Origin of the sequence: Corallococcus terminator, from assembly GCF_003611635.1 — a bacterium.
Lineage (GTDB): Bacteria > Myxococcota > Myxococcia > Myxococcales > Myxococcaceae > Corallococcus > Corallococcus terminator.
Map to the genome: position 1 here is coordinate 1 of NZ_RAVZ01000006.1, position 57,671 is coordinate 57,671.

Below are 57,671 nucleotides of genomic sequence, written 5' to 3' on the forward strand. Positions count from 1 at the left end.
GTTTGGAGGGGCCAAGGGGGTGGCGGGAGGCAAGAGAAGCGCCCCGGGAGCAAACTCCCCCTTGCGTGCGTGGGGAGTCCTTTGGTCCTCTTGGGCACAGCCGTATGCCCATGGAAACCGCCGCCGACAGCCGAGAGTACCGCGTGGTCTTCTTCTGCCCCGCGTCGAACGCCCGGCTCGAGCGGCTGGAGGTCTCCGTGCGTCGGCTGTTGTCGCGCATCCAGGCCCCCCCCGCGGAGTTGGCCCCCCTCACCGAGGCCGGGGCGCTCACGGAGGCCGGGTGGCAGGTGTACCTGGTGCGTTCGCTGACGGAGCGTTCGGCGGCGCAGGCCATGGCCGCCTACGTCAGCGAGGCCACCTGCGCCCTGGCGGCGGAGGTGGACGCGGAGGTGCTGGGCCTCTACGTGGACGTGTCGGGGGACTCGGCGCGCATCTGTCGCTGTGGCCCGGAGGACGGGCCGGAGACCTTCGCCGGACGCCGGCAGGCCGCGCTCAACCGCACCTCTGAATGGCTGGAGGTCGCCCCCGCGAGCCTGTCCGCCCTCTTCCAGTTGGATCCGCCGGACGCGGAGTACGAACCGGACGCGGATGACCGCTTCGTCGAAGAGAAGCTGCGGGAGGCGCGGACCCTGATGGAGCGCTACCGCACGGCGAAATGAGGTCCCGGACCCCGGAGGACCTCGTCGGTCGCTGCGAGCGCTGCTACCTGACCGCGGCCTGGTGCCTGTGCGCCCAGGTGCCCGTCGTCCCCACGCGCACGGAGCTGCTCGTCATCCGCCACAACAAGGAGGCGGAGAAGAGCACCAACACCGCGCGCATCGCGGCGCTGGCCCTGCCCCGCTGCCGCATCGTCTCCTACGGCGCGCCGGGCCAACCCTTCGACGCGTCGGTGCTGGGGGACGGCTCGGACACGTGGCTGCTGTTCCCCGACGCGCCGGAGGCCGAAGGTCCCCCGCCCCGGCGGCTCGTCGTCATCGACGGAAGCTGGGCCCAGGCGCGGCGCATGGTGCAGCGCGTCCCCGGGTTGAGGCGGTTGCCGGGGATGCGGCTGCCCCCGCCTTCGCCGGACTCCCGCCGGCTGCGCCGCCCGCCCCATCCGGACGGGATGTCCACGCTGGAGGCCATGGCCGGGGCGCTCGGGCGGCTGGAGGGCGAGGACGTGGCCAAACCGCTCCTCGCGCTGCACGAGCTGATGATTGAACGCGTGCTCGCGAGCCGTGGACGGCTGGGCTGGGTGGACTACCTCTGAGGTCCGCCCCGCGCGGTCTGCTCAGGCATAGGTCGCGCGGCGCTTGAGCGGCAGCGTGAGGCACCGGACGCTGCCGTTGCCCCGTTCGAGCGCCGCGATGTCCACGCCCTCGACTTCGATGCCCAGCTCCTTCACCAGCGGCTGGAGGCGCGGCGCGGCGCTCTGCGAGGCCAGCAGCAACTGGGGGCCCAGGAAGATGTAGTTGGAGAGGAAGCAGGGGGCTTCGGAGGCGGGCAGCGCGAGGACCTTGCGTCCCCGCCGCGTGAAGTAGCCCTCGAAGGACTCCCACTGGGGCGCCTGCGCCGGGGTGATGACGCGCACGGGGAGATGCTTCAGGAACGTGCGGGCCAACACCGCCCGGGGCCCGAGCACGTTGAAGGCCAGGTCCAGGTGGATGATGCCCAGGTGTTCGGGGATGCAGACGACCCCCACCTCCTGGAAGCCCGCGGCCCAGGCCGTCTCCAGGAAGCCCTGCAGGGCGCGCGCGTCGCTGCGCAGCCCCAGGTTGACGAAGATGCGCTCCTCGTCGAGCAGGAAGACGTCCCCGAACTCCAGGCCGGCGCCGGTCCCCTCCACCGGGGCCGCGTCCCTCGGGCCGCCGTGGATCAGCTCCGCCAGCGCCGCGTGCGTCGCGTCGAATTCGGCGATGCGCGCGGCGAAGGCCGCGGTGCCCGTCACCAGTTGGCGCCCCACGACCGCGGCCGTGTCCCGGACGAACACGCGGTTTACCGAGGCGTCACTCACCGCCCGCGCGGACTCCGGAAGGAAGTCCCCCAGGTCGAAGAGCCTGCACCCGAAGCGGGTCAGCGCCTCGCACAGCCGCCCGGAAGCGTCCTCCGCGTCCTGACGTGAGACGGCGCCGATGAACCCGACCGCGGAGGCCTCCATTTCGGTCGCGACCTCGAGCGCCGCCGGCCGGCACACCGCGACGCACTCCAACTGTGCCGACTCCGACCAGCACTCGATTCCAGTCAACGTCATCCGCAACCACCCTGGTCAGCAGCGCCCGGCCCCGAATCCCTGCGTCAATCAAGGATTCCTCTGACAGTTCACCTAGAAGTGTCCTCCATGCTAAACGACAATTACTAGATTATTTATCTATTCCAACCGCAGCGGATTTTGCCCCTGTCCATTCTGACCCACATGAAGCCCTCGACTCCGTCCGCCGACCGCTCCCGGGAAGAACTCGTCGCGTGGCTGCGGGCCTACGTGGCCCGGAGCACGGACCTCGCCGTGGAGACCATCGACGTCGACCGGGCCTTCGTCGACTACGGGCTGACGTCGAAGGACGCGGTCTTCCTCTCCGGAGAGTTGGGGGAGTGGCTGGGGCGGGACGTGTCCCCCACGCTCGTGTGGCAGCACCCGACCATCACCGCCGTGAGCGTGCACCTGGGCCGCGCTCCGGAGCCGGAGCGCCCGGTGACGCCCGTGATGCCGGCGGCGGTTTCGGAGGGCGCCATCGCCATCGTCTCGCTGGGCTGCCGCTTCCCGGGCGCGCCCACGCCCGAGGCCTTCTGGGCCCTGCTCCAGCGCGGCGGCGATGCCATCACCGAGGTGCCCGCCGACCGGTGGGACACCCAGCGCTACTACCACCCGGACCCCACGCACCCCGGGACGATGAACACGCGCTGGGGCGGGTTCCTGGAGCAGGTGGACGGGTTTGATCCGCTGTTCTTCGGCATCTCGCCCCATGAGGCGGCGCGGATGGATCCGCAGCAGCGGCTGCTGCTGGAGGTGGCCTGGGAGGCGCTGGAGCGTGGAGGGCAGGCGCCGCACGCGCTCCGGGGCAGCCGCACGGGCGTGTTCGTGGGCATCAGCAGCAGCGACTACGCGCAGCGGCAGTTCGGGGATCGCTCACGGCTGGACGCGTACGCGGGCACGGGCAACGCGCACAGCATCGCGGCCAACCGGCTGTCGTACCTGCTGGGCCTGCGGGGCCCGAGCATGGCGGTGGACACCGCGTGTTCCTCCTCGCTGGTGGGCCTGCACCTGGCCTGTCAGAGCCTGCGCGGCGGCGAGTGCGACCTGGCGCTCGCGGGCGGCGTGAACCTCATCCTCAACCCGGACCTCAACATCGCCTTCTCCCGGGCGGGGATGATGGCCCCGGACGGGCGCTGCAAGAGCTTCGACGCGGCGGCGGATGGCTACGTGCGCTCCGAGGGCTGCGGCGTCGTCGTCCTCAAGCGGCTGGCCGACGCGCAGGCCGCGGGGGACGTCATCCTCGCGGTGATCCACGGCTCGGCCGTCAATCATGACGGGCCCAGCAACGGGCTCACCGCGCCCAACGGCTTCGCGCAGCAGGAGGTCATCCAGCAGGCGCTGCGGCAGGCCGGACTGTCCGCCGGGCAGATCAGCTACGTCGAAGCCCATGGCACCGGCACGACGCTGGGAGACCCCATCGAGTTGGAGGCGCTGAAGGCCGCGCTGCGGCCCGGGGGACGCTCCGAGCAGCGCTGCCTCGTCGGTTCGGTGAAGGCGAACATCGGGCACCTGGAGTCGGCGGCGGGCATCGCGGGGCTGGTGAAGATCGTCCTCGCGCTCCAGCACGCGGAAGTCCCGCCGCAGGTGCATTTCCGCACGCTCAATCCGCACGTCTCGCTGGATCCGAGCGCGTTCCACATCCCGACCCGGCGCGAGCCGTGGACGTCGGAGGCCGGAGCGCGCTTCGCGGGTCTCAGCTCGTTCGGCTTCGGCGGCGCCAACGCGCACGTCATCGTGGGCGAGGCCCCGCGCCGGACGCCCGTCACCGAGACTGTTTCCGAGCATGCGCAACACCTGCTGACGCTGTCGGCCCGGACCGCGCCAGCCCTGCGCGAGTTGGTCCAGCGGTATCAGGCCCGCCTCACCGCGCCAGATGCGCCGGCCCTGGCGGACCTCTGCTTCACCGCCAACACCGGACGCGACACCTGGGCCCACCGCTTCAGCACGGCGGCCACCTCCCACGCGGAGCTGGCCACGCAGTTGGATGCGTTCCTGCACGAGCGTCCCCTTCCCGGCCTGCACCACGGAGAGGTCCAACGGAGCGCACAGCCGCGCGTGGTCTTCCTCTTCCCGGGCCAGGGCGCGCAGTTCGCGGGCATGGGACGCAAGCTGTTCGAGACCGAGCCCGTCTTCCGCGATGCGATGGAGCGCTGTGATGCGCTGCTGCGCCCGCACCTCGACGTGCCCCTGCTGTCCGTCGTGTATCCGGCCCCTGGAGAAGACACCGAACGGATCCACCAGACGCGCTACAGCCAGCCGGCCCTGTTCGCGCTGGGCTACGCGCTGTCGGAGCTCTGGCGCTCCTGGGGCGTGAAGCCGGACGCGGTGATGGGACACAGCGTGGGTGAGTACGTCGCGGCGCACGTCGCGGGCGTGCTCGGGCTGGAGGACGCCCTGCGCCTGCTGGCGACGCGCAGCCGCCTCATCCAGGCCCTGCCCCAGGACGGCACCATGGCCGCGGTGCTGGCCGACGAGGCCACCGTGCGCGCGGCGTTGGGGGAGGAACGGGACGTGGAGCTCGCCGCCATCAACGGCCCGCGCCACGTCGTCATCTCCGGAGCGCGGCCCGCGGTGCAGCGGGTCGTGGAGGCCTTGCAGGAGCGGAGCATCGACTCACGTCCGCTCACGGTCTCGCATGCGTTCCACTCGGCGCGGATGGACCCCATGCTCGCGGAGTTCGAGCAGGCGGCGCGCGCCATCGCGTTCCAGGCTCCTTCCCTTCCGCTCGTCTCCAACCTCACCGGCACCGTCCTGAAGGCAGCGCCCGACGCGGGCTACTGGCGGCGCCACGTGCGCGAGCCGGTGCAGTTCCTCAAGAGCATTGAACACGCGGCCCACGCGGGCCCGGCGGTGTTCATCGAGCTGGGCCCGAACGACACGCTGCTCGGCATGGCGAAGCGCTGCCTGCCGGAGGGCGCGAACCTCTGGCTGCCCAGCCTCAAGAAGCACCAGGACGACGCGCGGACGCTGCTGGGGAGCCTGGGCGCGCTGTTCGTCCGGGGCGTCCCCGTCGATTTGAAGCAGGTGGACCGTTCCCCGGCGCGCCAGCGCGTGCTGCTGCCGACCTATCCCTTCGAGCGCCAGCGCTGCTGGTTGGAGGACCTTTCCGTGGATCCCGTGGCCCCGCCGCAGAAGCCCCTGCCGTCGACCGTTCCCGCCCTGTCTCGCCGGGCGCGGATCCAGGACGCGCTCCGCTCGATGGTGGCCCGGCTGCTGCAAATGCCCCCGGAACGGATGGGCCCGGACACGCCCTTCCTGGAGCTGGGCGCGGACTCCATCGTGTTGATGGACGCCATCCGCAACGTGGAGAAGCTCTTCGGCCTCAAGCTGTCGATCCGCCAGGTCTTCGAGGAGCTGACCACGCTGGACGCCATGGCCAGCCACCTGGACCACACCCTGCCGGACAGCTTCGTGTTCGCGGAGGCCCCCGCGCCCGTGCGCACCGCCGCCGTGGCGCCCCAGCCCGCCGCGCGTCAGGCCGCCGCCACCGAGGCGCCGGAAGGTTCCCTGGAGCAGATCATCCAGGTCCAGCTCCAGCTCATGAAGCAGCAACTGGTGCTGCTCGGCGCGAAGGGCGCGGCGGTTCCCAGCGAGCCCGACGTGGAGGCTCCCCCGCGTCCCGAGGCGGCCCCCGTCGCGGTCGCGCGCCCGGTGTCCTCTCCTTCCGGCCCCGCGGCCTTCTCCGTGGGCACGGCGGACGGTGAGCCGGAGCGGGAGCTGCCTGTCGAGCAGCAGCGCTTCCTGGAGTCCTTCATCGCGCGCTACACGCGCCGCACGCAGGGCTCCAAGCAGAACGCGATCCGCCATCGCGCCCGGTGGAGCGACGTGCGCTGGCAGATGAACTTCCGGCCGGAGGTGAAGGAGCTCTGCTACCCCATCGTCAGCACCCGCTCGCACGGGTCGCGCGTCTGGGACGTGGACGGCAACGAGTTCATCGACCTCTCCATGGGCTTCGGCGTGCACCTGTTCGGGCACAACCCGCCCTTCATCATCGAGGCGATGCAGCAGCGGCTGGCCCAGGGCATGGAGCTGGGCACGCAGTCGGATCTCGCGGGCGAGGCGGCGGAGCTCATCTGCGAGCTCACCGGCATGAAGCGCGTCACCTTCTGCAACTCCGGCACGGAGGCGGTGATGACGGCGCTGCGCGTGGCCCGCGCGGTGACGGGGCGCACGAAGATCGTGATGTTCACGTCGTCCTACCATGGCCACTCCGACGGGACGCTCGTCGTAGGCCGCATGGTTGGCGGCGTGCCGCAGTCGCTTCCCATGGCCACCGGCGTCGCCCAGCACATCGCGGACGACGTGCTGGTGCTGCCCTATGGAGAAGAGCGGACGCTGGAGCTCATCCGCGAACACCTGCACGAACTGGCCGCTGTCCTGGTGGAGCCGGTGCAGAGCCGCCGCCCGAACGTGCAGCCCCGCGCCTTCCTGCACAGCCTCCGGGAGATGACCCGCGAGGCGCACGTGCCCCTCATCTTCGATGAGATCATCACAGGATTCCGCCTCCACCCGGGCGGAGCGCAGGCGTGGTACGGCATCGAGGCCGACATCACGACGTACGGGAAGATTCTGGGCGGCGGCATGCCCCTGGGCGTCGTGGCGGATCGCGGCGGCTTCGTGGACCGCATCGACGGAGGTGACTGGCGCTATGGGGACGCGTCCCATCCCGTCCAGGGAAACACCTTCTCGGCGGGCACCTTCTGCAAGCACCCGCTGACGATGGCGGCGACCCTCGCCACCCTCCGACACCTGAAGCGCGAAGGTCCCGGCCTCCAGGAGCGCCTGAACCACCGGGCCGCGAAGCTCGCGGAGCGCATCAACGCCATCTTCGAGCGCGAGCAGGTCCCCATCACCCTGGTGCACGGCGGGTCGGTGCTCCGCTTCACCTCGGCCGGCAACTCCAGCTACCTGTTCCAGCCGCTGGAGATGGACCTGTTCTTCAGCCAGCTCATCGACCGGGGCATCTACATCTGGGAGGGCCGCACGTGCATGCTCTCCACCGCGCACACCGACGAGGACCTCGACACCCTCGTGCGCGTGGTGGCGCAGAGCGTGGCCGAACTGCGCGAAGGCGGCTTCTGGCCCCGGGCGACCACCCCGGACGCCCCCCGCCCCGTCGAGAGCGCGCCGGAGGAGCCCTCGCTCCCGCCCAACGTGCTGCCGACCACGGAGGCCCAGCAGCAGCTATGGATCCTCTCGCAGATGAACGCGGGCGGATCCAGCGCCTACAACCTGTCGCTGAGCCTGCGCCTGTCGGGCGTGCTCCAGGTCGAACTGCTCCAGCGCTCGCTCCAGCACGTCGTGGACCGCCACGAGGCGCTGCGCATCCAGTTGGACGAATCAGGCGAACAGCAGCGCATCCTCCCGCGGCTCACCGCGGACCTGCCGCTGGAGGACCTGTCCGCGCTGCCGCCGGACGAGCAGTCCGCCCAGCTCACGGCCTGGTACGAAGCGGAAGGCCAGTCCCCATTCGATTTGCACCGGGGCCCGCTGTTCCGCGCGCACCTGCTCAAGCTGAGCCCGCATGACCACCTGTTCGTCCTGACGGTCCACCACGTGGTGGTGGATGGCTGGTCGCTGGGGATCCTGGTGCAGGAGATCGCCCAGCACTATTCGGCGATCCATGAAGGCCGCAGCGCCATCCGTCCCCGGCCCCTCCAGTTCAGCGACCATGTGCGCTGGATGCGGCGGCAGGCCCAGACGCCGGAGATGGCGTCGCACGAACGCTACTGGCTGGAGCAGCACGTGGACGCGGTGCCCGCCATCGAGCTGCCCACGGACCACGGCCGTCCGGCCCTGCGCAGCTACCGGGGCGCCCGCGAGACGGTGCGGCTGTCGGCGTCGCTCACCCGCTCCGTGCGGGAGCTGGCGCAGCAGCAGCAATCCACCCTCTTCATCCTGCTCTTCTCCGCGTACACCTCCTTCCTGCACCGGCTGACGGGCCAGGACGAGCTGCTCGTGGGCATCCCCACCGGCGGCCGGGATTTGGAGGACAGCGAGCAGCTCGTCGCCTACTGCGCGCACCTGCTGCCCATCGTCAGCCACGCCCGGGGGGAGCAGTCCTTCCCGAAGTACCTCCAGGGGCTCAAGCAGACGCTGTGGAGCGCCTACGAGCACCAGGCGTATCCCTTCGCCCGGCTGATCCACCGGCTGAACCTGCCGCGCAGCACCAGCCACAACCCGCTGGTCAGCGTGACGTTCAACCTGGAGCGACCCATGGCCGCCGCGAAGATGAGCGGGCTGCGCACGGACTTCCACTCGCAGCCCATCCGCTCCGCGGCCTTCGACCTGAGCCTCAACGCCATCGAGGTCGAGGACGGGCTCGTGCTGGACTTCGAATACAACACCGACCTGTTCGAGACCGGGACGCTCCAGCGCTGGACGCGGGGCTTCTACACGCTGCTGGAGGGGCTCGTCGCGGATCCGCGCCGCCGGCTGGCGGACCTGCCCCTGCTCTCCCCCGCCGAGCGCCATCACCTGCTCACCGCGTGGAACCAGACCCGGGCCCCGTATCGCAAGGACCTGCTGGTCCACGAAGTCATCGAGAAGAAGGCCGCCGCGCGCCCCGACAAGGTCGCGGTGGAGTTCGACGGTCAGCTCCTGACCTACGCGGCCCTCAACGGACAGGCGAATCGGCTGGCGTACCACCTGCGCGAACTGGGAGTCGGGCCCGGCGTGCTCGTGGGCTCGTTCCTGGAGCGGTCCCCCGAGGTGCTCGTCACCCTGATGGCCATCCTCAAGGCGGGCGGCGCCTTCGTTCCGCTGGATCCGGGACTGCCCCTGGAGCGGCTGAAGTACCTGCTCGATGACTCGCGCGTCGCGGTGGTCGTGACGCAGGGACCGCTGATGGAGCGGCTGCCCGTGCACGACGCGAAGGTCCTCTGCCTGGATGAGGACGCCGCCGTGCTCGCGGCGTGGCCCGACACGGACCTGGAGAACCTCGCCTCGCCGGACTCGCCCGCGTACGTCATCTACACGTCCGGCTCCACGGGCGAACCCAAGGGCGTGGCCGTGGGACACGGCGCGCTCGTCGTCCACTGCCAGGACGTGCGCGACCACTACCGGCACTCCGCGAACGACAAGATGTTGCAGTTCGCGTCGTTCAACTTCGATGCGTCGCTGGAGCAGATCCTCCCGCTCTTCATGGTCGGCGCCACGGTGGTGCTGCGCGGCCCGGAGGTCTGGACCGCGGAGGAGCTGCCGCGCCGCATCGTCGAGCAGCAGCTCACGGTGCTGAACTTCCCGACCGCCTACTGGCAGCAGGTGACGCAGCGCTGGAGCGAATCGCCGCAGGAGCTGGGCGGCCACCGCGTGCGGCTGATCATCATCGGCGGGGACACCATCCTGCCCAAGGTGCTGGAGCAGTGGCAGCGCGGCCCCCTGGGCTCGGTGCGGTTGCTCAATGCGTATGGACCCACCGAAGCGGTCATCACCGCGACCACCTTCGAAGTCCCCGCCGCCACGAACCCGCCCCAGGCGAACTCGCGCGTGCCCATTGGCCGGCCGCGCTCCAACCGCACCTTCTACATGTTGGACAAGTACGGCGAGCCGGTGCCCCTGGGCGTGGCGGGAGAGCTCCACATCGGCGGCGAGGTGCTGGCGCAGGGCTACCTCCACCGTCCGGAGCTGACGGCGCAGCGCTTCATCCCGGATCCGTTCAGCGACAAGCCCGGCGCGCGCCTCTACAAGACGGGCGACCTCGCGCGCTACCTGCCCGACGGCACGCTCGACTTCCTGGGACGGACCGACCACCAGGTGAAGGTGCGCGGCTTCCGCATCGAGCTGGGAGAGATTGAAGCGGCGCTGAGCCGGCACGCTTGCGTCCAGGAAGTCATCGTCACCGTGAGGGAGGAGCAGGACACGGACGCGGCAGGGCATGACAAGCGACTGGTCGCGTATGTCGTCCCCACGGCGCACGACGCCGTGACGCCCACCGCGCTGCGCCAGTTCCTCCAGGAGAAGCTGCCGGACTACATGATCCCGGCCTTCTTCGTCCTCTTGACGGCCATGCCCCTCACCGCGAGCGGCAAGCTCGACCGGCGCTCGCTGCCCGCGCCCGACCCCGCGACCAGCGCGCCCACGAAGCCGTTCGTCGCGCCGCGCAACGCCACGGAGCAGGCGGTGTCGGAGGTGTGGATGAAGGCCCTGCGGCTGCAACGCGTGGGCATCCACGACGACTTCTTCGAGCTGGGCGGGGACTCGCTGCTCGCGACGCAGGTGGCCTCGCGCATCCGCGAATCGCTGCGGCTGGACCTCTCCCTGGAGCGCATGTTCCAGGCCCCCACCATCGCGGGCCTCGCTGAGTATCTGGACACCTTGACGTGGGCCGCGAAGGCCCCACCACCCGAGTCCGCCGACGAAGCGGGCCGTGAGGAGGGCGAGCTGTGAGCGGCCTGGATGAACTGCTGACGACGCTGCGCAAGCAGGATGTGCGGCTGTGGATGGAAGGCGAACGCCTTCGCTTCAGCGCGCCTCCGGGCGTGATGACCCCGGAGCTCACGGGGCGGATGAAGGAGCGCAAGGAGGAGATCACCGCGTTCCTGCGACAGGCGGGACAGTCGCTCCAGGCCGCCGCGGAGCTCATCCCGGCGGGCCCGCGTGAAGGAGACCTGCCGCTGTCGTCCGGGCAGCAGCGCCTGTGGTTCCTGGAGCAGCTCCAGGGCCCGAGCGGCGCGTACAACATGCCCGCGGCCCTGCGGCTCGAAGGGGTGTTGAACGAGGACGCGCTTCGCCGGAGCCTGGAGGAGATCGTCCGCCGTCACGACATCCTCCGGACGACCTACGCCCAGGTGCAGGGTCGGCCCGTGCAGCGCATCCAGCCCGTCGCGCCGGTGGCACTGCCTCGCGTGGATCTCCAGGCACTGCCCGCGGACGCCCGGATGGCGGAGGTCCGGAGGCTCGCGGCGGAGGAGGCGCGCAAGGCCTTCGAGCTGTCGAAGGATCTGCCGCTGCGGCTGTGCCTGCTCCAGCTCGATGCGCGCGAACACGTGCTGCTGCTCACGCTGCATCACATCGCGTCGGACGGTTGGTCCATCGGGGTGCTGGTGCGCGAGCTGGCGGAGCTCTACCGGGCCTTCACCACCGGCACCGCGCCCTCACTGCCCGAGCTGCCGCTCCACTACGCGGACTTCGCGCGCTGGCAGCAGGAGCGCGCCACGGGGGGCGCCACCCAGCCGCAGCTCACGTACTGGAAGGAGCATCTGGCCGGGGCACCGGGCCTGCTGGAGCTGCCCACCGACCGTCCCCGCCCCGCAGCGCAGCGCTTCCAGGGCGCCACGCGGCGCTTCACGGTCCCCGTGGAGCTCGTCTCACGGCTCAAGGCGCGGGGACGTGAAGCGGAGTCCACGCTGTTCATGACGCTGCTGGCGACCTTTGGCGTGCTGCTGTCGCGCCACAGCCGGCAGAAGGACCTGGTGGTGGGCTTCCCCATCGCCAACCGGCTTCCGCAGACGGAGCCGCTCATCGGCCTGTTCGTCAACACGCTGCCCCTGCGCCTCGACCTGGGCGGGGAGCCCTCGTTCTCGGAGCTGCTGGCACAGGTGCGCCGCACCACGCTCGCGGCCTCCGTCCATCAGGCCCTGGCTTTCGAACAGCTCGTGGAAGCGCTCCAGCCGACCCGCGCGCTGAGCCACTCGCCCCTCTTCCAGGTGCTGTTCACGCTCCAGAACACGCCCACCGAACCGCTGACGCTGCCCGGGCTCGCGATTGAACACCTGGAGATTGAAAGCGGCACGTCGCAGTTCGACCTCTCGCTCTCCATGAACGAGACGCCGCACGGGCTCGTCAGCGACCTGACCTTCGACACCGACCTGTTCGACGCCGCGACCATTGAACGGATGACGGGACACTTCCTGTCCCTGCTCACCGCGGTGGCGGACAACCCCACGCAGCCCGTCTCCCGGATGCCCCTGCTCACGGAGCCCGAGCGGACGCTCCTGCTGCGCGACTGGAACGCCACGTCCCGCGAGGTGTCACCGTCGCAAGGCCTCCACGGCCTGTTCGAAGCGCAGGCGGCACGGCGCCCGGAAGCCATCGCGGCCCGCTTCGAATCGCACGCGCTGACCTATGGCGAGCTGGAGGCGCGCTCCAACCGGGTGGCGCACCACCTGCGCTCCCTGGGCGTCGAGCCGGGACAGCGCGTCGGCATCTTCATGGAGCGCTCCCTGGAGCTGCTCGTGGGTCTGCTCGGCATCCTCAAGGCGGGCGCTGCGTACGTGCCGCTGGATCCGCTCTACCCGGAGGAGCGACGGGCCCACATCCTGGAGGACAGCGGCGTGGCGCTGCTCCTGACCGAGCCGGCCCTGGCCGCGCAGGCGCACCGGGTCCGGACCGTCCTGCTGGCGGACACGGACCCTGCGTCCTCGGAGCCGCTGCACCTGTCCCTGTCCGGTGAGCACCTGGCCTATGTGCTCTACACGTCCGGCTCCACCGGGATGCCCAAGGGCGTGGCGGTGCCCCACCGCGCGGCCACCAACTTCATGGCGTCGATGCAGCGCGAGCCCGGCATCACCGAATCCGACACGCTCTTCGCGGTGACGACCATCGCCTTCGACATCTCCGTGCTGGAGTTGTTCCTGCCCCTGAGCGTCGGCGCGTGCGTGATCATCGCCAGCCGGGAGACGGCCGTGGACGGCACGCGGCTCTTGCCCGCGCTCGCGGCCAGCGGCGCCACCGTGATGCAGGCCACGCCCTCCACGTGGCGGATGATGCTGGCGCTGGGCTGGGCCGGAAGCCCGTCGCTCAAGATGCTGTGCGGCGGCGAGGCCCTTCCCCTGGAGTTGATTGCTCCACTGCGGGCCCGGGGTGCGTCGCTGTGGAACATGTACGGCCCCACGGAGACCACCATCTGGTCCACCGTGTCGCGCGTGGAGGAGCAGTCCCGGCTCACGATTGGCCGGCCCATCGACAACACGCGGGTGTACGTGCTCGACGCGCGACTCCAGCCCGTTCCCGTGGGCGTCGTGGGCCTGCTGTACATCGGCGGACTCGGGGTGGCCCAGGGCTACCTCCACCGCCCGGACCTGACCGCGGAGCGCTTCGTCCCGGATCCGTTCAGCCGTGAGCCCGGAGCCCGGCTGTACTGCACGGGCGATGGCGTGCGCTTCCTGTCGGATGGTTCGCTGGACTACGTGGGCCGCGAGGATGGGCAGATCAAGCTGCGGGGCCACCGCATCGAACTGGGAGAGATTGAAGCGCGGCTCAGCCTTCACCCCCGTGTCCGCGAGGTGGCGGTGCGGGTGTGGGAGCTCGCGGGCGGCTCGGAGCTGGTGGCGTATTTCCAGCCCGTCACCGGTGACGCTCCGGAGGCCCAGGCGCTGCGCGAGCACCTGCGCTCCCATCTGCCGGCCTACATGATTCCGTCGCACTTCGTGGCGCTGGAGTCCTTCCCTCGCACGGCGAACGGCAAGCTCGACCGCAAGGCCCTGCCCTCGCCCACGCCGTCCCAACGCGCGACCGCCGCGTTCGAGCCGCCGCGCACGCCGCTGGAGGTCCGCCTCGCGGAGATCTGGCGCGAGGTGCTGGGCGTGGAGCGCGTCGGCCTGCACGAGGACTTCTTCGAACTGGGCGGCCATTCGATGAAGGCCGTGCAGATCCTCGCCCGCGTGCAGGAGGCCTGGAGCGTGGACGTGTCCCTGCGCGTCCTCTTCGAACGGCCCACGCTGGAGGCCATGGCGAAGCACCTGGAGGCGCGGCAGCAGGACAAGCCCGCCGCGTCACCTCCGCCCCTGGTCGCGCGTCCCCGGCAGGCCCGCCGTCTCCAGGCCACCTCCCGCGCCGAACTCAACCTGCCCGAGTCCCCCAACAAGGGGGACTGAAGGCAGCGCTTGCTTCTCACGGGCCCCGCCGGTGTGGCGCGCACGTCCATTCCTCGCGCCCCCACGGGCCCCCACCTGATTTCCGATCACGCCCATGAACGCTGAAACCTTCGTCTTCCCCGTCTCGTTCGCCCAGCAGCGACTGTGGTTCCTGCACCTGATGCAGCCGGACAACCCCAGCTACAACATCGCGGGGGCGGTGCGGCTCCAGGGTGTGCTCGACATCGGCGCGCTCCAGCGGACCTTCGACGCGATGGTGGAGCGGCACGAATCGCTGCGCACCACGTTCGCACAGGAGGCCGGACACCCCGTCCAGGTCGTCGCGATGGAGGGCACCGCGCCCGTCGTGCTCGTGGACCTGGAAGCCCTTCCTGAAGCCGAGCGTGAAGAGGCGGCCCGTCAGGGCACGACGGAGGAGACGCGCCGGCCCTTCGACCTGATGCGCGGGCCCCTGCTGCGCGCGCGCCTGTTCCGGCTCACCGCGACGGACCACGTCCTCGTGATGACGATGCACCACATCATCTCGGATGGTGGCTCGCTGGGCATCCTCATCCAGGAGGTGGCGCAGCTCTACGCGGCCTTCTGCGAGGGCCGTGAGCCGGAGCTGGAGTCCCTGCCCATCCAGTACGCGGACTATGCCCAGTGGCAGCGCGAGTGGCTGAGCACCGAAGGCGTGCTGACCGAGCACGTGGCGTATTGGAAGAAGCAGCTCGCGGGCGCGTCCCTGCTCCAACTGCCCACCGACCACCCGCGTCCGGCCATCCAGACCCAGCGCGGCGCCCTGCTGCCCCTGCACCTGCCCTCAGAGCTCGTGGCGCGATTGCAGCAGCTCGGTCAGCGCGAGCGGGCCACGCTCTTCATGACGCTGCTGGCGTCCTTCCAGGCCCTGCTGTCCCGCTACACCCACCAGCACGACATCCTCGTGGGCGCGCCGCAGAACAGCCGGGGCCGCGTGCAGACCGAAGGGCTCATCGGCCTCTTCGTCAACACGCTCGTCCTTCGCGGAGACCTGTCCGGCAACCCCACCTTCCGTGAGCTGCTCCAGCGCACCCGCGAGACGACGCTGGCGGCCTACTCGCACCAGGACATCCCCTTCGAGCGGCTGGTGGACGAGGTGCAGCCGGAGCGCAACCTGGCCTACACCCCGCTGTTCCAGGTCGCGTTCAACCTCCAGGCCCAGGCGCCGCAGGAGCTGGTCCTCCCCGGCGCGAAGATCCTCCCCATCGAGGTGGAGACGGGCACCGCGAAGTTCGACCTGACGCTGGACCTCCAGGAGAGCGCGGACGGGCTGCGCGGCTTCTTCGAATACAACCGCGACCTGTTCGAGCCCTCCACGATGGAGCGCCTGCGCGGGCACTTCCAGACGCTGCTCGAAGGCATCGTCGCGCGGCCGGACGCGCGGCTGGACGCCCTGCCCCTGCTGACGCAGCCCGAGCGCCACCAACTGCTCGATGTCTGGCCCGTCCTCAAGCACTTCTCTGGCAGCGACTGTCTGCACCAGCGCTTCGAGGAGCAGGCCAAAAGGCGCCCTGACGCCATCGCCGTGGTGGGTGACGGCGAGCGCCTCACCTATGCGGAGCTGGACGCCCGCGCCAATCAGCTCGCCCATGCGCTGCTGGCGCGCGGCCTCCAGCCCGAAACGCTGGTGGGCCTGTGCGTGGAGCGCTCGCTGGCCACGGTGGTGGGCATCCTCGGCATCCTGAAGGCGGGCGGCGCCTACGTGCCGCTCGACCCGACGTACCCCGCGGACCGGCTGGCTTTCATGGTCGAGGACAGCCGCATGCCGCTGGTCATCACCCAGCGCGCCCTGGTCGAACGCCTGCCGGCGAGCGGCACCGAACTGCTCGTGTTGGAGGACGCCTCCGAACTGCTCGCGCGGCAGTCCACCCAGGCGCCGGGCCTCGCGCTCGACAGCGACCACCTGGCGTACGTCATCTACACCTCCGGTTCGACGGGCCTGCCCAAGGGTTCGCTGCTGCCACACCGCAACGTCACGCGGCTGTTCGAAGCGACGGAGGACTGGTTCCACTTCGATGAGAAGGACGTCTGGACGCTGTTCCACTCCTACGCGTTCGACTTCTCCGTCTGGGAGCTGTGGGGCGCGCTGCTGTACGGCGGCCGGTTGGTCATCGTCCCGTACCTCGTCTCGCGCTCGCCGGATGCGTTCTACGAGCTGCTGAGCCAGGAGCGCGTCACGGTGCTGAACCAGACGCCCGCGGCCTTCCGCCAGCTCATCCAGGCCGAGGAGCGCAGCGAGTCCGGGCCGCGTCCGCTTGCCCTGCGCTACGTCGTCTTCGGCGGCGAAGCGCTGGAGCCCGCGAGCCTCGTGCCCTGGTTCCGCCGGCACGGGGACACGCAACCGCAGCTCATCAACATGTACGGCATCACCGAGACGACGGTGCACGTCACCTACCGTCCAATGAGCATGAAGGAGGCGGAGCGCACGCAGCAGAGCCCCATCGGCGTGGCCATCCCGGACCTCCAGCTCTACGTGTTGGACTCGCGCCTGGAGCCCGTGCCCGTGGGCGTCGCGGGGGAGATCTTCGTGGGCGGCGCGGGGCTCGCGCGCGGCTACCTGGGCCGGGCCGCGCTCACCGCGGAGCGCTTCATCCCGCACCCGTACAGCAGCACGCCCGGCGCCGCGCTCTACCGCACGGGAGACCTGGCGCGCTTCACGAAGGACGGCCAGTTGGAGTACCTGGGGCGCATCGACCACCAGGTGAAGATCCGCGGGTTCCGCATCGAGCTGAGCGAGATTCAAATCGTCCTCAGCCTGCACCCGGCGGTGCGCGAGGCCCTGGTGCTGGTGCGCGAGGACCCGGCGGGCAGCAAGTCGCTGGTGGCCTACGTGGCCGCGCCGAAGGAGGGCGCGCCGAGCATCAATGACTTGCGGCAGTACCTGCTCGGCAAGCTCCCGGACTACATGGTGCCGGGCGCCTTCGTGATGCTGGAGCAGTTCCCGCTGACCGCGAACGGCAAGGTGGACCGCAAGGCCCTGCCCACGCCGGACCAGTCCCGTCCCGACCTGGGCACGCAGTACGTGGCCCCCAGCACCCGTCCGCAGGAGGTGCTCTGCGCCATCTGGGCGGAGGTGCTGGACGTGGAGCGCGTGGGCATCCACGACAACTTCTTCGCGCTGGGCGGCGACTCCATCCTCAGCATCCAGGTGCTGACGCTGGCGCAGCGCGAGGGCATCCGCTTCTCCCTCCAGCAGCTCTTCCAACACCAGACGGTGGCGACCCTGCTCCAGGCCGCGGAGGTCCGCGCGGCCACGACGGAGGAGCTGCCGCGCACGGAGCCCTTCAGCCTCATCACGCCCGAGGACCGCGCCCGGCTTCCGGCCGACGTCGAGGACGCCTACCCGCTGGCCCGCATCCAGGCCGGAATGCTGTACCACATGGAGTTGGCGCCCAACTCCAACATCTACCACAACACCGACAGCTTCCATCTGCGGCTGCGGACCCCGTTGGATCCGGCGCGCTTCGAAGAAGCGGTGCAGGCCATCGTCGCGCGTCAACCCGTGCTGCGCACGGCGTTCGACATGACGACGTACAGCCAGCCGCTGCAACTGGTGCACAAGAACGCGCACCTCTCCGTCGAGTTCGTGGACCTGAGCCACCTGTCGGACGCGGAGCAGGACGCGGAGATTTTCAAGCTGCTGGAGCTGGAGAAGCAGCGGCACTTCGAATTGGCGCGACCGCCGCTGCTGCGCTACTTCATCCACCGGCGAGCGGAAGGGTCCTTCCAGTTCACGCTCACCGAATGCCACGCCATCATCGACGGCTGGAGCCTGCACTCCACGCTGGTGGAGATGTTCAATCACTACCATGCGCTGGAGCGTGGTGAGACGCCGCCCCCGGCGGAGCAGACGAGCCTCACCTACCGCGACTTCGTGGCGCTGGAGCAGCGCGCCCTGGAGTCAGAGGAGCATCAGCGCTACTGGCGCGACCAGCTCGCGGGCGGTTCGGTCATGCGGCTGCCGCGCTGGCGGCGGGCGCTTCCGGAAGGCGAGCCGCGAATCGCCACCGTCAAGGTGCCCCTCTCGCAGGAGCTCCACGCGGGGCTGAAGGCGCTGACCCGGACCGCGTCGGTGCCGTTCAAGAGCATCCTGGTGGCCGCGCACCTCAAGGTCATGAGCCTGCTGAGCGGCCGTGAGGACGTCATCACCGGCATGGGCGTCAACAGCCGTCCGGAGGAAGGCGACGGCTCCAAGCTGCGGGGCATCTTCCTCAACACCCTGCCCTTTCGGCTGAAGCTGGAGCCTGGAAGCTGGAAGTCGCTGGTCCACGCGGCCTTCGAGCACGAGCGCACGCTCTATCCCTTCCGCCGCTACCCCATGGCGGAGATCCAGCGGCAGTGGGGCCGCGAAGCGCTCTACGAAGTCATGTTCAACTACATGCACTTCCACGTGCTGCACGACCTGTCCGGCACGCTCGCCTCGGTGGAGACGCTGGGCGTCATCCGCTCCGAAGGCACCAACGTCACGCTGGCGGTGCACTTCCAGACGGAGCCGCACACCCAGGAGCTGACGCTCGAGCTGGACTACAACGCCGTTGAACTGGAGCACGTGCAGGTGGAGCGCATTGGCGCGTCCTACGCACGCGTGCTGAACGCCCTGGCCTTCCACGCGGAAGAGGCGCACCACCTGTCCTCCGCGCTGCCTCCCGAGGAGCAGCAGCGGATGCTGGTGGAGTGGAACGCCACCTCCGTCCCGTTCCCCAGGACGACGACGTTCCAGGAGCTCTTCGAAGCCCAGGCGAAGCTCACGCCGGACGCGGTGGCCGTCGTCGACGGTGCGCGCTCGCTCAGCTACCGCGCCCTGGATGCGCGCGCCAACCGGCTCGCGCACCACCTGCGCTCCCGGGGAGTGGGGCCAGAGCAGGTGGTGGCGCTCGGCCTGGAGCGCTCCATCGAGCTGCTCGTGGGTCTGCTGGGCGCGCTCAAGGCGGGCGCCGCCTGGATGCCGTTGGATCCGACGTATCCCGCCGAACGGCTGGCGTACATGCTGACCGACTCCCGTTCGGCGCTCCTGCTGACCACGAAGGCGCTCGACGCGACGTTCGCGTCCTCCTACGTCAAGCGCGTCTACCTGGATGCCTTGGAGTTCATTGGCAAGGCGGCCGCGCCGGCCCTGCCTCCCAGCGCGGGCGGTGAATCCCTGGCGTATGTCATCTACACGTCCGGCTCCACGGGCCTGCCCAAGGGCGCGATGATCACCCAGGGCGGCCTGGTGCAGTACCTCACCTGGGCCGCCAGGACGTATGGCGTGGAGCAGGGACAGAGCGCCCTGGTGCACACCTCCATCGCGTTCGATGCCACCCTCACCAGCCTCCTCACCCCGCTGCTGCGGGGCGCGACGGTGCGCATGCTGCCCGCCGGCAACGAGCTGGAGGCGCTCGCGAAGGCGTTGCAGGAGGAGCAGGGGCATGAGCTGGTCAAGCTCACGCCCGCGCACCTCCAGGCGCTCTCCCATCTGGTGCCGCTGTCCGCGCTGGCCCGGCTCAACAGCACCTTCGTCGTGGGCGGCGAGGCCCTGGCCCCGGCGACGGCGGAGTTCTGGCGTCAGCACGCGCCGGGCGTCCGGTTGATCAACGAATACGGCCCCACGGAGACGGTCGTCGGCTGCTCCATCCATGACCTCACGCGCGACGGCCTGCGGGACGGGCTCGTGCCCATTGGCCGGCCCATCTCCAACACGGAGCTGTACGTCCTGGATGAGCGGATGCAGCCCGTGCCGGTCGGCGTGGCGGGCGAGCTGTACATCGGTGGCGCGGGCGTGGCGCGCGGCTATCTGGTGCGCCCCTCCCTCACCGCCGAACGCTTCGTGCCGGATCCCTTCAGCGGTCGGCCCGGGCAGCGCCTCTACCGCACGGGAGACTTGGCGCGCTTCCTTCCGGATGGGACGCTCGACTTCATCGGCCGCCGCGATGGGCAGGTGAAGCTGCGGGGCTACCGCATCGAACTGGGAGAGATTGAAGCCGCGCTGCGCATGCACACGTCCGTGCTCGACGCCGTGGTCCTGGTGCGCGAGGACGAGCCCGGCGACCCCCGGCTGGTCGCCTACGTCGTGCCCCGCCCGGAGCGCCAGGCGGAGGCCAGCCACCTGCGCACCCACCTGGTGCAACGGCTGCCCGGCTACATGATCCCCTCCGCCTTCGTGACGATGGAGGCCCTGCCCCTCACCGCCAACGGCAAGGTGGCCCGCAAGGCCCTGGCCATGCCCACGCAGCGGACCGCCGACACGGTGGTGGGCCCGCGCAACGACACCGAGTCACTCATCGCCAGCATCTGGGCGGACGTGCTGCGCACGGACCGGTTCGGCATCCACGACCACTTCTTCGACCTGGGCGGACACTCGCTGCTGGCCACGCAGGTGGTGTCGCGGGTGCGTGAAGCCTTCGGCCTGGAGCTGCCCATCTCCGCGCTCTTCGAGGCGCCCACGGTGGCCACGCTGGCCGAGCACCTCCAGGGGCTGCGCGCCCACGGCTCGGGCGAGGCGCCTCCCCCGCCGCTCACGGCCTTCCCCCGCGAGGAGGCACTGCCGCTGTCCTTCGCGCAGCAGCGCCTGTGGTTCCTGGATCAGATGCAGTCCGGCAGCGCCTTCTACAACATGCCCGCCGTCCTCCGGCTGACGGGCACGGTGGATCCGAAGACGGTGCAACGCTGTCTGGAAGAGCTGCTGCGCCGCCACGAAATCCTGCGCACGACGTTCCAGATGAGCGGGCAGGCCCCGGTGCAGCGCATCGCTCCGGAGGCGCTCCCGGCGATGGAGTTCATCGACCTGCGCGAGCTTCCGGCGGAGCGCCGCGAAGCGGAGGCCCGGCGACTGGCCGAGGAAGAGGCCCAGCGGCCCTTCACGCTTTCGACCGGACCGCTGTTCCGGGGCGCGCTCCTGCGGCTGGGCGAGGACGAGCACCTGCTCCTGCTGACGCTGCACCACATCGTCGCGGACGGCTGGTCCCTGTCCGTCCTCGTGCGGGAGGTGGCGGAGCTGTACCGCGCCTTCTCCGCGAATCGGCCCTCGCCGCTGCCTCGCCTGCCGGTGCAATACGGTGACTACGCGCGCTGGCAGCGCGAGTGGCTGTCGGGCCCGGTGCTGGAGCGCCAGCGGGACTACTGGAAGCAGCGCCTGTCGGGGGCTCCGGCCTTCCTGGACCTGCCCACGGACTTCCCTCGGCCTCCCGTGCAGCGCTTCCTCGGAAGCACGCACCAGGGGCTGCTGCTGCCGGAGGACGCGGCCGCGAAGCTGCGCGAGCTCTGCCGCCGCGAGAGCGTCACGCCCTTCATGGCGCTGATGGCGGCCTTCCAGGTGCTGCTGCACCGCACCACCGGCGAGACGGACATCGTCTTCGGCACGGACATCGCCAATCGCAATCACTCCGGGACGGAGGGCCTCATCGGCTTCTTCGTCAACCAGCTCGTCATGCGCGGCGACCTGGGCGGAGACCCGTCCTTCCGCGTGCTGCTCGCCCAGGCGCGGCGGGAAGCGCTGGCGGCGTATGCCCACCAGGACCTGCCCTTCGAGGATCTGGTCAAGGCGCTCAACCCCGAGCGGGACCTGGCGTACTCGCCGCTGTTCCAGGTGAAGCTCATCCTCCAGAACGCGCCCTCCTCCGACCTGGAGTTGCCCGGCCTGAAGCTGCGCGAGGAGAGCAGTAGCACCGGCGCCGCCAAGTTCGACATGACGTGGGTGGTGACCGACACGGCGCGCGGCCTGGAGTGCCTGTGCGAATACAGCACCGACCTCTACACGCAGGCCACCATCGACCGGATGATGGGCCACCTGCGTGAAGTGCTGCTGGGCGCGCTCGCCCGTCCCGAGGAGCACATCTCCCGCCTGCCCCTGCTGTCCGCACCGGAGCGGCAGCAGGTGCTGGGCACCTGGAACGACACGGCGTCGCCGCTTCCCGAGGTCCTCCTCGCCCACCAGCTCTTCGAGGCGCAGGCGGCGCGCACGCCCGACGCGGTGGCGGTCTCCTTCGAGACGCAGCAACTCACCTACCGGGAGCTGGACGCACGGGCCAACCAGCTCGCCTGGTATTTGAAGGAGCGCGGCGTGGGGCCCGAGTCGCGGGTGGGCCTGTGCGTGGAGCGCTCGCTGGACATGGTGGTGGGCATCCTCGGCATCCTCAAGGCCGGGGGCGCGTGGCTGCCGTTGGATCCCACCTATCCGGTGGAGCGCCTGGGCCTGATGATGCAGGACGCGTCCATCCCGGTGCTCGTCACGCAGGAGCATCTGGCGGACGAGCTGCCCTCGCTGGGGCTGCTGGTGTGCCTGGACTCCGAATGGCCGCAGATTGCCCGGAAGCCCGTGACACCACCGAGCGTGGAGCTGTCGCCGGAGAATCTGGCGTACATCATCTTCACCTCGGGTTCGACGGGCCGCCCCAAGGGCACGCTGCTGTCGCACCGGGGCCTGTGCAACACGGCGCTCGCGGCCGGTCGTGGCCACCGACTCCATCCCGCGAGCCGCGTGCTGCAATTCGCGGCCTTCGGCTTCGATGCGTCGGTGTGTGAGATCTTCTCCACGCTCCTGGCGGGCGCGCGGCTGTGTCTGGCGTCGCGCGACGACATCATGCCGGGCCCCCCGTTGCAGGCGCTGTTGGCCTCGCAGGCCATCACCAGCGTGACGCTGACGCCGTCGGTGCTCGCGCGGCTGGAGCCCACGGGGCTGCCGGCGCTGGAGACGCTCATCTCCGCGGGCGAGACGTGCACGCCGGAGCTGGCGCGCCGGTGGGTGGGCACCCGCCACTTCATCAACGCGTACGGGCCCACCGAGGTGACGGTCTGCGCGTCGCTGGAGGACCACGTGGATCCGGACCGGCCCGGCATCGGCAAGGCCTGGCCCAACGTGCGGCTGTACGTGCTGGACGCGCGGATGCAGCCCCTGCCCGTGGGCGTGCCCGGCGAGCTGTACATCGCGGGCGTCGGCGTGGCGCGCGGCTACCTGGACCGTCCGGAGCTGACGGCCGAGCGCTTCGTGCCAGAGCCCTTCGGCACGGTGCCGGGCGCGCGGATGTACCGCACGGGGGACCGCGTGCGCCTGCGCGCGGATGGGTCGCTGGAGTTCCTGGGCCGCCTGGATCAGCAGGTGAAGCTGCGCGGCTTCCGCATCGAACTGGAAGAGATTGAGGCCGCGCTGGCGGAGCGTCCGGAGGTGGGCGCGGTCGCGGTCGTGCTGCGCGAGGAGTCCCCGGGCCGCAAGCAGATCGTCGCCTACGTCGTCCCCGAGGAGGACATGAAACCGGAGCCCGAGGCGCTGCGCGACGCGCTGGCCTCACGGCTGCCCGAGTACATGGTGCCCTCGGCCTTCGTCATGCTCCAGTCCCTGCCGCTGACGGCCCACGGGAAGGTGGACCGCAAGGCGCTGCCCTCGCTGGAGCAGCAACACCAGCAGCGCGAGTCCACCTACGTGGCGCCGCGCACGCCGGTGGAACAGGCGCTGGCGGACATCTGGGCGTCGGTGTTGTCGCGCGAACGCGTGGGCATCCACGACGACTTCTTCGAGCTGGGTGGCGACTCCATCGTCAGCATCCAGGTCATCGCGCGCGCCACGGAAGCCGGGCTCTACATCACCCCGCGACAGGTCTTCCAACACAAGACCATCGCCTCGCTGGCGCCCCAGGTCGGACAGTCCCAGCGGCCCCAGGCCGAACAGGGCGCGGTGATGGGCCCCGGCCCGCTCACGCCCATCCAGCGCTGGTTCTTCGAATGGGAGCGCCCCCAGCCCCATCACTACAACCAGTCCGTGCTGCTGGGCCTGCGTCAGCCCCTCGCCCCCGCACTGCTGGAGGAGGCGCTGCGAGCGCTGGTGGCCCACCACGACGTGCTGCGGCTGCGCTTCGATTCGACGCCTGAAGGCTGGAAGCAGACGGGCACGGGATTGGAGAACACCGTGACGCTGCGTCAGGTGGACCTCTCCAGCCTGGAGGAGGGACCCCAGCGCGCGGCGCTGGAAGCCGAAGCGCAGCGGGCCCAGGCGGGCTTCCGTCTGGAGCAGGCCCCGCTGGTCGCGGCCGTCCTGTTCGACCTGGGCGCCCAGCGAGGCACCCGCCTGCTGCTCGCCATCCATCACCTGGTGATGGACGCGGTGTCCTGGCGCGTGCTGCTCATGGACCTGGAGTCGGCGTGCCAGCAGCTCCTGCGCGAGGCCCCGGCGTCGCTGCCGCCGAAGACGACCTCCTTCCTCGCGTGGGCCCAGCGTCTGGAGCACCACGCGCAGGGATCGGAGATGGAGAAGGAGGCCTCGTACTGGCTGGGACAGTCCAGCGACGTGCCAGCCCTGCCCGTGGACGATGCCACGGGCGCGAACACGCACGCGTCGGCCCACACCGTGACGGTCTCCCTGGAGACCGAGGAGACGCGGCTGCTGCTCCAGGAGGTGCCGAAGTCCTGGCGTGCCCGCATCGACGAGGTGCTGATCACCGCCCTGGCCCAGGCCCTCTCCACGTGGACGGAGCAGGCCCGGGTGCGCGTGCAGTTGGAAGGCCATGGCCGCGAGGAGCTCTTCGAGGACGTGGACCTGAGCCGCACGGTCGGCTGGTTCACGACCACCTATCCGGTGACGTTGGAGCTGCCGGAGGGCGGCACTCCCGGGGCCGGGCTCCGGGCGGTGCGGGACGCGTTGCAGCAGGTGCCGCGCAAGGGACTGGGCTACGGCCTGCTGCGCTACCTGCGCAAGGACGCCGTGGGCCAGCGGATCCAGGCGCAGCCCGAGCCCCAGGTGTCCTTCAACTACCTGGGCCAGCTCGATTCAGCCCTGTCGCCCGCGTCCCTGTTCACCGCCTCGGATGAGCCCTCCGGCTCGCCGCATGGGAGCCTTGGTCAGCGCCGGCAGGTGCTGGATGTGAATGCCCATGTGCTCGGCGGCAAGCTGGAGGTGTCGTTCACCTACAGCCAGGCCCTGCATCAGCAGGCCACGCTGGAGCGGGTGGCGTCGTCGTACCTCCAGGCCCTGCGGACCCTCGTGGCGCAGCGGACGTCCGAGGACGCGGCGCGCGTGTCGCCTGGGGACTTCCCCCTGGCTCCGCTGTCGCAGCCCGCGCTGGACGAATTGGTGCGCACCAGCCCCGGCATCGTGGACCTCTACCCGCTGTCACCCATGCAGCAGGGCATGCTCTTCCACGCCCTGTTGGATCCGCGTGAGAGCGTGTACTTCGAACGGGCCGCCTGGACGCTGGAGGCGGACCTGGACGTGGCGGCGCTGCGCCGCGCGTGGCAGCAGATCATCGCGCGCTACCCCATCCTGCGCACCCGCTTCGCGTGGGAAGGCCTGGCGCAGCCGCTCCAGGTCGTCCAGCGCGAGGTCCACCTCCCCTGGGAGGAGCACGACCTGCGGGACAAGCCGGCGGAGGTGCAGCAGCGCTGGCAGTCCGACTGGATGGCCACGGATCAGGCGCGCGGCTTCAACCCGAAGCAGGCCCCGCTGATGCGCGTGGCCGTGCTGCGACTGGCGGAGCGTAGCTGGCGCGTGGTGTGGAGCTTCCACCACCTGCTGTTGGATGGCTGGAGCGTCGGGCGGGTGCTCAACGAGATGCTGGCGTTCTACGACGCCGCGACCCGCCAGCAGCCGCTGCGCATGGAAGAGCCCCCGGTCTACCGGGACTACATCGCGTGGCTCGTGAAGCAGGGGACGGCCCAGGCCGAAGGCTGGTGGCGCGAATCCCTGAAGGGCTTCGGCGAACCGACGCCGCTCCCCGGTGAGTCGGGAGGACAGGCCCGGAGCGCGCCGCAGGTGATGGGCGAGCGCCGTCGCCACCTGTCCGCCGACGTGACGGAGCAGTTGCGTGCCCTGTCGCGCCGCCATCAGGTGACACTCAACACGCTGGTGCAGGCGGCCTGGGCGCTGGTGCTCGGCCGGCACGCGGGTGTGGAGGACGTGGTCTTCGGAGCCACCGTGGCCGGGCGTCCGCCGGAGTTGCCGGGCGTGGAGCAGATGGTCGGCCTCTTCATCAACACCCTGCCGGCGCGCGTGAAGCTGCCGCCCGAGCAGAAGGTGGTGGAGTGGCTGAAGGCCTTCCAGGACTGGCAGGTGGAGCGCGCACCGTACGAGTACGCCCCGCTGGTCCAGGTCCAGGGCTGGAGCCCGGTGCCGCGTGGCACGCCGCTCTTCGAGAGCATCTTCGTCTTCGAGAACTATCCCGTCGAAGAGGCGGTGCGGCAGGGCGCCAGCCAGTTCGAGATCCGCGACGTGGTCGCCCAGGAGCGCACCAACTACCCGCTGACGCTCACTGCCCACGCCGACCGGGAGCTGCTGCTCCACATCGACTTCGAATCCCCCAGGCTCGAAGCCGGAGCCGTGGAGCGGATGCTCGAGCAGATGGGCACGGTGCTGGAGGGGATGACCGAAGCGGAGAACAAGTGCCTGTGGCAGTTGTCCCTGCTCACCGCGGCCGAACGTCACCGCGTGCTGGTGGAGTGGAACGACTCGCGCGTGGAGCCCGGCCAGACGGGCTGCCTCCCCGAGCTCATCGAAGCCCACGCGCGGCGGACGCCCGACGCCATCGCCGTCGCCTCTCCGGGAAGCGCGCCGCTCACCTACGGCCAGTTGGAGGAGCGCGCAAACCGGCTCGCCCACCACCTGCGCGCTCGCGGCGTCGGGCCTGAACACCTGGTGGGTGTCTGCCTGGAGAAGTCGCCCGAGCTGATCATCGCGCTGCTGGGCATCCTCAAGGCGGGTGGCGCGTATGTGCCGCTGGATCCCTCCTACCCGTCCGAGCGGCTCACGCGGATGATCTCCGAGGCGCAACTGTCCCTGCTGCTCACGCAGCGGGACATCGTGGAGACCCTGTCGAAGCCCGCCGTGGACCTGTACCTGCTGGAAGAGGAAGCCGCCGCGCGGGCCTTGCTCCCCGCGAATGCCCCACCCCACCGAGCCTCGCCAGAGGAGCTGGCCTACGTCGTCTTCACGTCCGGCTCCACGGGCACGCCCAAGGGCGTCATGGTCAGCCACCGCAACTGGGCCAACGCGTACCTGGGCTGGGAGCGGAGCTACGACCTGGCTCGGGGCTGCCGCAGCCACCTCCAGATGGCGAGCTTCTCCTTCGACGTCTTCGCCGGCGACTTCGCCCGGGCCATGGCCTCTGGCGGCAAGCTGGTGCTCTGCCCTCGCGAGTGGCTGCTGGAGCCGACGAAGCTCCATGCCCTCATGAAGGACGAACAGGTGGACTGCGCGGAGTTCGTCCCGGCCGTGCTCCGGGGCCTGCTCCAGCACCTGGAGGAGACTCGGCAGCGACTGGACTTCATGCGCGTCCTCATCGCGGGCTCCGACGCGTGGTTCGTCAGCGAGTACCACCGGCTCCGGGGCGTCATTGGCGCAGGCACGCGGCTGATCAACTCCTACGGCGTCACCGAGGCCACCATCGACAGCACGTGGTTCGAAGGCAACAGCCTGGGGACGGAGGACAACCAGCTCGTGCCCATCGGAAAGCCCTTCGCGAACAACCGGCTCTATGTCCTGGACACGCACCAGCAGCCGGTGCCCGCGGGCCTCGCGGGCGAGCTGTTCATCGGCGGCGAGGGCGTGGCGCGGGGCTACCGCCTGCGTCCGGAGCTGACGGCGGAACGCTTCGTGCCGGATCCCTTCGGGCCCCCCGGAGCGCGGCTGTACCGGACCGGTGACCGGGCGCGCTACCTACCGGACGGCAACATCGAGTTCATGGGCCGCGCGGACACCCAGGTGAAGCTGCGCGGCTTCCGCGTGGAGCTGGGAGAGATTGAATCCACGCTGGGCCGGCACCCGTCCGTCCAGAGCGCGGTCGTCGTCCTGCGTGAGGACCCCAAGAGCCCCCGGCGCCTCGTCGCCTACGTCGTCGGTGCTTCGGGGGAACTGGACACCACCGTGCTGCGCGACTTCCTGCGTGAGCGGCTGCCGGACTACATGATCCCCGCGCTCATGGTCCGGATGGACGCGCTCCCGCTGACGCCCAACGGGAAGGTGGACCGCAGGGCACTGCCGGCGCCGGATGCCACCGCGCGCGCCGCCGAGGCCCAGTTCGTCCAGCCCCGGACTCCCACGGAGACGGAGCTGCTCGCCATCTGGCGCGAGGTGTTGGGGCTGGAGTCCATCAGCGTGCTGGACACCTTCTTCGACATCGGCGGCCACTCGCTGCTGGCCACGCAGATCATCTCCCGCGCGAACACCGCGTTCCAGGTCACGCTGCCCCTGCGCGCCCTCTTCGAGTACCCCACCATCGCGGAGCTGTCCGAGCAGATCGTCCTCGCGCAGCTCGAACAGGCGGACTCAGTCGCGCTCGCGCAGGCGATGGACGAGGTGGACGGCTTGTCGGAAGAGGAGCTGGAGAAGCTGCTGGAGGGCGCCAATGAGTGAGTTGTCCAAGAAGCTGGCGGGCCTCTCCCCGGAGAAGCGCGAGCTCATCCTGCGCAAGCTGCGTCAGCAGAACGTGCTCGCCGCGCCCGAGGCGGTGGCACGCTCCACCGCCATCCCCCGGGCCCCCCGGGATCAGCCGCTGCCGCTCTCCTTCCCGCAGCGCCGCCTCTGGTTCCTGGATCAGTTCGAACCCGGCACGCCCGCGTACAACATCCCGGAGTTCGCGCGGCTGCTCGGGCCGCTCCAGCCGGAGGTGCTGGAGCGAAGCCTCAACGAAGTCATCCGGCGACACGAAGGCCTGCGCACCGTCTTCGTCTCCGAAGGCGGCGAGCCGTGCCAGTCCGTCCTCCCCCGGCTGAACGTCCCGCTGTCCGTGGTGGACCTGTCACACCTGCCCGAGACCGAGCGCGGCGAGCGCTGCCAGGCCCTGGCGCTCCAGGTGGCGGGTGCATCCTTCGACCTGGCCCGAGGTCCGCTGCTCCAGACCACGCTGGTGCGGCTGGCCGCGGAAGAGCACGTCCTGTTGCTCGTGGTGCATCACATCGTGTCCGACGGCTGGTCCACGGGCATCCTCGTCCGGGAGCTGGCCGCGCTCTACGACGCGTTCAGCCGGCAGCAGCCCTCGCCGCTCCCCGAACTTCCGCTGCAATACGCCGACTTCGCGGTGTGGCAGCGGGAGCACCTGCAAGGGGAGGTGCTTGGCAAGCAGCTCGACTACTGGCGCAAGCAGTTGGACGGCAGTGACAGCGCGCTGATGCTGCCCACGGACCGACCGCGCCCCCGCGTCCGCACGCATGCGGGTGGCAAGCAGTCCTTCCGGGTGGACGCGGCGGTGACGCGGCAACTGCGGTCACTCGCGGGACAGGAGAGGGCATCACTCTTCATGGTGATGCTGGCGTCGCTCCAGGCCCTGCTCTTCCGCTACACGCGCGAGCCCCGCATCAGCGTGGGCACGTACATCGCCAACCGGAACCGGACGGAGGTGGAGCCGCTCATCGGCTTCTTCCTCAACACGCTGGTCATGCGCACGGACCTGTCCGGCGACCCGACCTTCCGCGAGCTGCTGCGGCGCGTGGTGGATGTGACGCTGGGCGCCTACGCGCACCAGGACGTGCCGTTCGAGAAGCTGTTGGAAGAGCTGACGCCCACGCGCGACACCAGCTTCTCTCCCTTCTTCCAGACGATGCTCGTCCTGCAGAACACCCCCGAGGCCTCGACCGGACCCAGCCGGCTGCGCCTGGAGCCCTTCTCCGTCGCGGGTGAGCCCCACGCCCAGTTCGACCTCACCCTCTGGCTCGTGGAGGAGGCGGAAGGACTGGAAGGCATCTGGGAGTACAACCGCGACCTCTTCGACGCCTCGACCATCGAGCGCATGGTCGCCCACTTCCAGACGCTGCTCGCCGGCATCGCCGCGCATCCCGAACAGCGGCTGCGAAAGCTTCCCCTGCTCCCGGAGACGGAGCGAAGCCGGCTGCTGCGCGAGTGGAACCAGACGGAGCGCGCGTTCCCCGCCAACGCCTGCCTGCACCACCTCATCGAAGGGCACGCGGCGCGCACGCCCGACGCCATCGCCGTGGTGGATCCGACGCGACGCCTCACCTACGCGGAACTCGACCGTCAGGCGAACCAGCTCGCGCACCACCTGCGCACGCTGGGCGTCGGGCCGGGGCGGCTCACAGGCATCTTCCTGGAGAAGTCCGTGGAGGTGGTGGTCGCGGTGCTCGCCGTGCTCAAGGCCGGCGGCGCCTACGTCCCGCTGGATCCGTCCTACCCGCAGGACCGCACGGCATTGATGCTCGCGGACAGCCGTCCCCAGGTCCTGGTGACCCGCGACACGCTGCGCGCCATCCTGCCCGCGTCACTGCCGCCGACGGTGTGTCTGGACACCGACGCATCCGCCATCTCCCGCCAGCCTGTCACGGCCCCCACGCAGGCCGTGGAGCCGGAGCAACTGGCCTACGTCGTCTACACCTCGGGCTCCACGGGACGTCCCAAGGGCGTCATGGTGACGCACCGGAGCCTCGCCAACGCGTACTTCGCCTGGGAGGACGCCTACCGGCTGCCCACGCTGCGCGCCCATCTCCAGATGGCGAGCTTCTCCTTCGACGTCTTCTCCGGCGACTTCACGCGCGCCCTGGGCTCCGGCGCGACGCTGGTCCTCTGTCCCCGCGAGTGGCTGCTCGAACCGGAGCGACTGCACGCCCTGATGCTGCGCGAGCAGGTGGACTGCGGTGAGTTCGTGCCCGCGGTGGTCCGCCTGCTGATGGGCCACCTGGAGGACCAGCGCCAGCGCCTGGACTTCATGCGACTGGTCATCGTCGGCTCCGACACCTGGGACATGCGCGAGTACCACCAGCTCCGCGCCCTGTGCGGCCCGGACACGCGGTTGGTGAGTTCCTACGGGCTCAGCGAGGCGACCATCGACAGCACCTACTTCGAAAACGCCACGCCCACACCCAGCGAGCAGATCGTCCCCATTGGCCGCCCCTTCGCCAACAGCCGGATGTACCTGCTGGATGCCCAGATGCAGCCGCTGCCCATCGGCGTTGCCGGCGAGCTGTACGTGGGAGGCGACGGACTGGCGCAGGGCTACTGGGGCCAGGCCGGCCTCACCGCCGAGCGTTTCGTTCCCAGCCCCTTCGACACCACGCCCGGTGCGCGCCTGTACCGCACCGGCGACATGGCGCGCTACACGGCGGACGGAACCATCGGGTTCATCGGTCGCAATGACTCACAGGTGAAGATCCGCGGTCACCGCATCGAGCTGGACGAAATCAAGGCGAAGCTCCTGGAGCACGCCTCGGTCCAGGCCATCGAACTGCTCGTGCACGAAGAGGACAGCAACCGACAGCTCGTCGCGTACCTCACGCTGACCTCGCCTGGAGCCGTGGGCGCGGAGGAGCTGCGGCAGCACCTGAAGCAGCACCTGCCGCCGTACATGATTCCATCGGCCTTCATCCTGCTGGAGGCGTTCCCGCTCACGCCCAACGGCAAGGTGGACCGCAATGCCCTGCCCGCGCCCAAGGGAATCCAGCGCACGCAGCAGGAGGACTTCGTCGCCCCGCGCGACGACGTGGAGCGCCAGCTCGCGGCCGTCTTCGAAGAGCTGCTGTCGATGCGTCCCATCGGCGTGCACGACAGCTTCTTCGACCTGGGCGGACATTCGCTGATGGCCGTGCGGTTGACGGTGCGGATCCGCGAGCAACTGGGACGCACCCTGCCCCTGGCCACGCTCTTCCAGGGGCCCACCATCGAACAGCTCGCGAGGGCCCTCCAGGACGACGCACCCGCGCGGCCCTGGTCGCCGCTGGTGCAACTGCACTCCGGTGGTGGACAGCCTCCGGTGTTCTGCGTGCCCGGCGCGGGAGGCAACACCCTCTACCTGCGAGACCTCGCGAAGCGGCTGGGCTCCACCCGGCCCGTGTATGGCCTCCAAGCCCGGGGACTGGATGGACTTGCCCCCGCGCATCAGTCCGTGGAGGAGATGGCGGAGTGCTACGTGGAGGCCCTGCGACAGGTGCAGGCCCACGGGCCCTACTTCCTGCTGGGCCATTCCTTCGGAAGCTGGATTGCCTTCGAGATGGCGCAGCGGCTGCGCAAGCAGGGGGAGACCGTCGCCTTCCTGGGCGTCCTCAACACCACCATTCCGCTCGAACCGACCGCGCACACGGAAGCCCCCGCCTTCGATGACGCGGACTGGATGGCCAGCGTTGCCAGCACCGCGGGCCGCCTGTACGGCGCGGACCTCTCCATCTCCGCGGAGGAGCTGCGCCCCCTCTCCCCCGAGGAACGTCGCGCGGAGCTGACGCGACGGCTGGTGGCGACGGGACTCCTGCCGCCCGGCACGAGCAGCCAGCACGTCCACGGTCTCATCGAGGTCTACAAGACCGCCTACCGGATCGACTACCTCCCCCGGGACACCGTCCCCGTGCCCATCACCCTCTTCCAGGCCCACGAGCGACACGAGGATGACGGCATCGTCCCGACCGACTTCGCGGGCGATGCGACCTGGGGCTGGACGCGCTACGCGGACGGCGCCGTGCGCATCGAACAGGTCCCGGGCGATCACATGACGATGATGGTCGCCCCGCACGTGGAACCGCTGGCGGAGAAGCTGCGCGAGCACCTGGACCGCGCCCGGACAGGGGTCTCCGGATGACGGCCGCCACCACCGAGACCGAACATCCGCCAGCCTTCCCCCTCGCGTTCGCCGTCCTCATCTGGCTGGGACAGTGCGTGTCCCTGCTGGGCTCCGGGCTGACCAGCTTCGCGCTGGGCGTCTGGATGTACGAAACCACCGGCGGCGTGACGCGCTTCGCGCTCGTCATGCTGTCCGCCACGCTTCCGGCCATCCTGCTGGGGCCCGTGGCGGGCGCGCTGGTGGACCGCTGGAACCGCCGCTGGGTGTTGATCGTCAGTGACTCGGTCGCCGGCCTGATGTCGCTGGTGCTCGCGACGCTGCTGTTCAGCGGCAACCTCCAGCCGTGGCATGCCTACGTCACCACCGCCGTCGTGTCGGCGGCCAGTTCGTTCCAGCAACCGGCCTTCGGTGTCCTCGTCTCCACGGTCATCCCGCCCCAGCATCTGGGCCGCGCCAACGGGATGGTCCAGTTGGGGCTGGCGGCCTCGCAGCTCATCGCGCCCCTGGCGAGCGCCTCGCTGATGGCGACCATTCACCTCCAGGGCATCCTGATCATCGACGCGGTGACATTCATCCTGGGCACGACCCCGCTGCTCCTCTTGCGCATCCCGAAGCGGTTCCTGACGACGCCCGTCCAGGAGGAGCGACCATCGCTCGGGGAGTCCGTGCGCGCGGGCGCACGGTATCTGGGAACGTCGCCCGGCCTGCTGGTGCTCATCGGCCTCTTGGCCACGAGCAACTTCTTCGTGGGCGTCGTGGAGGTGCTGGTCACCCCGCTGGTGCTCTCCCTGTCCAACGTGGGCGCGCTGGCGGCGATCACCACGGCGGGCGGTGTCGGACTGCTCGCGGGCAGCCTGGCGATGAGCGCCCTGGGCAGTCCCCGCCGCATGGTCCACGGCATCCTCGCGGTCCAGTTCATCAGCGGGGTGCTCTTCATCCTCGTGGGGTGTGTCACGTCCATCCCGCTGCTGACGGGCATCGCCTTCTGCTTCTTCTTCAGCATCCCGCTCGTCAACGGCGCCAGCCAGACGCTGCTCCAGCGCAAGGTCCCGCTGGAGCTGCGTGGGCGGGTGTTCGCCTTCACCGGCACCCTCACCGGCGCGATGCTGCCGCTGGCCTACACCCTCTCCGGCCCGCTGGCGGATCAGGTGTTCGAACCCGCGCTGCGTCCGGGTGGTGCGCTCGCCGCGCTCCTGGGGCGCTTCGTGGGCGAGGGCGCGGGACGAGGCATCGCGGTGATGTTCATCCTCGCGGGCCTCCTGACGATGTTCGTGACCGCGCTCGCGGCGCTCTCGCGGCCCCTGCGTGGGCTTGATGGACCCGACGCCGCCCCCGCCAGCGATGTCGCCAGCAGCCCCTGACCTTCTTCAATCCCTTCGAATCACCGGAGCCCGAACACCATGCTGCCAGCCAATGCCCCCGTTGAGACCCTGACCGACCTGCTGCGCTGGCGCACCCAGCGCCATCCGGAGTCCTACGCCTATACCTTCCTGCCGGACGGGGACGGCGCCGAGCAGAACTGGACCTACGCGGAGTTGGACCGGCAATCGCGCGCGGTGGCGGCCCAGTTCCAGGCGTACAAGGCCGGCGGTGAGCGGGCGCTGCTGCTCTACCCACCGGGCCTGGAGTACCTGGGCGCGTTCTACGGCTGCCTCTACGCGAACGTCATCGCCGTGCCGGCCTATCCGCCGCAGTACTTCCAGTCCATCTCCCGCATCCTCTCCATCCTCCAGGATGCCCGGCCGCGCTTCGCGCTCACGACCGCCGCCATCCTGGAGACCGTGCGGGCCCTCCAGGGCGAGTACCCGCAACTGGGCGACATCCAGTGGATCGCCACGGACGCACTGCCGGCGGGAATCGAGGAGACGTGGAAGGCCCCCAACGTGAAGGGGGATGACCTGGCGTTCCTCCAGTACACGTCGGGTTCCACGTCGACGCCCAAGGGCGTCATGGTGCTGCACCGCAACCTGATGTCGAACCAGGCGATGATCCAGCGCGGCATGGCGCTGGACGAACAGTCCACCATCGTGAGCTGGCTGCCGCTCTACCACGACATGGGTCTCATCGGGACCGTGATGCAGGCGCTCTACAACGGCTCGCGCGCGGTGCTGATGTCGCCGTGGTCCTTCCTCCAGAAGCCGTCGCGCTGGCTGCGCGCCATCAGCCACTACCGCGCGAACCTCAGCGGAGCCCCCAACTTCGCGTACGCGCTCTGTGTGCGGAAGGTGAAGCCCGAACAGCAGGAGGGCCTGGACCTCAGCTCCTGGAGGGTCGCGTTCAACGGAGCGGAGCCCGTGCGAGCGGACACGCTGAACCGCTTCGCCGAGGCCTTCGCCCCGGTGGGCTTCCAGCGTCAGGCGCTCTACCCCTGCTACGGCCTGGCCGAAGCGACGCTCTTCGTCACGGGCGTGACGCCTGACACGGGGTTCACCCAGCGCACCGTGGACGCGAGCGCGTTGGAGAAACACCGCGTCGTCACCGTCGAGCCCGGCACGGCGAACGCACGGCCGGTGGTCAGCAGCGGAAGGAGCTGGGGAGACTCGCTCATCCGCATCGTGGAGCCGGAGACGTTCAAGGCGCGCGCGGACGGCGAGGTGGGAGAAATCTGGGTCGCGGGTCCCCACATCACCCAGGGCTACTGGGGCCGCGCGGAAACGGACACGCAGACCTTTGGAGCTCGCATCGCGGGCAGCGACGAAGGCCCCTTCCTGCGCACGGGCGACCTGGGCTTCCTGCTCGACGGAGAGCTGTTCGTCACCGGGCGCCTCAAGGACATGATCATCATCGATGGTCGCAACCACTATCCCCACGACATCGAGCAGACGGTCGAGTCCCAGCACCCGGCCTTCCGCGTGGGAAGCTGCGCGGCGTTCTCCGTCGAGCGCGACAACGAGGAGAAGCTGGTCGTGCTGATGGAGGTGGACCGCCGCTACGCTCCGCCCGCCGGAGGCGAAGGCGCCCTGGACCTGAAGCAGGTCACCCGCAAGCTGCAGCAGGCCGTGGCCGCCGCGCACTCCGTGGAGCTGCACGACTTCGTGCTGCTCCAGTCGGATGAAATCCTCAAGACCTCCAGCGGCAAGGTCCAACGCCGCGCGTGCCGCGAGAAGTACCTGGAAGGCTCACTCCAGCGCTGGCAGGGCTGACGTTTCCCCGAGGGCGCGGAAGGGGCGTTCCCCGTTCCGCGCTCGCGGTGGAAGTCCTACTGCACGACGACCTTGCGCATCTCCGCCGTGAAGGGCTCCGGCGGCAGGAAGCCCGTCACGCGCGGACTCGTCATCACCGTGCCGTCCGGATGCACGAAGGCCACCGTGGGAAGGCCCTCCACGCCCAGCTTCTCCATCAGCGCGTCCAGGTGGTCCTCGGTGTTCGTCGCGTCGATCTTGATGGTGAGGAAGCGCCCGGACTCCGCCTGGGTGATGACCATGCTCGACGGGTAGGTCTCCCGGTCCAGCTCCTTGCAGGCCGCGCACCAGTCCGCGAAGAAGTCGATGAGCACCGGCCGCCCCTCCGCCTTCGCCGTCGCGAGCACCTGTTCGAACTGGAGCGGATCAAACGGGGTCTGCTTGGGCGGCATCACGTGGTGCCACTGCCATGCGGGAGCCTTCGGAGGCTGAGCCAGCCCCAGGCGCACCCACAGCTCCCCCGTGGGCCGAGCGTCCAGCGCGCCGCCGCGCACCACCAGCGCGCCCACCACCAGCACCACGCCCAGCGCCTTGAAGCCGAAGTCGCGCGCGCCTTCCTTGAACGAGCGGTGCACCGCGCCCACCAGCACGCCCACCGTCGCCAGCACCGCGGCGATGGCCGCGCCCGGCAACTGCCCCACCTGCGCACCCAGCGTCTTCACCGTGTCGCGCGCCCAGGGGAAGGCGTCCTTCAGGTACGAGAACGCGAGCGCCACCAGCATGATGCCCAGCACGCTCTTCACCCACTCCATCCACACGCCACCGCGCGGCAGCCGCACCGTGAACACGCCGATGAGGAAGAACGGCACGCCAATGCCCAGCGCGTAGATGAACAGCAGCGTCGCGCCCAGCGTCGTGTTCGCGGACTTCGCCACGAAGGCCAGGAGGCCCGTGAGCACCGGCCCCGTGCACGGCGCCGCCAGGAACCCGGACACGCTGCCCATCAGGAACGCGCCCGCGATGCCCGCGCCACCCACGCTGGTCAGCTTCGACTGGAGCGATGACGGCAGCGCCAGCTCGAACGCGCCGAACATCGACGTCGCCAGCACCAGCAGGAACACCGCCAGCCCCGTCACCACCAGGGGACTGCCCAGCATGGAGCCGAAGGCCTGCCCCGTCTTCGCCGCCAGGATGCCCAGCGCGCTGAACACCACGCCCATGCCCACGATGTACGACGAGGTCAGCGCCAGCGAACGGCCACGCCCTTCCGCCTTCCGCGCGCCGAACACCGACACGGTAATGGGGATGAGCGGGTACACGCACGGCGTCAGCGCGGTGAGCAGGCCGCCGGCGAACACCACCAGCGCGCCCCAGGCGAGGCTTCCCGACTCCAGGAACCGGGCCGCGTCCAGCCCCGTCGTGGGTCCGGTGGGCAGCAGCCAGGGCACCACGGCCACCGCCACACCCGCCACCACCGCCGCCACCGTCAGCTTCTTGAAGTCCATGCGTGCCTGGCTCCCCGCTCGTCCCGGACCCGGGAGGCTCCCTTCTATATGCGGAGCCCGGCGGGGCGGCTACTCCACCGGCATCGCATGCGGGGGCACCGGCACCTTCAACCCCGCCGAGCGCGCCAGCCCCATCACCCCCTCCACCGCGGCGGCGATGTAGCCAAAGGGGTTCGCTCCATCCACCGCCGTCACGTGCACCTCGCCCATCTTCTGCTGGAAGGCCGCCGCCACCTGGGGGAGCTGCCGCGCCAGCGTCATCTGGATGACCTCCGGGCTCACCGTGTTCTCAATCTCCCGCATCGCCCGGGCCCGCTCCAACTCCAGGCCCTGCTGCGCCCGGGTGCGCCGCAGCTCCAGCTCCGTGATGCCCGCCTCCGCCTCCGCGATGGACTGCTTCGCCAGCAGCACCTGGAGCCGGGCGGCCAGTTGCTCGGCCTCCTGCCGTGCCTCCGCCAACTGGATTTCATGGCGCGCGGCCTCCGCCTCCTGTTGCCGGCGCAGGCGCTCCAGCTCCACCTGGGCCTTGGCGACCTCCGCCTCCTGCGCCAGTCGCAACTGCTCCAGCTCGCCCTGCGCGCGGTTGAACGCGAGCTGCCGTTCGCTGTTGAGCTGCGCCTCCGCGAGCCGGGCCTCGGCGCCCAGGGCCTCCAGCCGGGCCTGCTCCTCCGCGGCCTGCGTCTGCGTGCGCACCTCCTCCTGTGCGGCCAGCTTCGCGAGCGCCACCTCGCGCTCCACCGCCGTCTGTTCCTGCTGCGCCTGCCGCTCCTGCGCGAGCCGCGTGCCAGCGACGCGCGCCTCCACCGCGAGCTGCTCCAGCCGCGCCTGCTCCTCGGTGGCCTGCGTGCGCTGGCGCACCTCTTCCCGGGCCGCGAGCTTCTGGAGGTTGAGCACGCGCTCACCCTCCGTCTCCTCGCGCCGCACGAAGCGCTCCTTCGTGAGCTCCGCCTCGCGCGCCTGCCGTTCCTGTTCGCGGCGGAAGCGGGCCTGCATGTGCTCGAAGACGGACGCGGACAGCACGCGCACGTCCTGGATCTCAATCGTGTCCAGCAGCACGCCCCAGCCCGTGTCCGTGCGGTCCTCCAGCCGGCCCTGTCCGGAGAGCACGGGGGCGATTTCGCGCATCAACTCCTCCGCGATGCCCTCCTTGCGCCGCGTGAGGCACTCCTCCACGGTGAGGTTCGCGACGAGCCTTCGCGCCGCGCCCACGAACATCTCCCGCAGCAGCTCCGCCAGCTTCTCCTGCGCCCGCTCCGGGTAGCTGAAGTTGAGCATCCGGAAGGCCACCAGCGGATCCGCGATGCGGTACACCGCGAGCCCCGTCACCGCCACGCCCACCTTCTCGCTCGTCACCTGATCCGCGGTGAACTGCAACCGCTGGATGCTGGTGGGCACGATGGCCACCGAGTCCCCGGGCAGCTTGAAGCAGCTCGCGCCCTGGCCGCTCACCTCGCGCACCCGGCCCCGGCGCATGTGGATGAGGAACTCGCTGGGCCGCGCGGTGATGAGCCCCCAGCCCTTCACCTTGTCCGGATCCTCCGCCGGCTTGCCCGCCCGCCACCCGTCCGTGTAGCGGGAACGCTCCAGGCCGCCCTCCAGCCGGACCAGGGCCGGCCGACCTCCCGCCTCCCCTCCCGCGTCCTGTCCATTGCCCCGGGCCTGCGACTTCGCGTTGGCGCTCATGTGTGCATCCTCCGGGCGCCTTCCAGTGCAGGCGCCCGGCCATCCCCCTCGATGCCTGGAAACGGGCACTTGCGACCTGGCGGGGCACCATTTCGGCGCGGAACGTGCCAGGACGGTGCACCCGGAGTGATCCACTCTGGACAAGCGTTGCACCGCCACGGCGCGGTGCCTGACGCCCTTCCCGGCCCGGCGCGTCACCGAAGGAGGGACCTCGCCTTATGTTCCCTTGACCCGAGGGGGGTCGATTTTATAATTGACCAGTCCGGTCCACATTCGTGTGGGCCGATGTAGACCCTGCCGCTGCGCGCGGACCCACCGCGTCGCCGGGGAGCGGAGGGGAAGTCCCACCCTCCCGCATCATTTCTTCCGAGGAAGCCATGCTGAACCTGCCCATCTACATGGACAACCACGCCACCACCCCGCTCGACCCGCGGGTGCTGGAAGCGATGTTGCCCTACCTCCGTGAAGACTTCGGCAACGCGGCCAGCCGCAACCATGCCTTCGGCTGGAAGGCCGAGGCCGCGGTGGAGAAGGCCCGCCGGCAGGTGGCGGAGCTCATTGGCGCGTCGGAGAAGGAGATCGTCTTCACCTCCGGCGCCACCGAGTCCGACAACCTGGCCATCAAGGGCGTCATCGAGTTCTACAAGTCCAAGGGCGACCACATCATCACCCTGAAGACCGAGCACAAGGCCATCCTGGACACCTGCAAGCGCCTGGAGCGCGTGCGGCAGGAGCGGCTGGACGAGCTCAAGCTCTTGCGCCTGGGCCAGCTCGCCGAGCGCGACGTGCAGCCCGAGGACGTGGCGGAGCTCGCGGTGAAGTTCGACCTGGAGTCGGACGCGACGTACCAGAAGTGGGCGGAGATGCCGACGGGCGGCGCGCGCGTCACCTACCTGGACGTGGAGCGGGACGGGCGCATCAGCCTGGAGAAGCTGGCCGCGGCCATCACGCCCAAGACGGTGCTCATCTCCATCATGTTCGCCAACAACGAGATCGGCGTCATCCAGCCGGTGGCGGAGATCGGCAAGCTGTGCCGTGAGAAGGGCGTCCTCTTCCACTGCGACGCGGTGCAGGGCGTGGGCAAGGTGCCCTTCGACGTGGAGGCGATGAACGTGGACCTGGCGTCCATCAGCGCCCACAAGATGTACGGCCCCAAGGGCGTGGGCGCACTGTACGTGCGCCGCAAGCCGCGCGTGCGCATCGCCCCCATGGTGGACGGCGGCGGGCACGAGCGCGGCATGCGCAGCGGCACGCTCAACGTGGCCTCCATCGTCGGCTTCGGCGCGGCGGCGGAAGTGGCGAAGCAGGACCTGCCGGCGGAAGCCGCGCGCCTGTTCCGCCTGCGCGAGCGGCTGCGCACCGGCATCATGGAGCAGTTGGACTTGACGGTGGTGAATGGCAGCCTGGAGCACCGCATGCCGGGCAGCCTCAACATCTCCTTCTCCTACGTGGAAGGAGAGGCGCTGATGATGTCCATCAAGGACGTCGCGGTGTCGTCCGGGTCCGCGTGCACCTCCGCCTCCCTGGAGCCCTCCTACGTGCTGCGCGCCCTGGGCGTGGAGGAGGACATGGCCCACAGCTCCATCCGCTTCGGCCTGGGCCGCTTCAACACCGAGGAGGAGGTGGACTTCGTCATCCGCCTCGTGGTGGACAAAGTCCGCAAGTTGCGAGACATGAGCCCCCTGTACGAGATGGCCAAGGAAGGCATCGACCTGAAGAGCATCGAGTGGACGGCGCACTAGCCGCGCAGGTTTTTCCACCGACACGGATTCCAACCGGGCACGGGAGCCCCCGCCCGCCCGGCAGCGCATCGGTTGCCCCCCTGGCGCATCAGTTCAAGCGTTGTGTGAAGGAGCGTTACGCATGGCTTACAGCGAGAAGGTCATCGAGCACTACGAGAACCCCCGCAACGTGGGGACGCTCGACAAGAACGACCCGAACGTGGGCACCGGCCTCGTGGGCGCCCCCGCCTGCGGCGACGTGATGCGCCTCCAGTTGAAGATCAGCGATTCGGGCGTCATCGAGGATGCGCGCTTCAAGACCTTCGGCTGCGGCTCCGCCATCGCGTCCAGCTCGCTCGTCACCGAGTGGGTGAAGGGCAAGACGGTCGACCAGGCGATGACCATCTCCAACAAGGACGTGGCGCGGGAGCTGGCGCTGCCCCCCGTGAAGATCCACTGCTCCGTGCTGGCCGAGGACGCCATCAAGGCGGCCATCGAGGACTTCAAGAAGAAGCGCGCGGCACGGCAGTCGTAGTTGGCGGCTCTCGACGCACGCTGCACCTTTCAGGAAGCGAGGACGACCCCATGAACGAGCAGGCCCAGACGACCCAGGCCCCTCAGACGCCCCCCAAGCCGGCGCCCAAGGGCATTGGCCTGGCGGACAGCGCGGTGGAGCGCCTCAAGGTGCTGCTGGCGGAGCGCCAGACGCCGGAGGCAGGGTTGCGCATCGCCGTGAAGGGCGGTGGCTGCTCCGGCCTCCAGTACTCCATGGAGTGGTCGGAGAAGTCCCGCGAGCGCGACAAGGTGTTCGAGAAGGACGGCGTGCGCGTCTTCGTGGATCCGAAGAGCTACCTGTACCTCATCGGCACGGAGCTGGTGTTCGAGCAGACGCTGATGGCCTCTGGCTTCAAGTTGAACAACCCGAACGTGAAGGCCGCCTGCGGCTGCGGAGAGAGCTTCTCCGTCTGACGTGACGCGCGGTCCACCCGCCCGCCCCGTCGGTCAGGGAGCGGGTACCAGGGGTCCGGCCCGGTGCCGGGCCCCTTTTTCGTTTCGCCCCCCATGAGGATTCCCCCACCGTGAGGACCCACTTCGACGTGTTCGGGCTGCCCCGCTCCCACGCCGTGGACGTGCCGGCCCTGGAGAAGCAGTTCCGGGAGCTGTCGCTCCAGCTTCACCCGGACCGCGTCGCCCAGGGCAATGCCCGCGAGCGGCTCCAGGCCCTGGAGGGCACCACCGCCCTCAACGAGGCCTACAAGACGCTCAAGGACCCGGTCCGCCGCGCCTTCTACCTGCTCAAGCTCCACGGCATCGACCTGGACCGGGAGGACGCAGGCGCACAGAAGGACATGCCCCTGGCGTTCCTGGAGGAGGTCATGACCCTGCGCGAGGACCTGGACGACACCATCGCGGCGAAGGACCTGCCGAAGGCCCAGGCCATGGCGAAGGACGTCGCGGCGAGGAAGCAGGCGGCGCTCGCGGAGGCCGTGTCCGCACTCCAGTCACTGGAGGGAGCGGGCGATTCACAGGACGGGATTAGAAAGGCATCGCACGCGCTGGGGCGGGTGCGCTACTTCACGCGCTTCCTCGAGCAGGTGGACGCGTTCGAGGAGGAGGTGCTCGCGTGAGCAACAACGGCTTTATGCAGATCCACGACCCGCTGAAGCCCAAGGGGCACGTGGTGGGCATCGACCTGGGGACCACCCACTCACTGGTGGCGTCCGTGTCCCAGGGCAAGCCCCGCTGCGTCCCGGTGGACGACGGGGATTCGCTCCTGCTGCCCTCCGTGGTGCACTACGGCAAGGACGGCGGCGTGGTGGTGGGCGCGCGTGCGCGACTGCTCGCGGCCGACGCCCCCACGGACACCATCGTGTCGGTGAAGCGCTTCATGGGCCGGGGCCCGGATGACGCGGAGACGCGCAAGCTGGGGGCCTACCGCTTCGTTCCCGGCTCGCAGGTGGTGCGCTTCGACGTGGCCGGCGGCCAGCCGGTGACGCCCATTGAAGTCTCCGGCGAGATCCTCCGCGCCCTGAAGCGCCGCGCGGAGGCGCACTTCTCCGGCAAGGTGGAGCAGGCCGTCATCACCGTGCCCGCCTACTTCGACGATGCCCAGCGGCAGGCCACCCGGGACGCGGGGAAGCTCGCGGGCCTGGAGGTGCTGCGGCTGCTCAACGAGCCCACCGCGGCGGCCCTGGCCTACGGCCTGGACAAGGGCAGCCAGGGCATGTTCGCCGTCTATGACCTGGGCGGCGGCACCTTCGACATCTCCATCCTCAAGCTGGAGGACGGCGTCTTCGAGGTGAAGTCCACCGGCGGCGATTCGGCCCTGGGCGGCGACGACTTCGACCGCGCCATCGCGGAGCGCGTGCTCCAAGCGATGGGCGCTGCCTCCCCCACCCCTTCGCAGGTCGCTGAGACGATGGCGGCGGCGCGCAGGGCGAAGGAAGCGCTGACGGACGTGGCGGAGGTGACGCTCAGCGTGGGCGGACACTCGCAGCCCGTCACCCGCGCGGACTTCGAGGCGTGGATCCAGCCGCTCGTGCAGAAGACGGGCATGGTGTGCCGCCGGGCATTGAAGGACGCGGGCGTGGGGGCCGGGGAGCTGGACGGCGTCATCCTGGTGGGCGGCTCCACGCGCGTGCCGGCGGTGCGCCGCTTCGTCGCGGAGCTGTTCGGCCGCGAGCCCCTGGGCGACATCGATCCGGATCAGGTCGTCGCGCTGGGCGCGGCGGTGCAGGCGAGCCTTCTCACCGACGGCAACCGCCAGGACGAGGTGCTGCTGCTGGACGTGCTGCCCCTGTCGCTGGGCTTGGAGACGATGGGCGGCATCGCGGAGAAGCTGATCCAGCGCAACTCCACCATCCCCACGGCGGCGGCGCAGGTGTTCACCACGTTCAAGGACGGCCAGACGGGCCTGGACGTGCACGTGGTGCAGGGCGAGCGGGAGCTGGTGCAGGACAACCGCAGCCTCGCGCGCTTCACCCTCTCCGGCATCCCGCCCATGGCGGCGGGGATGGCCCGGGTGGAGGTGCGCTTCCAGGTGGACGCGGATGGCATCCTGTCCGTCACCGCGAAGGAGCAGAGCACCGGCGTCGCGCAGACCATCACCGTGAAGCCCAGCCACGGCCTGTCGGATGAGGAGATTGAGCAGATGCTGCTCGACTCCATCGACTACGCCGAGGACGACATCCAGGCCCGCCAGGTGCGCGAACAGCAGGTGGAGGCCGAGCGCGTCCTCACGGAAGCCGACCGACAGTTGCGCGAGAACGCGGCCCTGCTGGAGGCCGGCGAGCCGGAGAGCATCCAGGCCGCCATGGCCCGCGTGCGCGAGACGGCGAAGGGCAAGGACTACCTGGCCGTGAAGGAGGCCCTGCACGCGCTGGACGAGGCGTCCCGGGCCTTCATCGAACGGGTCATGAACCGCGCCATCACCCAGGTGGTGTCCGGCCATTCCGTGGAGGAGTACTGACCGTGCCCAAGGTCACCTTCAAGAGCCCCCTGGCGGAGGTCGCCGTGGACGTGCCCCCGGGCACCACCCTGCTGGACGCCGCGGAGAAGGGCGAGGCCCAGGTGGGCCATAGCTGCGGCGGCGTGTGCGGGTGCTCCACCTGCCATGTGTGGATCCGCAAGGGCTTCGACTCGCTGAGCGAGCAGCGGGACGACGAGATGGACCGCCTGGACATGGGCTTCGACGTGCGGCCCTATTCCCGCCTGTCCTGCCAGACGGAAGTGGCCAGCGAGGACGTCACGGTGGAGATCACCGAGGAGTCCCTCGTCGCCTTCATGGATGAGAACCCGGCCATCCGCCGGAAGCTCGAATCCGAAGGGAAATGGCCCCTGAAGAAGTAGGCCAAAAACGGGGCTTGACCGGGCAGAAGAGGTTCTTTATACGTCTGCCCCGTCGCAACGCCGCGCCAACCCGCCCGGGTGGTGGAATTGGTAGACACACTAGATTCAGGGTCTAGCGCCTGCAAGGGCATGGAGGTTCGAGTCCTCTCCCGGGCATGAAGTAAAGAAGGGCCCCGACCACAAGTCGGGGCCTTTTTTGTTTTCCGGCAGCAGGCCTTCGCGCGGATCAGGGCGGCGCGGGTTCCACGGCCTCATGCGCCACATGGTGCGCCGCGGCGTTGGCCAGCCGGCCCCCCTTGCGCAGGTCGCGGATGCGCAGCTTGCTGTGGTGCACGGACAGCGCGCCCACGGACACCTGGCTGAGCACGGTGCCCAGGTGGGTGAGCGTGGCGAAGGCCGCCGCCGCTTCCGGACTGGCCCCCAGGGAGCGCGCCGCCCAGCTCGTCACGAAGTAGTAGATGCCCATGCCCGCCGGGACGCCTGGCAGCGCCTGTCCCAGGGAGATGGCGCCCAGCACCACCGCGCCCGCGAAGAGCCCGCCAGGGATGCCGATGCCGTGCAGCGCGAGGCCATACGCCAGCGCGGAGGCGGACACCGGGAAGATGGAGAAGAAGAACACCTTCGCCATGCCCTTGAACGAGCGCGCGGTGCCCAGGCCCTCACCCACGTGGCTCAGGAAGCTCTCCACGCGCGGCAGGCTGTGACGCTTGTGCAGCCAGCGGCCCAGGGGCGCCGCCCAGTGGGCCAGCAGCACCACCAGCGCGACCAGCCCGATGCACAGCGAGATGGCCACCTTCAACTGCCCCTGGAAGTGGGCCATCGTCATGCCGAAGGGGCCCAGGAAGGACAGGGCCACCAGCAGCATCAGGCAGGCGAACTCCATCAGCTTGCACACGCCCACGGAGCCCAGGCCCCGGATGAAGGGCACGTGCTGCGTGCGCGCGAGCAGGAAGGCCCGCGTCACCTCGCCCAGCTTCCCCGGCAGCGCGTTGTGCACGAAGACGCCAATGCCCACCAGGTGGTAGCGCTCCTTGAACGGGATGGGCTTGCGCAGCGTGGCCTGCCACTGCACCGCCCGCAGCGGCACGAGCGACGCCTGGAGCAACATGAAGGGCACCAGCCACACCAGGTGCCCGGGCAGGTCCGCGATGAACTGGCGCAGCGGGAAGCGGGGAATCAGCAGGTCCCCTGCCCCGCTCAGGTTCCACTTGAAGAAGGCCGTGGACAGCAGGAGCACGGACAGCACGAGCCCCACCACGGCGCCCAGCACCTTGAGCCACGTGCGTCCACCGGCGTTGGGAAGCCGCATGGTCCTCCCTTCGGGTTTCAATGCAGGATTCGCGGCGAGCCCGTGTCCAGGTAGGCCTCCGCCAACCGCTCGTGCAGCCGCGCGCAGTGGCTCAGGCCAGACAGGTCCACCGGCCCGTTCGCGGGCCACATCACCAGGCTGTCGGACTCCACCTTCGTGAGGCCCCCGTGCGAGCCGAACTCCCACGCGAAGCCCACCGTGCCGCCCTTCTGGACGGCCTCGCCAAAGAGCACCAGGTCGCCCGCCGTCTCCATGTGCGGCAGGCCGTGGAGGAAGTCCGCCACGGCGCGCCGGCTGTATTCGGATGACAGGGGCGCGCGGTCCAGGTCCGCCGGGCCATAGACGCCCCCGCCCATCACCACCACCGCCTCCGAACCCCGGCGCATCGCCACCATGCCGATGTCCGGATTGTCCATGGCCCGTGCGAGCACCTCCGGATACCGCGCCAGCAGCTCACGCGCCTCCAGCGGCGCGGCACGACCGCTCAGGTAGATGTGCGCGAAGTTGCCGGCCTCCACCACCACGGGCACGAAGGGCTCACGCGCGGCCGTGTCCGGCGTCGGCGCCTCGCGCCCATCCAGCAGGCCGCGTCGCACGTCGTCGCGCAACGGCGGCGTGGGGCCTTCGAAGAGCACCGCCTCCAGACGCCGGCCCTGGCGCTGCTCCAGGGGCAGGCTGTCCACGTGGCCGTGGTCGGACAGGAGGATGACGTCGTAGGGCTCCGGCGCCGCGCGGGCCACGGCGAACAGCTCCGCCAGGGACGCGTCGACACGGTGCAGCTCCTGCATCGCCAGCTCGGAGCGCGGGCCGCGCCGGTGGGCCACTTCGTCGAAGTTGCCGTACACGAGGTAGATGAGCGGCACGCCGCGCACCATGTCCACCAGGGACTTGGTGTACGCGAAGCTCCAGCCCAACCGCTGGAGGAGGATGCGGCTCAAGAGGAAGCCCTGCTCGTGGCGCCAGTCGTTGACGGAGTGCGCCCACTGACGCACCTCGCGCACGGCATGGAAGGACTCCATCCCGAACGAGCGCAGGAAGTCCCATGCGCCCCGGGTGCGCGCCGCGCCCAGGCCCTGCATCTCGTACGCGAACGAGCGCGCCATCAGCTTGAAGCTGGACAGCGTGCTCATGCACATGCGGTTGGTGGCGCCCGCGTGGAAGAGCGAGAAGTAGGTGTGCCCGCCGTCATCCAACAGGCTCGTGCGACCGTGGCCCCGCAGGCGCGCGTCGATGGCCATCGCGTCGCCCGGGGTGTTCATCTGGACCTTCCGGCCGAGCGCCCGGTCGTACCAACTGTAACCGGGCAGGTTTGGATGCTGGAGCCCGTAGAGCAAACCCGCCTGGAAGAATGGGGTAGAAGTGGGTGCGCCCCAGAAGGCGTTCTCCAGGTGATACGCGCCTGAGCGCACCAGGTGTCCGAAGAATGGCATCCGCCCCGTGACAATCGCCTCGTCCAGCAGGGCCTTGGGCACCCCGTCCAGATGCACCAGCAGGACGTTGCGCGCACGGCGCGCCGCCACGGGCGGAACTTTCGCCCCGATGCGCCGGACGAGGGTGTTCGCCCAATTCCGTGAATTCTCGCTGACGAGTTCGCTCAGACTTTCGCGCACGTTGACGGCTCCCCCATCCCGCGAGGCAAAATGGGCATTCAGGGGGACAGGAGCTTCTGGGGCCGCGATGCTCTCTTGGAGAGCAGGCGGGCAGAACGTTCACTGATCCCGGGCTGGAATCGATGCGCCCCCCTGGGGCTTCACGGGGTTTCGATGCTGGCTCCTTTCGTCTGTCTCTTCTTCCTCCTGCTGACGCTCAGCGCCGCCGCGGCCGGTCGGACCGCGCCCGGGCTCCTGCCCGTGAAGAAGACGCCGACGATGGACGGCATCGCGCTGCCCCTGGTGAGCTTCAGCTCGGATCAGGGCTTCGGCTACGGCGCGGTGGGCGGCATGTACCTGTACGCGCCCGGCAAGACGCCGTACGCGCACGCGCTGTCCGCGCAGATCTTCTTCAGCTCGCGCGGCGCCATGAATCATTACCTCCGCTACGACGGCCCGCAGTTGCTGGGACCGCTGCGGTTGGAAGGCCGGCTGGAGTACCGCAAGGAGAAGAGCAGTCCCTTCTTCGGCGCGGGCAACCTGTCCGCCCCGGACTTCCGCGGCAACGTGGACGACCAGCGCTACAACTACGACAAGGGCTCGCCGGGCCTCTGGGTCCGCCTGCGCGGCCGGCCCTTCGGTGAGACGCACCCCTTCCAGTCCTACGTGGGCTACGGGTGGCGCAACACCAGCGTGTCACCCTACGAGACGTCCATCCTCGCGCAGGAGAAGCCCATCGGCATCGAGGGCGGCACCAGCGGACAGATTCTCGCGGGCGCGCTCTGGGACACGCGCGACGACGAAGCGGATCCGACTTCCGGTGGCGTGGAGGAGGTGGCGCTGCGCGTGTCGGGCCTGGCCACCTTCAGCCGCTACCAGTACGCGGGCGTGACGCTGAGCGAGCGCCGCTACATCCGGCTGTCGCCGCGGCTGGTGTTCGCGCAGCGGCTCACGCTGGACATGCTGTTTGGCGAAGTGCCCTTCTTCGAGTGGATGACCACGGGCGGCGTCAACGTGTCCGAGGGCATTGGCGGCATGAGCAGCGTGCGCGGCATCGAGCGCAACCGCTTCGCCGGCAACGTGAAGGCCTTCAGCAATTCGGAGCTGCGCTTCCAGGCGGCGAAGATGTCCGTCCTCGGTCAGCCGCTCGCGCTGGGCGCGGTGGTGTTCCTGGACCTGGGCCGCGTGTGGCACCCGGGCGTGACGGATGGCAAGTGGCATGAGTGGCACCCGGGCATCGGCGGCGGTCTGCGCTTCTCGCGCCGCGCGGCCGTGGTGCGCATGGACTACGCGCGCTCCACCGAGACGGGCCGCCAGCGCTTCTACATCACGTTCGGTCACATGTTCTAACGGCCGACCCGAACGCGCGCAGCACCGTCTTCAGACGAGCGCGTCCACCCAGCCGCGAAGCCGTGGGTCCGCCTGCGCTTCACCGCGCACGCCGGGCTCCACGTCCAACGTCAGCGTGAGGAAGCCGCGCGACTCCAGGCCCTGGCGCAGCTCCTCGCGGGCCTTCACGTCCGGAGCGAAGAGGATGCACCCGTCCCCGCCGCCCGCGCCGGACAGCTTGCCCGCGCAGCCGTAGGACGCGGCGATGGCCAGCACCCGGCGCATGCCTTCGGTCTCCAGCGGGCCCAGCTCCAGCAGCAGCGCGTGCTGGGCCTTCACCGCGTCCGTGAAGGCGCGGAAGTCACCACCGCCCAGGCCATCCTCGATCGACTGGCCCAGCGCGTCCGAGCGCTCCACGAACGACTGACGACCCGCTTCCGCGAGCTTCGCCTCCACCTGGGCGATGAGCAGCTTCGTGGACGCGCTCTCCCCGGTGAAGGCGTAGAGCATGGCCACGCGGGGCGCGGGCATGCGCCACAGGTCCACCGGGGGCGATTCCGCGAGCGCCGCGTGGAAGCGGCCGGTGTTGGCGGCCTCCGTCAGCGCCGTCACGTCGTAGCGCCGGTAGCGCGCGAGGCCGCCCGCGAAGCTGGACGCCACGTCGCCGCCACTGCCCGTGCCGCCCTGCCCCAGCGTGTGCGCGACGAGCGCGAGCTTCAGCACGTCGAACTTCTCTTCCAGGATGAAGCGGGCGGCCTCCGCCGCGAGCACCGTCGCGGAGGCGCTGCCACCAATGCCCAGCTTGTGGCCGCCCGGCCCCAGCGCGCCCGGCGCCACCGCGACATCGAAGCCCACGCTGGGCCGTCCGTGCGCACGCAGCGCTTCGTCCAGCGTGCGCGCGACGAAGGAGAAGCCCGCCGGCACGTCGCGCTCCCACTTCACGCCCCGGGGCGTGGTGAGGCCCTGGAGCGTCCCCTCCTCCAGGCAGATGTGCACGCGCGAGTCCTGCCGCCTGCGCACGTAGGCGGCCGTGCGGGGCGCCACCGCGGCCACGCGCGAGACGCCTCCCCACAGCACGGCGTATTCGCCGGAGACGAACAGCTTGCCGGGTGCGGAGAGGGCGCGCTCCATCAGAACAGGTGCTCCGTCAGCAGCGTCGCGTCCCCGCCGGGCACGCAGCGCACCACGTCCACCGCGCCGCACGCGCGGGCCACGGCCTCCGCCGTCACCTCGTGCGCCGCGTCCGTCAGCAGCACCGGGTTGGGCCCGGCATCGAGCGTGAACCACACCGGCACGCCCTTCTTGCGCTGCTCGCGCAGGTTCTGGATGAGGCCCAGCGTGGCCGGGCTCAGGTAGCAGAGCGGCGGATCGGCCGCGAGCGACGTGCTGTGCATGCGCCATGCGTTGCGCTCACACAGCTCTCCCAGCGCCTCCAGGTCCTTCTTCGCGATGAGCTCGCGGGCGCGGGGCACCTCGGCCTCCGCGTCCTTCACCCACGCGGCGTAGTAGGGGCTCGTCTCCACCGCGCCCTTCATCCCGTCGCGCGACTTCACTTCCTTCTCTCCGCGGTCGACGATGGCCACCACCATGCGCAGGTCCGACCAGTGCCCCGCGTCGAAGCGCTGCACGGCGTAGCTGTCCTCGCCGTCCTCGCGCTCGCCGCGCATCCACTCGCAGAAGCCGCCCTGCACGCTGCGGCACGCGGAGCCGCTGCCCCGCCGCGCGAGGATGCTGGAGGCGCGGGTGTCCGACGGGAGGCCCGCCGCCGCGCGCCCCGCCACCGCCAGCGCCGCGAAGCCCGCCGCGCTGCTGGCGAGGCCCGCCGCCATGGGGAAGTCGCCGCGCGACACCACCTTCGCGGGGCCCAGGTCGCGGCCCGCCTGCACGCGCACGGCGTCCAGGAGGCGCAGCACGCGGTCGCGCTCGCTGCCCTTCGCGACGTGGCCGTGCAACTCCACCTGGTCGGACCCGGCGCCGAACTCCACGGTGGTCGTCACGTGGATGGGCGCCAGCGTGAGCGACAGGCTGGACTGGTGCGGGAGGATGAGCGCCTCGTCGCGCTTTCCCCAGTACTTCACGAGGGCGATGTTCGGATGCGCCCGGACGGTTGCTTTCATGAACGATCTCCGTGGGGCCGCGGTCCCGCCAGTTGGCTGGCGAAGCAGCGCACGCCGTCGCGCGTCAGCTTCGCGACCACGGGCCCCGGTTCGAGGAAGAGGCCGATGACAGCACCGCCGTCACCCCCTGCCCCGGTGAATTTGGCGCCCAGCGCGCCCATGCCGCGCAGCCGGTACACCATGTCTTCCAGCGCCGGAGACGACAGGCCCAGCGCGCCCAGCAGGCCCTGGTTGACGTTCATCGCGTCCCCCAGCCCCTCCAGGTCGCCAGCCTCCACCGCCTTCGATGCCTCGGTGACGAGCTTTCCCACCTGCGCGAACAGCCGACGGTAGCGCTCCGGCCACCGTGCCTGCCGCTCGCGCAGCGCGCCCACCGTCACCTTCGTGGGACTGCGCGCTCCCGCCAGCGCCACCACCACCGACAGCGCGCGCGGACTCTTCACCTCGCGCGCCCGGCCGACGACGCCCGCGGGGCTTTGCACCCGGCGGTAGAGGATGAGCTTCTCCTCCGCGCTGGTGGTGTGGTCCACGCCGGACGGCGTGCCGTGGAACTCCTGCTCCATCTCCCACGCGAGAATCGCCGTCGCCTTCGGCGTGGGCACCTGTCCCGAGGCCTGAAGCAGTACGCGCGACAGGGCCACCGCCAGCGCCGCCGAGCTGCCCAGCCCCGCGGACAGGGGCAGTTGAGGCTCCAGCGTCACCTTCACCTTGGGCTCGCCCACCAACCGGGCCGCCCTCGCGAACGCCTTGCGCATCAGCCGCTTCTGCGCGGCGTCCGCCGTCACCGGCACATCGAGCTGGCAGGAGCGCGCGGGCACGCCGCGCGCCGTCACGCCGAAGCTCAGGGGTCCGGCGAGCGCGGGGTAGCCGTACACCACGCTGTGCTCGCCCAGCAGGATGACCTTGCCGGCACCGAAGGCGACCAGGGGATTCGTCGAGGCAGTCATGGCACCGGACACTGGACAAGGAAGAGGGGCGGGCACTTTACCAAGCGCACCGCCCCGCCAGGGTCCCCGCGAACAGGCGCGGGGGAGGAATCAGCCGTTGGTGATGGTGACCGCGACGGCGGGCTTCTCCAGAATCAGGCTCGCCAGGATCTCCTTCGCCTTCTCCACCTTCACGTGGCCGGCCTTCACCAGGAGGTTGGCGACCTTCTCCACGTCGCCGCCGCGCGCACCCGCCGTCACCGCGACGCTGCGGGCGTGCATGGCCATGTGGCCCTTCTGGATGCCCACCGAACCCAGGGCCCGGAGCGCCGCGAAGTTCTGCGCGAGCCCCACCGCCGCGAACACCATGGACAGCTCGCGCACGCCCGACACGCGCAGCAGCTTGAGCGCCACCTGCACGCCCGGGTGCACCTTGATGGGACCGCCCACCGTGCCCAGCGCGAGCGGCAATTCGATGCGGCCCACGAGGTGCCCCTCCTCCAGGTACCAGGTGGACAGCGGCCGGTACTGGCCCCCGCGGCAGGCGAACGCGTGCGCGCCCGCTTCGATGGAGCGCCAGTCCTGACCGGTGGCGATGGCCACCGCGTCGATGCCGTTCATCACGCCCTTGTTGTGCGTGGCGGCGCGGTACGGATCCGCTTCCGCGAAGCGGCTCGCCTGGGCGATGCCCTCCGCGATGGTCTCTCCCGGCAGGTCGAAGTCCGCCAGCATCGACAGCGGGATGCGGCAGGTGGCGCGCGCGAGCCTCTTGTCCGACAGGTTGGACAGGATGCGCAGATACACCCGGCCGCCCGTCACCTGCTCAATCAGCGGCGCCACGCCCTCGGCGACCGTGTTGATGAGGTTCGCGCCCATCGCCTCCTGCGTGTCGATGAGGATGTGGACGATGAGCAGCGGCTCGCCGCGCGGACCCTCCGGCGCGGGCAAGAGGCGCACCTCCACGTCCCGGGCGCCACCGCCACGGGCGACCATCGCCGGGTGGAAGCTGTTCGCCAGGGCGAGGATCTCCTCCTTCGCGTCCAGGATGCGCTCGGAGGCCAGGGTGGGGTCGCCGTAGTTCGACACCTGCACCTGGCCGATCATCATCGACTCGTCGGCCTCCGCGACGAAGCCGCCGGACTCGCGGACGATCTTCGACGCGAACGACACCGCCGCCACGACGGAGGGCTCCTCCACCGCCATGGGCACGATGTAGTCGCGCCCGTTGACGTTGAGGTTGAGCCCCAGTCCCAGCGGCAGGGAGAAGATGCCCACCGCGTTTTCAATCATCTGATTGGCGAGGACCGGCTCCAGCGTGCCCACACCGCGGAGCTGCTCCAGCTCCTCGTCCGACAACCGGAACATGCGTCCGATCTGAGCGAGGCGCTCTTCCATCGGCAGCTTGTGGAATCCGGAGAGCCGGGATGTGACGGTGTCAGACATGTTGTTCCTTCCCAACCTGGGAGCCGCCCTGCTTCACAGGGCCGCCAACCAATCCTTCAGAGCTCCGGACACCACGCGCGGACGCTGCCGCAACTCCGCGACGTTCCGACTTCCCGTCAGCACCAGCGCCTGCCGCAGGGCCGTCAGGATGACCTTCAATGCCTCTTCCGCCGCCGCGAGGCCGCCCTGCTGCTGGGCCCGGAACAACGGGAGCGCCATGCCCGCGAGGTCCGCGCCCAGCGCGAGCACCTTCGCGCAATCCAAACCACCCCGCACCCCGCCGCTGGCGACGAGCCGCACGTCGGGCCCCACCGCCTTGCGCACGCTGGCGATGGCCGCCGCGGTGGGGATGCCCCAGCCGCTGAACTCCGCGCCCACCTGCGCCTGCGGCCCGGTCGCGCGAAGCTGCTCCACGCGCACCCACGACGTGCCGCCCAGCCCGGAGACATCCACGTTGCGCACGCCCAGCTCCACCAGCCGCCGCGCCACGTCCGGGCCGATGCCGCACCCGGTCTCCTTCACCAGCAGCCGGTCGCCAAAGGCCCGCGCCAGCTCCTCCACCACGCGGTAGCCGCCCCGGAAGTCGCGGTCGCCTTCGGGCTGCGTCAGCTCCTGGCCGGCGTTCAGGTGCAGCGCCATGCCGTCCGCGCCAATGGCGTCCGACAGCCGCCGCACGCCGTCCACGCCCAGGCCAATGGCCTGGTACAGCCCGATGTTGCCGATGAGCGCCACCGTGGGCGCCACGTCGCGCACCGCGTACGAGGCCGTGCGCGAGGCGTCCTCCGCCATCGCGCGCTGGCTGCCGACCCCGAAGGCCAGCCCGTGCCGCTCGGCGAGCAGCGCCAGCTCGCGGTTGACGGCTCCCGCGCGCTCGGTGCCACCCGTCATGCCGGTGACGAGCAGGGGCGCCCGCAGCGCCTTGCCCATGAACGGCGTGCCCAGGTCGACTTCGTCCGCCGCCAGCTCCGGCATGGCGCAGTGGATGAGGTGGACGTGCTCCAGCAGCGTCGAGTTCTGCGCGGGCTCCACGTCGCCGGTGGCGCACAGGTCGAGGTGGGCATCCTTGCGCCTGGCTGTCGTCTCGTCGCCCATGTCCCGGAAAGCCGCCCGCTCTGTCGTTGCAAAAAACGTGTAATTCCGTTGGATTCCTAGCAAGTGGCGGGGCCGGGGTGCAAGCCAAAGGACCCGAGCGGTCGCACTCGGGGCGCGGATGGACGGCACGGCTTCTGGACGGTATGAGCCCGTCCCGTGAACGCGCCGGAGAACAGGGTCGTCGTCTTCCTGCACAGTGGCGAATACGACCGCGTGCACCAGGGCCTGTCCATCGCGGCGGCGGCGGTGGCGTCCGGGCGGCGCGCGGAAGTGTACCTGTTCTGGTGGGCACTGGAGCGTTTCCTGCTGGACCGCCTGGACGAGCCGGACTTCACCGGCCGTGAGGACATCAGCGACCGCTTCGAGAAGCGCCGCATGCCCACGCTGCGCGCCCTGCTGGAGCACATCCGCGAGACGGGGCTCGCGACGGTGGCCGGCTGCACGGGCTCGCTCGGCGCCCTGGGGGGCGAGCCGAAGGCGGGCGACAGCGGCGTCGACATCTGGCTGGGCTGGAGCGCCATCCTCCAGCGTACGGCGGGCGTGACGGATCGTTTCTACCTGTGAGGAAATCCCGTCGCGGAAGCAGGACGGACGCCGGGGCAGCCCGGCCCCCTCTTCATTGACGCCTCCCCGCGCCTGCTTACGTTTCCTGGGTCCCCAGCGGTTGACCGGGACGAAAGGCACGGAACGAGGACCATGGCGCAGCGTGACCCCCACATGACATCCCGAGGACCGGCCGCACCGGCGCTCAAGGGCGGCGGGTGGCACCGGCTGGGCAACGCCTTGAAGACGACCGTCCTGCTGGCCGGGTTGACGGCGCTGGTGCTCGTCATCGGCCAGCGGCTGGGCGGCGCGCAGGGGCTCGCGATGGCGGGCTTCTTCGCGGTGGTGATGAACTTCGGCTCGTACTGGTTCAGCGACCGCATCGCGCTGGCCATCCACGGCGCGCAGCCGCTCCCCTACGAGCAGGCGCCCTGGCTGCACGAGATGGTGGAGCGCCTGTCCGCCCGCGCGGGCATGCCGAAGCCGAAGGTGTACCTGCTGCCCACCCGGCAGCCCAACGCGTTCGCCACGGGCAGAAACCCCAGCCACGCGGCGGTGGCGGTGACGGCGGGCATCGTGGACATCCTGGACCGGCGCGAGCTGGAAGGGGTGCTGGCGCACGAGATTGGCCACGTGCGCAACCGGGACACGCTCATCGGCACGGTGGCGGCGACGCTCGCGGGCGTCATCAGCTACGCGGCGCAGATGCTCTTCTGGTTCGGCGGGAGCATGCTCAGCCGCGGTGACGACGAAGAGGGCGGTGGCGTGGCCGGCGCGCTGTCCAACCTGGGCCTGCTGCTGGTGGCGCCCATCGCGGCCACGCTGCTGCAACTGGCGGTGAGCCGCTCGCGCGAGTACGGCGCGGACGCCACGGGCGCGGAGCTGTGCGGGGATCCGGATGCGCTGGCGAGCGCCCTTTTGAAGATGGAGAACGCCGCGCAGGCCATGCCCTATGACAGGGCCCCCGCCACGTCGCACCTGTTCATCGTCAACCCGCTGCACCACGGCGGGGTGATGTCGCTGTTCTCCACGCACCCGCCCATTCCGGAGCGCGTGCGCCGGCTGCGCGAGATGAGCGCGCGCCGGGGCGGTGGAGCGCGGGCGCGTGGCGGCTGGGAGTACGCGTACTAGCGGGATGAAGCAGGGGCGCCCGGCGGCGTGTCGAAGAAGTCCGCCGGGTGCTCCAGCAGCTCTCGCAGCGTGTTGGCGATGACGCCCGCGTGGTAGCCGTCGATGAAGCGGTGGTCGAAGGACGCGTTGAGGCTCATCACGCGGCCGGGCACCACCCTGCCCTCCTCCACCACCGCCACCTCCCGCACCGCGCCGGGCGCGATGAAGATGGGCACGCGGGTGAACGGCGCGAGCGGCAGGTACGCCGTGTCCAGGCCCAGGGTGCCCGCGTCCACCACCACCGCGGAGCCGAATGGATCCTTCGGCAGCCCCAGCCAGTCCGGATCCACGTTCAGCGAATACGACAGGAACGACATCAGTCCGGTGAAGCGGTGGAGCAAGAGCGGCGGAACGCGCTTCAGGAGGCCCCGGCCCTTCTCCAGCGCGGCGTCACGGCCTTCGCGCGCCCGCGCCACCGCAGCGTCCAGTTCCTGCGCGACGGCGTGCAGGCCCTTTTGATCCACGTCCTCGATGCGCGCGGGCGTGAGCCCCGGCCGGTCCGCATCCGCGTCGGACACCAGCGCGCACAGGGTGATGTGCTGGCGCAGGTAGATGCGCTGGAAGCGCAAGAGCGCGTTGGCGTCCGGGCAGCGGCGCAGCGCTTCACCCAGGGCCTTGATGACCAGGTGCAGGGGGGTGAGACGGACCCCGGTGCGCTGGTGGAGGGCGTCCAGGTACGTGAGCGCCGCGTCCATGCGCACCGTCAGCGTGCCGTAGACGGTGGGGTCGTACGCGGTCGTCCAGCTCCCGATGGCGAGCTTGCGGAAGCTCGACACGTCCTGCTTCGGCTTCAGCTCCAGGTGCGCCATGGGCTTGCTTGGACTCCCGTGAGGACGGCTGCGAACCCCCTGTTTACGGATTCGCCGGGGCGGGCGCCAGACCGGACCTGGAAAGGCCAGCGCACGGCAGGCGGGGCTCCGAGGCCCGGCCGGTGCGGCAGGAGCCCGGGGGTGTGTCTGCCAGTGAAGCCTTGACGCGCCATGTCCCGGCGGTAGGCTGCCCCGCTTTTTGCATCCTTCTGTGGAGGTTGTTCCCTTGGTCGTTGCTCTCATCTTGGTATCGATCGGTTTCGCCGTGACGCTCGGCCTGCTCCTCTTCGGAGACAAGGGCGGCGCTTCAGGCGGTACCGCGAACCGTCCGTCGGTCTCATCGCCCTCGTTCCGTGGGGAGCTGGAGTCGGAGACCAAGGCTCGCGCCAAGGCGGAGTCGGAGGTCCAGCGCAAGCAGAAGGAACTGGACGAACAGCGCGCGCAGCTCCAGGAGGTCAAGGAGCAGCTCAAGCAGACGAAGCGCAAGCTCTTCGACCAGAAGGAAGGCGACAAGGGCGCGCAGGACCTGGTGAAGGCCCGCGCCGAGGTGGAGCGCAACGCCAGCATCCAGCTCGCGCAGACGCGCGAGGAGCTGTCGCACGCCCTGACGGAGAACGCCAAGCTGCGCGCCGAGGCCGACTCGCGCGGTGGCAACCGCCGCCGTGAAGCCCCCGCCCCCGTGCAGGCCGTGACGTCCACGCCCGCCCCTGTCGCGGCCGCTCCCGCGTCCACGGACCAGATCGCCGCGCCCGCGAGCGAGCCCGTGGTGAGCGCGGCGGTGTCGGTGCCGTCCACGCCGGTGGCCCCGGCCGAGCCCGTGCGCCGCTACCGCGAGCTGAACGACGCGGACCGCGAGAAGATGGACCGGCTGGAGACCGCGGCGAACAAGGACCGCGCGCGCGCCGTGGAGCTGGAGAAGGAGCTGCGCCGCATCAAGGGCCGCACCGA

General features: G+C 70.2%; 29 protein-coding genes and 1 tRNA gene (1 of these 30 running past the window's edge). 19 read left to right on the forward strand and 11 right to left on the reverse strand.

Features of this window, described 5'->3' with window-relative positions; translation table 11 throughout:
* The first annotated feature begins 110 nt into the window (after positions 1-110).
* Positions 111-659, forward strand: a complete 549-nt coding sequence (locus tag D7V88_RS01865; RefSeq protein WP_120538898.1) for a hypothetical protein — start codon at positions 111-113, stop codon at positions 657-659.
* On the forward strand, positions 656-1,249 hold the full coding sequence (locus D7V88_RS01870; RefSeq protein ID WP_120538858.1) for a tRNA-uridine aminocarboxypropyltransferase: 594 nt from the start codon (positions 656-658) through the stop codon (positions 1,247-1,249). Before D7V88_RS01865 ends, D7V88_RS01870 begins: the two co-directional genes overlap by 4 nt.
* Before the next feature lie 21 nt (positions 1,250-1,270).
* On the opposite strand, the gene D7V88_RS01875 is transcribed toward D7V88_RS01870, so the two are convergent.
* Complete coding sequence (locus D7V88_RS01875; RefSeq protein ID WP_120538859.1) at positions 1,271-2,230, reverse strand: arginine deiminase family protein; 960 nt, start codon at positions 2,228-2,230, stop codon at positions 1,271-1,273.
* Positions 2,231-2,392: 162 nt separating this feature from the next.
* Here D7V88_RS01875 and D7V88_RS01880 point away from each other — a divergent pair, with 162 nt between their 5' ends.
* The 6 genes from D7V88_RS01880 to D7V88_RS01905 all read left to right on the forward strand — a co-directional run bounded on the left by D7V88_RS01880 (position 2,393) and on the right by D7V88_RS01905 (position 35,659).
* Positions 2,393-10,618, forward strand: coding sequence for a non-ribosomal peptide synthetase/type I polyketide synthase (locus D7V88_RS01880; protein ID WP_120538860.1), 8,226 nt, complete (start codon positions 2,393-2,395; stop codon positions 10,616-10,618).
* A 53-nt stretch (positions 10,619-10,671) separates the two neighbouring features.
* Entirely contained in the window at positions 10,672-14,046 is a 3,375-nt protein-coding gene (locus D7V88_RS01885; protein WP_372241062.1) for a non-ribosomal peptide synthetase, read from the forward strand.
* A 94-nt stretch (positions 14,047-14,140) separates the two neighbouring features.
* Positions 14,141-28,375, forward strand: coding sequence for a non-ribosomal peptide synthetase (locus D7V88_RS01890; protein ID WP_120538862.1), 14,235 nt, complete (start codon positions 14,141-14,143; stop codon positions 28,373-28,375).
* Positions 28,368-32,534 (forward strand): non-ribosomal peptide synthetase, encoded by a 4,167-nt coding sequence (locus D7V88_RS01895; protein ID WP_120538863.1) that lies wholly within the window; start codon positions 28,368-28,370, stop codon positions 32,532-32,534. The genes D7V88_RS01890 and D7V88_RS01895 overlap by 8 nt, the downstream gene beginning before the upstream one ends.
* A complete protein-coding gene (locus D7V88_RS01900; protein WP_120538864.1) occupies positions 32,531-33,877 on the forward strand; it encodes an MFS transporter in 1,347 nt (448 codons plus the stop codon). The genes D7V88_RS01895 and D7V88_RS01900 overlap by 4 nt, the downstream gene beginning before the upstream one ends.
* Positions 33,878-33,916: 39 nt before the next feature.
* Positions 33,917-35,659, forward strand: a complete 1,743-nt coding sequence (locus D7V88_RS01905; protein WP_120538865.1) for a fatty acyl-AMP ligase — start codon at positions 33,917-33,919, stop codon at positions 35,657-35,659.
* 56 nt (positions 35,660-35,715) lie between these two features.
* Here D7V88_RS01905 and D7V88_RS01910 read toward each other — a convergent pair whose 3' ends face one another.
* Positions 35,716-37,143 carry a protein-disulfide reductase DsbD family protein gene (locus D7V88_RS01910; RefSeq protein ID WP_120538866.1) on the reverse strand — a complete coding sequence of 476 codons (1,428 nt, stop codon included), beginning with the start codon at positions 37,141-37,143 and terminating at the stop codon, positions 35,716-35,718.
* Positions 37,144-37,212: 69 nt separating this feature from the next.
* Entirely contained in the window at positions 37,213-38,826 is a 1,614-nt protein-coding gene (locus D7V88_RS01915; RefSeq protein WP_120538867.1) for an SPFH domain-containing protein, read from the reverse strand.
* Between the two features lie 380 nt (positions 38,827-39,206).
* Here D7V88_RS01915 and D7V88_RS01920 point away from each other — a divergent pair, with 380 nt between their 5' ends.
* From D7V88_RS01920 to D7V88_RS01950, 7 genes are all read left to right on the forward strand, one after another.
* Entirely contained in the window at positions 39,207-40,568 is a 1,362-nt protein-coding gene (locus D7V88_RS01920) for an IscS subfamily cysteine desulfurase (protein WP_244237914.1), read from the forward strand.
* Positions 40,569-40,689: 121 nt separating this feature from the next.
* Positions 40,690-41,082: a Fe-S cluster assembly scaffold IscU gene (iscU, locus tag D7V88_RS01925; protein WP_120538869.1), complete on the forward strand. Its 393-nt coding sequence runs from the start codon at positions 40,690-40,692 to the stop codon at positions 41,080-41,082.
* Between the two features lie 50 nt (positions 41,083-41,132).
* Entirely contained in the window at positions 41,133-41,516 is a 384-nt protein-coding gene (locus D7V88_RS01930; protein ID WP_120532155.1) for a HesB/IscA family protein, read from the forward strand.
* Between the two features lie 110 nt (positions 41,517-41,626).
* Positions 41,627-42,175, forward strand: a complete 549-nt coding sequence (gene hscB / locus D7V88_RS01935; protein WP_120538870.1) for a Fe-S protein assembly co-chaperone HscB — start codon at positions 41,627-41,629, stop codon at positions 42,173-42,175.
* A complete protein-coding gene (hscA, locus tag D7V88_RS01940) occupies positions 42,172-44,016 on the forward strand; it encodes a Fe-S protein assembly chaperone HscA (RefSeq protein ID WP_120538871.1) in 1,845 nt (614 codons plus the stop codon). Before hscB ends, hscA begins: the two co-directional genes overlap by 4 nt.
* 2 nt (positions 44,017-44,018) lie before the next feature.
* A complete protein-coding gene (locus D7V88_RS01945) occupies positions 44,019-44,396 on the forward strand; it encodes a 2Fe-2S iron-sulfur cluster-binding protein (protein ID WP_120538872.1) in 378 nt (125 codons plus the stop codon).
* A 72-nt stretch (positions 44,397-44,468) separates the two neighbouring features.
* Positions 44,469-44,552: transfer RNA gene (locus D7V88_RS01950), tRNA-Leu, on the forward strand.
* A 70-nt stretch (positions 44,553-44,622) separates the two neighbouring features.
* Here D7V88_RS01950 and D7V88_RS01955 read toward each other — a convergent pair.
* On the reverse strand, positions 44,623-45,705 hold the full coding sequence (locus D7V88_RS01955; RefSeq protein ID WP_120538873.1) for a lysylphosphatidylglycerol synthase transmembrane domain-containing protein: 1,083 nt from the start codon (positions 45,703-45,705) through the stop codon (positions 44,623-44,625).
* Positions 45,706-45,722: 17 nt separating this feature from the next.
* On the reverse strand, positions 45,723-47,315 hold the full coding sequence (locus D7V88_RS01960; protein ID WP_120538874.1) for an alkaline phosphatase family protein: 1,593 nt from the start codon (positions 47,313-47,315) through the stop codon (positions 45,723-45,725).
* A gap of 153 nt (positions 47,316-47,468) precedes the next feature.
* Between D7V88_RS01960 and omp85 the strand changes: the two genes are divergently transcribed.
* The gene (gene omp85, locus D7V88_RS01965; protein ID WP_120538875.1) at positions 47,469-48,644 is read left to right on the forward strand and encodes an Omp85 family outer membrane protein; all 1,176 of its coding nucleotides are present in this window, start codon (positions 47,469-47,471) and stop codon (positions 48,642-48,644) included.
* A gap of 30 nt (positions 48,645-48,674) precedes the next feature.
* Here the strand turns inward: omp85 and D7V88_RS01970 are convergent, their stop codons facing one another.
* The 5 genes from D7V88_RS01970 to fni all read right to left on the reverse strand — a co-directional run bounded on the left by D7V88_RS01970 (position 48,675) and on the right by fni (position 54,201).
* The gene (locus tag D7V88_RS01970) at positions 48,675-49,754 is read right to left on the reverse strand and encodes a mevalonate kinase family protein (RefSeq protein ID WP_120538876.1); all 1,080 of its coding nucleotides are present in this window, start codon (positions 49,752-49,754) and stop codon (positions 48,675-48,677) included.
* Positions 49,754-50,740, reverse strand: a complete 987-nt coding sequence (mvaD, locus tag D7V88_RS01975; RefSeq protein ID WP_120538877.1) for a diphosphomevalonate decarboxylase — start codon at positions 50,738-50,740, stop codon at positions 49,754-49,756. Before mvaD ends, D7V88_RS01970 begins: the two co-directional genes overlap by 1 nt.
* Positions 50,737-51,687, reverse strand: a complete 951-nt coding sequence (mvk, locus tag D7V88_RS01980) for a mevalonate kinase (protein ID WP_120538878.1) — start codon at positions 51,685-51,687, stop codon at positions 50,737-50,739. The genes mvaD and mvk overlap by 4 nt, the downstream gene beginning before the upstream one ends.
* Before the next feature lie 90 nt (positions 51,688-51,777).
* Positions 51,778-53,109, reverse strand: a complete 1,332-nt coding sequence (locus tag D7V88_RS01985; RefSeq protein WP_120538879.1) for a hydroxymethylglutaryl-CoA reductase, degradative — start codon at positions 53,107-53,109, stop codon at positions 51,778-51,780.
* Between the two features lie 33 nt (positions 53,110-53,142).
* Positions 53,143-54,201, reverse strand: a complete 1,059-nt coding sequence (gene fni / locus D7V88_RS01990; protein WP_120538880.1) for a type 2 isopentenyl-diphosphate Delta-isomerase — start codon at positions 54,199-54,201, stop codon at positions 53,143-53,145.
* A 156-nt stretch (positions 54,202-54,357) separates the two neighbouring features.
* On the opposite strand from fni, the gene D7V88_RS01995 reads away from it, so the two are divergent.
* Together D7V88_RS01995 and D7V88_RS02000 are read left to right on the forward strand one after the other, a co-directional pair.
* A complete protein-coding gene (locus tag D7V88_RS01995) occupies positions 54,358-54,765 on the forward strand; it encodes a hypothetical protein (RefSeq protein ID WP_120538881.1) in 408 nt (135 codons plus the stop codon).
* A gap of 153 nt (positions 54,766-54,918) precedes the next feature.
* Entirely contained in the window at positions 54,919-55,875 is a 957-nt protein-coding gene (locus D7V88_RS02000) for a zinc metalloprotease HtpX (RefSeq protein ID WP_208726059.1), read from the forward strand.
* Here D7V88_RS02000 and D7V88_RS02005 read toward each other — a convergent pair.
* Positions 55,872-56,723 (reverse strand): 2-oxo acid dehydrogenase subunit E2, encoded by an 852-nt coding sequence (locus tag D7V88_RS02005; RefSeq protein ID WP_120538883.1) that lies wholly within the window; start codon positions 56,721-56,723, stop codon positions 55,872-55,874. The two genes, D7V88_RS02000 and D7V88_RS02005, sit on opposite strands and share 4 nt — an antisense overlap.
* A 226-nt stretch (positions 56,724-56,949) precedes the next feature.
* Here D7V88_RS02005 and D7V88_RS02010 point away from each other — a divergent pair, with 226 nt between their 5' ends.
* On the forward strand, positions 56,950-57,671 hold the 5' portion of the coding sequence (locus tag D7V88_RS02010) for a coiled-coil domain-containing protein (RefSeq protein WP_120538884.1). The gene runs 358 nt beyond the window's last position; only the first 722 of its 1,080 coding nucleotides appear in the window; its start codon is at positions 56,950-56,952; its stop codon lies off the right edge, out of view.

Coding starts and splice junctions, on each gene's coding strand:
- D7V88_RS01865 (WP_120538898.1), top strand. CDS start 111: ATGGAAACCGCCGCCGACAGCCGAGAGTACCGCGTGGTCTTCTTCTGC.
- D7V88_RS01870 (WP_120538858.1), top strand. CDS start 656: ATGAGGTCCCGGACCCCGGAGGACCTCGTCGGTCGCTGCGAGCGCTGC.
- D7V88_RS01875 (WP_120538859.1), bottom strand. CDS start 2,230: ATGACGTTGACTGGAATCGAGTGCTGGTCGGAGTCGGCACAGTTGGAG.
- D7V88_RS01880 (WP_120538860.1), top strand. CDS start 2,393: ATGAAGCCCTCGACTCCGTCCGCCGACCGCTCCCGGGAAGAACTCGTC.
- D7V88_RS01885 (WP_372241062.1), top strand. CDS start 10,672: ATGGAAGGCGAACGCCTTCGCTTCAGCGCGCCTCCGGGCGTGATGACC.
- D7V88_RS01890 (WP_120538862.1), top strand. CDS start 14,141: ATGAACGCTGAAACCTTCGTCTTCCCCGTCTCGTTCGCCCAGCAGCGA.
- D7V88_RS01895 (WP_120538863.1), top strand. CDS start 28,368: ATGAGTGAGTTGTCCAAGAAGCTGGCGGGCCTCTCCCCGGAGAAGCGC.
- D7V88_RS01900 (WP_120538864.1), top strand. CDS start 32,531: ATGACGGCCGCCACCACCGAGACCGAACATCCGCCAGCCTTCCCCCTC.
- D7V88_RS01905 (WP_120538865.1), top strand. CDS start 33,917: ATGCTGCCAGCCAATGCCCCCGTTGAGACCCTGACCGACCTGCTGCGC.
- D7V88_RS01910 (WP_120538866.1), bottom strand. CDS start 37,143: ATGGACTTCAAGAAGCTGACGGTGGCGGCGGTGGTGGCGGGTGTGGCG.
- D7V88_RS01915 (WP_120538867.1), bottom strand. CDS start 38,826: ATGAGCGCCAACGCGAAGTCGCAGGCCCGGGGCAATGGACAGGACGCG.
- iscU (WP_120538869.1), top strand. CDS start 40,690: ATGGCTTACAGCGAGAAGGTCATCGAGCACTACGAGAACCCCCGCAAC.
- D7V88_RS01930 (WP_120532155.1), top strand. CDS start 41,133: ATGAACGAGCAGGCCCAGACGACCCAGGCCCCTCAGACGCCCCCCAAG.
- D7V88_RS01955 (WP_120538873.1), bottom strand. CDS start 45,705: ATGCGGCTTCCCAACGCCGGTGGACGCACGTGGCTCAAGGTGCTGGGC.
- omp85 (WP_120538875.1), top strand. CDS start 47,469: ATGCTGGCTCCTTTCGTCTGTCTCTTCTTCCTCCTGCTGACGCTCAGC.
- D7V88_RS01970 (WP_120538876.1), bottom strand. CDS start 49,754: ATGGAGCGCGCCCTCTCCGCACCCGGCAAGCTGTTCGTCTCCGGCGAA.
- mvaD (WP_120538877.1), bottom strand. CDS start 50,740: ATGAAAGCAACCGTCCGGGCGCATCCGAACATCGCCCTCGTGAAGTAC.
- mvk (WP_120538878.1), bottom strand. CDS start 51,687: ATGACTGCCTCGACGAATCCCCTGGTCGCCTTCGGTGCCGGCAAGGTC.
- D7V88_RS01985 (WP_120538879.1), bottom strand. CDS start 53,109: ATGTCTGACACCGTCACATCCCGGCTCTCCGGATTCCACAAGCTGCCG.
- fni (WP_120538880.1), bottom strand. CDS start 54,201: ATGGGCGACGAGACGACAGCCAGGCGCAAGGATGCCCACCTCGACCTG.
- D7V88_RS02000 (WP_208726059.1), top strand. CDS start 54,919: ATGACATCCCGAGGACCGGCCGCACCGGCGCTCAAGGGCGGCGGGTGG.
- D7V88_RS02005 (WP_120538883.1), bottom strand. CDS start 56,723: ATGGCGCACCTGGAGCTGAAGCCGAAGCAGGACGTGTCGAGCTTCCGC.